The sequence below is a fragment of the Acidobacteriota bacterium genome, from assembly GCA_026393755.1.
Taxonomy (GTDB): domain Bacteria; phylum Acidobacteriota; class Vicinamibacteria; order Vicinamibacterales; family JAKQTR01; genus JBAXOX01.
The window spans coordinates 1-57,671 of record JAPKZO010000018.1 but is presented as its reverse complement, the minus strand read 5'-3'; the positions used below and the strand labels follow the sequence as shown (position 1 = coordinate 57,671).

At 66.0% G+C, this 57,671-nt stretch carries 41 protein-coding genes (1 of these 41 running past the window's edge); 18 read left to right on the top strand and 23 right to left on the bottom strand.

The window, feature by feature from the left end; translation table 11 throughout:
- Nucleotides 1-1,316, top strand: the 3' portion of a protein-coding gene (gene ftcD, locus NTV05_06625) for a glutamate formimidoyltransferase (GenBank protein MCX6544076.1). 370 nt of this gene lie to the left of the window's left edge; only the last 1,316 of its 1,686 coding nucleotides appear in the window; its start codon lies beyond the left edge, outside the window; its stop codon occupies nucleotides 1,314-1,316.
- Nucleotides 1,317-1,319: 3 nt separating this feature from the next.
- Here ftcD and pfp read toward each other — a convergent pair whose 3' ends face one another.
- Nucleotides 1,320-2,654, bottom strand: coding sequence for a diphosphate--fructose-6-phosphate 1-phosphotransferase (pfp, locus tag NTV05_06620; protein MCX6544075.1), 1,335 nt, complete (start codon nucleotides 2,652-2,654; stop codon nucleotides 1,320-1,322).
- A gap of 163 nt (nucleotides 2,655-2,817) precedes the next feature.
- On the opposite strand from pfp, the gene NTV05_06615 reads away from it, so the two are divergent.
- Nucleotides 2,818-3,975, top strand: a complete 1,158-nt coding sequence (locus NTV05_06615; protein MCX6544074.1) for a C40 family peptidase — start codon at nucleotides 2,818-2,820, stop codon at nucleotides 3,973-3,975.
- Between the two features lie 46 nt (nucleotides 3,976-4,021).
- Here NTV05_06615 and NTV05_06610 read toward each other — a convergent pair whose 3' ends face one another.
- The 3 genes from NTV05_06610 to NTV05_06600 all read right to left on the bottom strand — a co-directional run bounded on the left by NTV05_06610 (nucleotide 4,022) and on the right by NTV05_06600 (nucleotide 9,730).
- A complete protein-coding gene (locus NTV05_06610) occupies nucleotides 4,022-5,092 on the bottom strand; it encodes a hypothetical protein (GenBank protein MCX6544073.1) in 1,071 nt (356 codons plus the stop codon).
- A gap of 222 nt (nucleotides 5,093-5,314) precedes the next feature.
- Nucleotides 5,315-8,368 (bottom strand): hypothetical protein, encoded by a 3,054-nt coding sequence (locus tag NTV05_06605; protein ID MCX6544072.1) that lies wholly within the window; start codon nucleotides 8,366-8,368, stop codon nucleotides 5,315-5,317.
- 123 nt (nucleotides 8,369-8,491) lie between these two features.
- Entirely contained in the window at nucleotides 8,492-9,730 is a 1,239-nt protein-coding gene (locus tag NTV05_06600) for a dicarboxylate/amino acid:cation symporter (protein ID MCX6544071.1), read from the bottom strand.
- 183 nt (nucleotides 9,731-9,913) lie between these two features.
- Here NTV05_06600 and truA point away from each other — a divergent pair, with 183 nt between their 5' ends.
- On the top strand, nucleotides 9,914-10,735 hold the full coding sequence (gene truA / locus NTV05_06595; GenBank protein ID MCX6544070.1) for a tRNA pseudouridine(38-40) synthase TruA: 822 nt from the start codon (nucleotides 9,914-9,916) through the stop codon (nucleotides 10,733-10,735).
- A gap of 21 nt (nucleotides 10,736-10,756) precedes the next feature.
- Here the strand turns inward: truA and NTV05_06590 are convergent, their stop codons facing one another.
- The 4 genes from NTV05_06590 to NTV05_06575 are packed head-to-tail and all read right to left on the bottom strand — an operon-like array spanning nucleotide 10,757 to nucleotide 15,072.
- Entirely contained in the window at nucleotides 10,757-11,956 is a 1,200-nt protein-coding gene (locus tag NTV05_06590; GenBank protein ID MCX6544069.1) for an ABC transporter permease, read from the bottom strand.
- A 2-nt stretch (nucleotides 11,957-11,958) separates the two neighbouring features.
- Nucleotides 11,959-13,113, bottom strand: a complete 1,155-nt coding sequence (locus NTV05_06585) for an FtsX-like permease family protein (protein MCX6544068.1) — start codon at nucleotides 13,111-13,113, stop codon at nucleotides 11,959-11,961.
- Nucleotides 13,110-13,817, bottom strand: a complete 708-nt coding sequence (locus tag NTV05_06580) for an ABC transporter ATP-binding protein (GenBank protein ID MCX6544067.1) — start codon at nucleotides 13,815-13,817, stop codon at nucleotides 13,110-13,112. The genes NTV05_06585 and NTV05_06580 overlap by 4 nt, the downstream gene beginning before the upstream one ends.
- 25 nt (nucleotides 13,818-13,842) lie before the next feature.
- Entirely contained in the window at nucleotides 13,843-15,072 is a 1,230-nt protein-coding gene (locus tag NTV05_06575) for an efflux RND transporter periplasmic adaptor subunit (protein ID MCX6544066.1), read from the bottom strand.
- A gap of 96 nt (nucleotides 15,073-15,168) precedes the next feature.
- Here NTV05_06575 and NTV05_06570 point away from each other — a divergent pair, with 96 nt between their 5' ends.
- The 3 genes from NTV05_06570 to NTV05_06560 all read left to right on the top strand — a co-directional run bounded on the left by NTV05_06570 (nucleotide 15,169) and on the right by NTV05_06560 (nucleotide 17,664).
- On the top strand, nucleotides 15,169-16,878 hold the full coding sequence (locus NTV05_06570) for a DUF2207 domain-containing protein (protein MCX6544065.1): 1,710 nt from the start codon (nucleotides 15,169-15,171) through the stop codon (nucleotides 16,876-16,878).
- Between the two features lie 152 nt (nucleotides 16,879-17,030).
- On the top strand, nucleotides 17,031-17,348 hold the full coding sequence (locus tag NTV05_06565) for a nucleotidyltransferase domain-containing protein (protein ID MCX6544064.1): 318 nt from the start codon (nucleotides 17,031-17,033) through the stop codon (nucleotides 17,346-17,348).
- On the top strand, nucleotides 17,329-17,664 hold the full coding sequence (locus NTV05_06560) for a DUF86 domain-containing protein (protein MCX6544063.1): 336 nt from the start codon (nucleotides 17,329-17,331) through the stop codon (nucleotides 17,662-17,664). The genes NTV05_06565 and NTV05_06560 overlap by 20 nt, the downstream gene beginning before the upstream one ends.
- A gap of 153 nt (nucleotides 17,665-17,817) precedes the next feature.
- On the opposite strand, the gene NTV05_06555 is transcribed toward NTV05_06560, so the two are convergent.
- Complete coding sequence (locus NTV05_06555; GenBank protein MCX6544062.1) at nucleotides 17,818-18,588, bottom strand: TerC family protein; 771 nt, start codon at nucleotides 18,586-18,588, stop codon at nucleotides 17,818-17,820.
- A gap of 285 nt (nucleotides 18,589-18,873) precedes the next feature.
- Here NTV05_06555 and NTV05_06550 point away from each other — a divergent pair, with 285 nt between their 5' ends.
- The 3 genes from NTV05_06550 (at nucleotide 18,874) to NTV05_06540 (ending at nucleotide 21,514) form a co-directional block, all read left to right on the top strand.
- A complete protein-coding gene (locus tag NTV05_06550) occupies nucleotides 18,874-19,818 on the top strand; it encodes a homoserine kinase (GenBank protein MCX6544061.1) in 945 nt (314 codons plus the stop codon).
- A gap of 1 nt (nucleotide 19,819) precedes the next feature.
- Complete coding sequence (thrC, locus tag NTV05_06545; GenBank protein ID MCX6544060.1) at nucleotides 19,820-21,139, top strand: threonine synthase; 1,320 nt, start codon at nucleotides 19,820-19,822, stop codon at nucleotides 21,137-21,139.
- 183 nt (nucleotides 21,140-21,322) lie between these two features.
- Entirely contained in the window at nucleotides 21,323-21,514 is a 192-nt protein-coding gene (locus NTV05_06540; GenBank protein ID MCX6544059.1) for a hypothetical protein, read from the top strand.
- 29 nt (nucleotides 21,515-21,543) lie between these two features.
- Here the strand turns inward: NTV05_06540 and NTV05_06535 are convergent, their stop codons facing one another.
- Nucleotides 21,544-22,974, bottom strand: a complete 1,431-nt coding sequence (locus tag NTV05_06535; GenBank protein ID MCX6544058.1) for an amino acid carrier protein — start codon at nucleotides 22,972-22,974, stop codon at nucleotides 21,544-21,546.
- Nucleotides 22,975-23,221: 247 nt separating this feature from the next.
- Entirely contained in the window at nucleotides 23,222-24,172 is a 951-nt protein-coding gene (locus tag NTV05_06530) for an RluA family pseudouridine synthase (GenBank protein MCX6544057.1), read from the bottom strand.
- An 88-nt stretch (nucleotides 24,173-24,260) separates the two neighbouring features.
- Between NTV05_06530 and NTV05_06525 the strand changes: the two genes are divergently transcribed.
- Nucleotides 24,261-24,701, top strand: coding sequence for a DUF6526 family protein (locus tag NTV05_06525; protein MCX6544056.1), 441 nt, complete (start codon nucleotides 24,261-24,263; stop codon nucleotides 24,699-24,701).
- A 7-nt stretch (nucleotides 24,702-24,708) separates the two neighbouring features.
- Here the strand turns inward: NTV05_06525 and NTV05_06520 are convergent, their stop codons facing one another.
- The gene (locus NTV05_06520) at nucleotides 24,709-26,163 is read right to left on the bottom strand and encodes a C45 family autoproteolytic acyltransferase/hydrolase (GenBank protein MCX6544055.1); all 1,455 of its coding nucleotides are present in this window, start codon (nucleotides 26,161-26,163) and stop codon (nucleotides 24,709-24,711) included.
- A 134-nt stretch (nucleotides 26,164-26,297) separates the two neighbouring features.
- Here NTV05_06520 and pheS point away from each other — a divergent pair, with 134 nt between their 5' ends.
- Complete coding sequence (gene pheS, locus NTV05_06515; GenBank protein MCX6544054.1) at nucleotides 26,298-27,329, top strand: phenylalanine--tRNA ligase subunit alpha; 1,032 nt, start codon at nucleotides 26,298-26,300, stop codon at nucleotides 27,327-27,329.
- Nucleotide 27,330: 1 nt separating this feature from the next.
- Entirely contained in the window at nucleotides 27,331-29,889 is a 2,559-nt protein-coding gene (pheT, locus tag NTV05_06510; GenBank protein MCX6544053.1) for a phenylalanine--tRNA ligase subunit beta, read from the top strand.
- 24 nt (nucleotides 29,890-29,913) lie between these two features.
- On the opposite strand, the gene NTV05_06505 is transcribed toward pheT, so the two are convergent.
- The 3 genes from NTV05_06505 to NTV05_06495 form a co-directional block, all read right to left on the bottom strand.
- Nucleotides 29,914-31,773, bottom strand: a complete 1,860-nt coding sequence (locus NTV05_06505) for an ABC transporter ATP-binding protein (GenBank protein ID MCX6544052.1) — start codon at nucleotides 31,771-31,773, stop codon at nucleotides 29,914-29,916.
- Nucleotides 31,774-31,929: 156 nt separating this feature from the next.
- On the bottom strand, nucleotides 31,930-32,826 hold the full coding sequence (locus NTV05_06500) for a diacylglycerol kinase family lipid kinase (GenBank protein MCX6544051.1): 897 nt from the start codon (nucleotides 32,824-32,826) through the stop codon (nucleotides 31,930-31,932).
- Nucleotides 32,827-32,847: 21 nt separating this feature from the next.
- Complete coding sequence (locus NTV05_06495; GenBank protein MCX6544050.1) at nucleotides 32,848-35,373, bottom strand: sulfatase-like hydrolase/transferase; 2,526 nt, start codon at nucleotides 35,371-35,373, stop codon at nucleotides 32,848-32,850.
- Between the two features lie 174 nt (nucleotides 35,374-35,547).
- Here NTV05_06495 and NTV05_06490 point away from each other — a divergent pair, with 174 nt between their 5' ends.
- The 6 genes from NTV05_06490 to NTV05_06465 all read left to right on the top strand — a co-directional run bounded on the left by NTV05_06490 (nucleotide 35,548) and on the right by NTV05_06465 (nucleotide 42,891).
- Nucleotides 35,548-37,239 carry an amidase gene (locus tag NTV05_06490; GenBank protein MCX6544049.1) on the top strand — a complete coding sequence of 564 codons (1,692 nt, stop codon included), beginning with the start codon at nucleotides 35,548-35,550 and terminating at the stop codon, nucleotides 37,237-37,239.
- A gap of 76 nt (nucleotides 37,240-37,315) precedes the next feature.
- Nucleotides 37,316-39,481, top strand: a complete 2,166-nt coding sequence (locus NTV05_06485; protein MCX6544048.1) for a M28 family peptidase — start codon at nucleotides 37,316-37,318, stop codon at nucleotides 39,479-39,481.
- Between the two features lies 1 nt (nucleotide 39,482).
- A complete protein-coding gene (locus tag NTV05_06480) occupies nucleotides 39,483-40,031 on the top strand; it encodes a methylated-DNA--[protein]-cysteine S-methyltransferase (GenBank protein ID MCX6544047.1) in 549 nt (182 codons plus the stop codon).
- A gap of 128 nt (nucleotides 40,032-40,159) precedes the next feature.
- Entirely contained in the window at nucleotides 40,160-40,591 is a 432-nt protein-coding gene (locus tag NTV05_06475) for a pyridoxamine 5'-phosphate oxidase family protein (protein MCX6544046.1), read from the top strand.
- On the top strand, nucleotides 40,592-42,607 hold the full coding sequence (locus NTV05_06470; protein ID MCX6544045.1) for a molybdopterin-dependent oxidoreductase: 2,016 nt from the start codon (nucleotides 40,592-40,594) through the stop codon (nucleotides 42,605-42,607).
- A gap of 8 nt (nucleotides 42,608-42,615) precedes the next feature.
- Nucleotides 42,616-42,891: an oxidative damage protection protein gene (locus NTV05_06465; protein MCX6544044.1), complete on the top strand. Its 276-nt coding sequence runs from the start codon at nucleotides 42,616-42,618 to the stop codon at nucleotides 42,889-42,891.
- A gap of 61 nt (nucleotides 42,892-42,952) precedes the next feature.
- Here NTV05_06465 and NTV05_06460 read toward each other — a convergent pair whose 3' ends face one another.
- The 8 genes from NTV05_06460 to NTV05_06425 all read right to left on the bottom strand — a co-directional run bounded on the left by NTV05_06460 (nucleotide 42,953) and on the right by NTV05_06425 (nucleotide 57,150).
- Nucleotides 42,953-44,305 carry an ATP-grasp domain-containing protein gene (locus tag NTV05_06460; GenBank protein MCX6544043.1) on the bottom strand — a complete coding sequence of 451 codons (1,353 nt, stop codon included), beginning with the start codon at nucleotides 44,303-44,305 and terminating at the stop codon, nucleotides 42,953-42,955.
- A gap of 46 nt (nucleotides 44,306-44,351) precedes the next feature.
- Entirely contained in the window at nucleotides 44,352-45,749 is a 1,398-nt protein-coding gene (locus NTV05_06455) for a CUAEP/CCAEP-tail radical SAM protein (protein ID MCX6544042.1), read from the bottom strand.
- Nucleotides 45,750-45,784: 35 nt separating this feature from the next.
- A complete protein-coding gene (locus tag NTV05_06450) occupies nucleotides 45,785-47,035 on the bottom strand; it encodes an MFS transporter (GenBank protein ID MCX6544041.1) in 1,251 nt (416 codons plus the stop codon).
- On the bottom strand, nucleotides 47,032-48,099 hold the full coding sequence (locus NTV05_06445; GenBank protein MCX6544040.1) for a biotin-dependent carboxyltransferase family protein: 1,068 nt from the start codon (nucleotides 48,097-48,099) through the stop codon (nucleotides 47,032-47,034). Before NTV05_06445 ends, NTV05_06450 begins: the two co-directional genes overlap by 4 nt.
- Before the next feature lie 7 nt (nucleotides 48,100-48,106).
- On the bottom strand, nucleotides 48,107-48,835 hold the full coding sequence (gene pxpB / locus NTV05_06440; protein ID MCX6544039.1) for a 5-oxoprolinase subunit PxpB: 729 nt from the start codon (nucleotides 48,833-48,835) through the stop codon (nucleotides 48,107-48,109).
- A gap of 3 nt (nucleotides 48,836-48,838) precedes the next feature.
- Nucleotides 48,839-49,624 carry a LamB/YcsF family protein gene (locus NTV05_06435; GenBank protein MCX6544038.1) on the bottom strand — a complete coding sequence of 262 codons (786 nt, stop codon included), beginning with the start codon at nucleotides 49,622-49,624 and terminating at the stop codon, nucleotides 48,839-48,841.
- Between the two features lie 60 nt (nucleotides 49,625-49,684).
- Nucleotides 49,685-54,082 carry a M14 family zinc carboxypeptidase gene (locus NTV05_06430; protein MCX6544037.1) on the bottom strand — a complete coding sequence of 1,466 codons (4,398 nt, stop codon included), beginning with the start codon at nucleotides 54,080-54,082 and terminating at the stop codon, nucleotides 49,685-49,687.
- A 146-nt stretch (nucleotides 54,083-54,228) separates the two neighbouring features.
- A complete protein-coding gene (locus NTV05_06425; protein MCX6544036.1) occupies nucleotides 54,229-57,150 on the bottom strand; it encodes a carboxypeptidase regulatory-like domain-containing protein in 2,922 nt (973 codons plus the stop codon).
- Nucleotides 57,151-57,671: the final 521 nt, after the last annotated feature.

Genomic DNA, 57,671 nt, shown 5'->3' with positions numbered 1-57,671 from the left:
ATTTCTACGAGCACGCCGCGAGCCGGGAGGAGCGACGCAGCCTGGCCGACATCCGCGGCGGCGAGTACGAAGGGCTTGCGCGCAAGCTCGAGGATGCGAACTGGGCGCCCGACGCGGGCCCGTGTGTGTTCAACGCCCGTTCGGGCGCGACGGTGGTGGGCGCCCGCGAGTTTCTGCTCGCGTACAACGTGAATCTCAACACGCTCGATCGCCGGTTGGCCAACGAGATTGCGCTCAATATCCGTGAGGGAGGCCGCGCCAAACGGGATCCCCGTGGCGCGATCGTCCGCGACGCCAACGGCGAGTCGGTCAAAGTGCCAGGACGCCTCAAGGCCGTCCGCGCCATCGGTTGGTACATCGAGCAGTACCGCCAGGCACAGGTGTCGATCAACCTGCTCGACTACAAGACGACCCCCCTTCACGTCGTGTTCGAAACCGCGCGCGAAGAGGCTGAGAGGCTCGGCCTCGTCGTGACCGGGTCCGAACTGGTCGGACTGACACCGCTCGAGCCGATGCTCGAGGCCGGCCGCTACTTCCTCCGCAAGCAGGGCAAGTCGGCCGGTATGCCCGAACGTGAACTGGTGGAGATGGCCATCAGATCGCTCGGACTCGACCAGGTCGCCCCGTTCGACCCATCCAGGAAGATCGTCGAGTATCACTTCACGCCGCCCGCCCCGCTGATGGCCATGACGGCCTCACGGTTTGTCGACGAAGTCTCCACCGAATCGCCGGCCCCGGGCGGCGGATCGGTGACCGCGCTGATGGGCAGCCTGGGGGCTGCGCTGGCGACGATGGTAGCGAACCTGACGGTGGGCAGAAAGGGCTACGAGCCCGTCTGGGAGACGCTTGCGGCGTTGGCAGAAGAGGGCCAGCGCGTCAAGGACGCGTTGGCGCGCGCGGTCGATGAGGACACCAACGCCTTCAATCGTGTGATGGACGCGATGCGTCTGCCGAAGGGAACGGCCGACCAGAACGACCGACGGGCGACGGCGCTTGAGTCGGCGAACAAGCACGCGGCGGAGGTGCCGCTGCGGACGGCGGGGATGTGCCTGGAAGCCCTCCGCCTGGCCGAACAGGCGGCGCTTACCGGCAACACGAACTCGGCCTCAGACGCCGGCGTCGCCGGGCTGGCGGCGCAGGCTGGTCTGGAGGGTGCGGCGCTCAACGTGCTGATCAACCTGGGATCGATCGCGGACACGGTCTTCAAGAGCGCGTGCTCGGCCGAGGTCGAACGGCTGGTTGCCGACGGGCGGCGCATCCGGGACGCCATCCTGGCGCGCGTCACGTCGACGTTTGCGGTCAAGGCCGCGATGTAGCACTCAGTCGAGGAAGATCGACGAGTCGAGCGCGGTGTGGTCCTCGATAAAGCCGCGCTTCGCCGCATCCACCTTCAATCGGGGCGGCTCTGCATCGATCAGGTACCCGAACTCGTCTTTGAATCTCTCGAGCGAGACGCCGCACGTGGCCGCGAGCTTCGCGGTCTCGTGGGCGTCGGCGAAATCCTCCCGCTTGAGGCGCAGCATGTAGCTCCGGGCAATGGCGTACTTCTGCGAGTGAATGTCAGCCAGCCGGATTCTCGCCTTCCCCGTCTTCGGGTCGAGCAGTTCCGCGAACGGGATCGGCACGAACTGGCCATTCTGGATCGACACCATCGCCGCGTTGCCCCCGGACAGGATGTACTTGGCGGCCGAGTACCCCAGATCCCTGGTGTACTCGATATCGAAGGGAATCGGGCCGGCGCACCGAAGTTCATAGCCGATGTTCTTCTCGACGATGGTCGCCCGGAGGCCGAACTCCTGCAGCCGCTTGTGCACCTGCTGTTTGAGGATCTCGCCGATGTTGATCTCCGCAATCCGCACGTTGCCGTGCGCGTCGCGTTCGACCTCTGCGAGGGCGGACAGATCGGCCGGGTCGAGATCGAGGACGAGGCCCTCGGCGATCACGGCCACGCCGTCCCGGTGGCCGTAGCTCTGCCGTTTGATGATCGCGCCGGCGAGCGTGTCCACGACCGTGTTCAGCCGAATCGGCGCGCCGCCGAACTCCTCGGGGATGAGCGTCAGGGTGGCCCCGACCGCCTTGCCGATGCCGAGCGCCAGGTGGCCGGCTTTCCGGCCCATGGCGATGACGAAGTACCAGCGAGACGTCGTTCGCGCATCCACCATCAGGTTCCTGACGATCTCGACGCCGTAGTGGCGCGCGGTCTGGAAGCCGAACGTATCGATGTGCGCAGGGAGGTCCAGGTCGTTGTCGATCGTCTTGGGCACGTGGACCACGCGCAGCCGGCCGCCGCTTTTCTCTTCGAGTTTCATCGCGGAGAACGCCGTGTCGTCGCCGCCAATCGTGATGAGCATCGACACGTTGAGGCGCAGCAGCGAGAGAATCGTATTCTCGAGGTGGGCCGGGGTCTTCGTCGGGTTCGCGCGGGCAATGCCAATGTGGGACCCGCCCAGGAAGTGAATGCGGCTCACCTCCTCGATGGTCAGTTCCTTCACATGATCGATGTCGGCGCGCATGAGCCATTCGAAGCCGTCGAGCACGCCGACCACTTCCACGCCCTCGAGGGCGGCGCGGATGGTTGCCGCGCTGAGGACGCTGTTGATGCCGGGTGCCGGCCCGCCGCCGACGAGGATCGCCAGTTTTTCAGGATGATGCACGTCACGCCCTCCGCGTATCAAGAGTCACAATGGTTTATCATAGCCGGGGCGGGACCCGGTTGTCTGCTCGTGCCGGTCCCGACTCGAGCGTCCATGGCGCGCAATCCCTGCATGCCCGCAACGCTCGGGGCCCGACTGACCTTCGGTTGCGAGGTGCCCGTTTATGCGCATACGACGTCGTTCCCTGATCCTGACCCTCTGCATGGTGGTCGCTGCCGGCGCGGTGACGACTGCGCAGGCGCCCGCGAACCTGCCTGGAGCGGAGGACATCCTGAAGCCTCTCAGGGAGCGCTTTGCCCCCGATCGCCGGCTCGCCGTCTTCGACATCAGCATCACGACATCGCCTCAGGGCGTCATTGTCGGCGGAGAGGTCGAGCAGGCCGAGGCCAAAGACGCCGTGATGCGAGCCGTTCGCGCGGCGGGATACGACACCGCCGCCGACCGCATCGTTGTGCTGCCGGATCCGGCGCTGGGCGCGGATCGCCGCGGCGTGGTCCGCGTGAGCGTCGCCAACGTACGCAGCAAGCCCTCGCATCCCGCCGAGATGGCCACGCAGACCGTGCTCGGGTGGAGTGTGCGCGTGCTGAAGAAGCAATCCGGCTGGTACCTCGTCCACACGGATCCGGACGGCTACCTCGGCTGGATCGAAGAACTCCAGCTCACGCTCGTCAGCGACGAACGCCTGAAGGCGTGGACCGCGAACCCGCGCGTGATCGTCACGGCGCCGGTCAGCGTGGTCCGCGAGCGCGCAGATGCCGGTGCCGCGCCGGTGACTGACGTCGTGATTGGGGGACTGCTGAGGTCCGAAGGGGTCGAAGGCGCGTGGGTCAAGGTCGGCCTGCCAGACGGGCGGCAAGGCTACATCAGGGGCGAGGACACGAAGACCCTTGAGGCCTGGATGGCAGCGACGCGCCCGGTGGCCAGCAACATCGAAAAGACGGCACTGCAGTTCATGGGCACGCCTTACCTGTGGGGCGGAACGTCAAGCAAGGGGTTCGACTGCTCGGGTTACGTCAAGACCGTGCTGCACCTCAACGGCATCGAGATGCCGCGTGATACAGACCAGCAGGCCGAACAGGGCACCGCCGTGCCGATTGACGCGGGAGTCGACCAGTTGCGGAGCGGCGACCTGCTGTTCTTCGGGACGCGGGCCGCGGCCGGGCGATCGGAGCGCATCTCGCATGTAGGGATCTATGTGGGCAACGGAGAGTTCCTCCACGCTTCCGGGCTGGTACGGCGAAACAGCCTGCTGCCGGCTTCGGCGATCTACAGCGAGAGCCTTCGCAACCGGCTGCTGCGTGCGCGAAGGGTTTTGAAGTAGGGTTGCGAAGTAGCAGGGGCGCGATTCATCGCGCCCGGATCGAGAATCAGACGAACCTGGTCAACGACAGATCGAGGTGGCGGATCTTGCTCGGCGACCGGTGCCACTGGACGAGAATCGGACTCTGGTACGTGCCTTCCACGACGGTCGGACACCCTGGCGTGTCGCGATCCGACACGAGCAGGCTGACCGATCGCTTCATGCGGAAGAAGTTCTCCGCCGGCAGCGCGAGCAGGCGCGCCACCAGGCGTTCGATCCACGACTCGCTCAACCCCAGCGCTTCGACGAGCTTGTTGAGCGCGACGACCGCGTCGTAGGCGGCATAGTCGCGCGTTTTCTGCGGAATCGCGCGAGGGTGCTTGAGCGCGTGCTTCCCCTTCTCGGCCATGAAGCGCAGCGGGTCGCTCAGCACCTCCCGCAGATCGTGACGCATCAGCAGGGTCTCGTACTCGTTGACCGTGAGACCGGCCTGGCGTTCGCCCGGAGCCAGCTCAATCCGGACGCGCCCCTTCGCGACGCCGGCGTGCCTGATCGCGGCAATCGCCGTGTCGTAGAGACCGAGAGCAGGATCCCTGAGGTTGACGGAATCGACCGAATGCGCGGACACCGGGACGCCGATGCGCGTCCGCCAGACCTCGACTTCCGAGTCATAGGCGACCACGCTGGTCTTGCGCAGGCGCGGCCGGTCGCCATTCACGCCATCCAGATCGACAAACGGCACCGGGGTCTGACGGCTGTTGAGATACGTCACGCACGGCCGAAGGCCTGCCGCCATGAACGCAAGGTGCGAATCCGCATTGCGGGGTTCGACCTGCCGCTGATCCTCGGACAGATCTTTGCGCTCGTCGAGATCGTCGTGACGATAGCCGGCGCCTTCGGGGAACACGGCAAGGAACGGATCCAGGTAGCCGCTGACATCCTGGCGTCGCCTGGACAGACGGGAAACGAGACCCTGTTCGAGGTAACCCGCCGTGGTGTGAAAGGAGCAGTACAGGCTGCGGTCGAAATATTTCAGGATATCGCCGTGGAGGGCGGTCACACGGGCACGCATGTCGATCGCGTCGAAACGCGAGCGCGGGTGAAGTTCGAGCGACAGTTCCAACGGTTCCCTGGACATGCTTGCTGGCCACCTGACCCCGTCGGGTCCAGTCGGAAAGGATAGCACCGAACGCGCGTTGGTCGCTACCTTGCTGTGCCTCCAAAACGACGCGGGCGCCACACCGCGATGGTGCAGCGCCCGCAAGAATCTCACGCGACGCGAGGCGACACTCGGGTTCGCCACCCGCTCGTGCGCTCAGTTCGAGCCGCCGCGCGAAGGAGGTGACGCCGCTGTCAGGCGTTACTGTTCGTCCGCCTCGATCACCACCTTGGCGGAATAGTCTTTACCCCCAACGGTCAACTTGACGAGGTAGGCTCCCGGCTCGATGGCAGCGCCGCCACCGCCGAATCCTCCCCGCCCGCCGCCGCCCCCACCACGGCCGCCGCCGCCAGCCCCGGCGGCCGGCGGGTTGCCGCGCAGGTTCCACTGGACCCGATTCAGACCCGCGTCCTTCGTCCCGGCGATCTCGCGAACGACCTTGCCCGCGTAGTCGCTGATGGTGATCTTCACATCGCCGGTGGCCGCCGTCTTCAGGTAGTAGCTGATGGCCGTGCCCGGTTGCGGGTTCTCGCCGCGGAAGAACTTGTTGCCGCCGGCGTTGATGCTCTCCTGCGTGTCGGTGCGCCACAGCACGCCTGGCCGCGGCGGGAACAGGAACGCGTCGGCGCCCAGTACCGCCTCGGTCAACTGCTGCAGCGGCGAGATGTCATCGACGATCCAGATGCTGCGCCCGTGGGTGCCGACAATCAGATCATTGTCGCGCGGGTGGACCAGCAGGTCGTCGATCCTCACGGTGGGCAGCCCGGTCATGAACCGCTTCCACTCCTTGCCGCCGTTCACCGAGACGTACAAGGCGTACTCGGTGCCGAGGTAGAGGAGATTTCTGTTCTTCGGATCTTCGCGGATCACGTTTGCGTTGCCCGCAGGCAGGCTGGCGGCGACCGACGTGAACGTCTGGCCGTAGTCCTTCGTGACGTAAACGTACGGCGTGTGATCGTCGGTGCGGTGCGCGTCGAGGACGACATAGCAGGTGCCGGCGTCGAAGTGCGACGGTTCGACTCTCGCAATGTGCGTCTCGTCGGGTGCGCCCTTCACGTTGGCGACGACGTTCTTCCAGCTGAGGCCTCCGTCGCGGCTCACCTGCAGATTGCCGTCGTTGGTGCCCACCCAGACGACGCCGGGCATCGCCGGCGACTCGGCGACGGTGGTGATGACGCTCGTCGTGGCCACCCCGTCATGCTTCGAGGCCATCGGGGCATCGCCCTTGACGCCCATGATCGCCCGGTCGAACCGGCTGAGCTTGCGCGTCAGATCCTCGGTCATCGTGTAGGATTCGCCCCGGTTGAGGGACTTGAACAACCGATTGCCGCCCAGCCACACGGTAAAGGGATTGTGCGGAGAGAGCGCGGTCGGCGTGTTCCAGAAGAACCGGAACGCGTCGCCGGCCGGCGGCGCCGGCACAACATTCGACGCGCTCGCTTCGGCGCTCGCTTCGGCGCTCGCGCCGCCCCGCCCGCCGCCACCCGCGGGCCTCGGCCGGATGCTGATGCTCCGTCCCGCGCGCAGATCGAGCCGGTTCACGTTGCCATCCTGCGATTCGGAGTACACAGTGGCCCAGTCTGTTGGATCCTGTTGAGTGTAGAAACCGTCGCCGCCGCCCACGCGGAACCAGTCGGAGTTGAGAATGCCGACGTTGGCGCGCTTGGCGCTCGGGCCGCACCACGAACCGTTGTCCTGCAATCCGCCACACACGACGTACGGCTTCCGCATGTCGGCGCTGACCGCGTAGAACTGCCCCACCGCCATCGTGGCGATGAAATCCCACGTGTCGCCACCGTCGTAGCTCACGTCGAGGCCGCCGTCGTTGCCGTACATCACGTGACTGGAGTTCTTCGGATCGACCCAGATGGCGTGATGGTCGCTGTGCGCGAGATTCTGGATCTGCCTGAACGTCTTGCCGCCGTCAATCGACTTGAACGCCGGGGCGCCGCCCATGAAGATCACCTGATCGTTGTTGGGATCAATGCGCACCTGGCTGTAGTACATCGGGCGGTCGGTCGTGTTGCTGACGACCTTCCACGTCTTGCCGCCATCTTCGCTCCGCCACACGCCCGTCCGCTTGGAGTCGAGCGGAGCCGGCGGGGTACCCGCCGCGCCAGCCTGCCGGCCGCCGCCTGTCCCGCGCCCGCCAGCCGCGGCTGCCCCCGCTCGTCCGCCAGCGGCCGCCTCGCCGCCGGCTGCGACCGCCGCCGCGCCTTCGCCGCCCGGTGCGCCGCCGCCCCGGCCCTGTCCCGGCACCTGCTGCTTGCCGTCGGCCGTCACACCCGCGCCCGTGCCTCCGCTCGCCCCCACTTCGAACTGGGCGACGATGACGTTCGGCTTGGTCCTGCAGATGTCGAGGCCGATGCGGCCGATGATTCCCTCAGGTAGCCCGTTGCCCGACAGTTTCGTCCACGTCTTGCCGCCGTTGGTGGTCTTCCACAATCCGCTTCCGGGACCGCCCCCGTTGAATCCATGGGGCGTCCGGCGGCGCTGATAAGACGCCGCAAACAACAGTTCCGGGTTCTTCGGGTCCATCACGACATCGGTGAAACCTGTGTCCTCATCGATGAACTGAGTGTTGTTCCAGGTCTTCCCGCCGTCGATGGTCTTGTACAGACCGCGTTCCTTGTTCGGTCCAAACAGATGCCCGATGACGGCGACGTAGACGATGTTGGGATTGGCCGGATGAACGACGATCCGGGCGATCGACTGCGTCTCCTTGAGACCCACGTAAGTGAATGTCTTCCCGGCGTCGGTTGACTTGTAGATGCCGGCTCCAAACGACGAGCTCTGCCGGTTGTTCGCTTCGCCGGTGCCGACATAGAGGATGTTCGGATCCGAGGGCGCCACGGCAATGTCACCAATCGAACTGACCGGATACGTGTCGAAGATCGGCGTGAAGGTCGTGCCATTGTTGATCGTCTTGAAGATGCCGCCCGTCGCGAATCCGACGTAGTAGATCGACGGATTGCTCTCGACCACCGCGAAGTCGTCGATGCGGCCGCCCATGCTGGCCGGGCCGATGTTGCGCCATCTAAACGTCTTGAGCAGCGGATCGTCAGACTGGTTGATCGGCGGCGGCGGCGCTGCAGCCGCCGGCTGCGCAGGCGGCACGACTGCCTGTGCCACCGTCGCTTGCGGGGCGGCCGCCGGTCTGGCCTGTGGAGTCTGCGCCTGAAGAGCGGCCAGCGAGACGACCGCCAGAGGGGCGACAAGCCCAAGCAGAATCGTAAAGCGGAGTGATCTGATCATCGTGAAGCATCCCTCCCGAACACAGCGTGACGTTTGATAGTGTTCCAGACTCTGACATACGACGAGCGTGGCCGACCTGTTTCTCTCGGCCTCCGTTGCGTGGCCGACCCGAAGCACCCGGTATCAGGCGACCGGCTTCTTCGCGCCGAGGACACAGGCGCCAGCCAGCCATCCGACAACGTTGGCGCTCGTGCGGAACATGTCCGGGATCGTATCGACGCCAATCAGCAGGGCGATCCCCTCGACAGGCACGCCAACGGAGGCCAGCACGGGCGCCATCACGACGATCGCGCCGGCGGGAATACCCGGAATCGTAAACGTGGTGGCGACCGCTGCCACGACCACGGTCCCGAGTTGTGCCGCCCCGAGCGGGATGCCGTACAGTTTCGCCACAAACAAGACCCCGAGCACCTGGGCAATAGTGCCGCCAGCCCGGAAGACCGCAGCCGAGAGCGGCAGATAGACGGTCGCGATTTCCTCCGGCAGCTTCAACCCGGTCCGAACGGCGTCGTAGCTGGCAGGCAGGGCCGCCAGCGACGAGCGGGACGTGAACGCCACCGCGACAGCCGGCGCAATCGCCCGCGCGAACGCGCCCGGCCGCTGTCCGCCCAGCAGCACGGCGACGGGCCCCAGCACGAAGACGGCGAACGCGGCGCTGATCCCGGACATCACGACCACGTAGTAGGCGAGCGCTCCAGCCGCGTCGGCCCCCATGCGCGTGCCGAGCGGCATGGCGAGGGCGAACACGCCAACCGGCGCGAGGCGCAACACCCACCCGACCAGCACGAGACAGGCGTCTGCGATGGCCTCGAACACGCTCAGCATCGCCGCCCTCGCGGCGCTCTTCACCCGGCCGAGCGCAAGGCCAAAGGCGACCGAAAACACTATCAGCGGCAGCATCGCGCCATCGGCAGCCGCTTTGAACGGATTGACGGGCACCAGCGACAGCACCCACTCCGTCAGGGAGGGCACGCCGCCGGTCGCCGCCGCCACCGAGGCGGAGGAGACGCTCGATCGCATCCGCTCGGCAACCTGAGGATCGACGTTCAACCAACCGAACAGCGGGTAGCCCAGCGCGAGGGAGAACAGGGCCGACGCCGTCAGTACCGCCACGAACAGAGCGAACGCCCGGACGCCGATGCGCCCGATGGCACCGGCTTTGCGCGTCGACCCGACACCGAGCATCAGGCTGGCGACGACCAGCGGGATGACGGTCATCCGGATCGCGTTGATGAACAGCGTCCCGACCGGCTCGACCATCCCCGGGATCGCCCGCACCCACGCAACATCTGACGTCGCCATCGCGATGCCGCCGGCCAGGCCGAGGACAAGACCGAGCAGGACCTGCAAGGTGAATGGCACGGGGCGCATCATACCCGGAAACGGTCTCGACTGCCCTGCCGCGGGCCGCGGCGCCGCTGATCACTCCCGCGTGCCAATCACTCCCGGAGTAATTAGGCCAGAGACAACTACTCCCGGAGTGATTAGCCAGAAACAATTACTCCGGGAGTGATTATGCCGGGGATAATTACTCCGGGAGTGATTATGCCCAGGTTCACACTCGAGATCGAATACGCCGGCACTCGCTACAGCGGGTGGCAAATTCAGAAGAACGCCAGGACTGTGGCAGGCGAGATCGAGCGCGCCGTCCATGCCTCGACCGGCGCGAAGACGTTCGAACTCTACGGGGCCGGGCGGACCGATGCGGGCGTGCATGCCGTGGCCCAGGTGGCGCACCTGCAACTCGACACGCGGATTGACGAAGCGACACTGCTGGGGATGATCAATGACGAACTCCCGGCCGACATCAACATCGTCGGCCTGACGCGGGCGCCCCAGCGATTCCACGCACGCCACGACGCGGTGGCACGCAGCTACGTGTACCAGATCTCGCGGCGGCGGACGGCGTTCGCCAAGCCGTTCGTCTGGTGGATCCGCGATCCGCTCGACGTAGAAGCGATGCGACGGGCGGCGGCGCTGTTTGTCGGGATGAAGGACTTCCGGTCGTTTGCCGTCGCTGACAGCGAGGACCGTTCAACGACGGTCCAGGTAGACGCGGTCGAGATCGTCGAGCACGATCCCCTCGTGCTGGTGCGCATGGCCGGGTCGCACTTTCTCTGGCGAATGGTGCGACGGGTGGTGGGTGTGCTGGTCGCGGTCGGCCGGCGGGCGATGCGCGTCGAGGACGTCGCGCGCCTGCTCGAGGAACAGTCGGACGTACCTGCGGCGCTTACCGCGCCGCCATCGGGCCTGTTCCTCGAGCGCGTGTTCTATCGCGGAGATCCGCCTCCGTCCGCGCTGGAACCAATCGTGTTCGGCGGCTCGCGCCACGTGCCATCACCAGATGGCAGGCGTCGGGCGCGATGAACCACACCCCTCTGGCGGGTGCTACAGCTCGCGCAGCGCGGAAACGACTGGCATCCGCGCGGCCTTGATAGCGGGCAGCAGGCCGCCGAGCAATCCCATTACGAGCGCGTACACCACGCCCATGACGACCAGGCGCGGCGTCACGGCAAACGCGAACGCGACCTGGCTGAACGTCTGCCAGTTGATCGTGGACGTCTCGAAACCGTTGAAGGCCACGTACGCCAGTGCGCCGCCGATCACGCCACCTACCAGCGAGAGCGCCAGCGATTCCGCCAACACCGAGACGACAACCGGGCCGCCGCCGAAGCCGAGCGCCCGCAGCGTGGCGATCTCGCGCGTGCGCGCCGCCACGGCCGAATACATGCTGAGCACGGCGCCGAACACCGCGCCGATGCCCATGACGACCGCGATGAGCGTCCCCAAGGTCGTAATCAGCGTGACGATCATCTGCGACTGCTCAGCGTAGTAGTCGGACTCGCGCACCACCTTCAGATTCAGGCGCGGATCGGTCGTGAGCGCGTCCCTGAACCGCGTGAACGACCCGGGCGCATCGAGTTTCACATACACGGTTTGACGGCTGCTGCCGCGTCGGTAGAGCGGCGCGAGGATTTCAACATCGCACCACAACTCGGAATCCGAAAACGTGCCGCCCGCGTCGAAAATTCCCACCACGGTCCACGTCGTGTTGTTCCAGGTCAGCGTGCGGCCGAGATCGACACCTGTGAACTGGCTGGACGCGCCGCGTCCGGCGACCAGCTCGTTGCGTCCGGGTTCGAACATGCGGCCAGCCACGATCTTCAGCCGCTCGCGCACGCCGAACGCGTTGGGCCCAACGCCGCGCAGCGGCACGTTTGCGGTCGTGTTGCTGCTCCGCTTCGGCAGGTCCACGATGACGAACATCTCGCCGGATGCCATCGGTCCGTTCGGTCCGCGCCGCACGCCAGGTGCATCGGCCACGACTCGCACGTCCTCTCGCATCAGGATGCTCATCATCTCGGTGTCGGCGCCCGTCCGCATGACAATCGCGGTGTCGGGCGATCCAGTCGTGGCCATGGTCTTTCGGAACCCCTCCGCCATCGAGAGCACCGCGACCACGACGGCCACGACTCCCGCGATGCCGACGACGGCAACCATCGAGGAGACGAACCGTTGCCTGAGCGTCCGGAGGTTCAACTCTGTGACCGCGATCATCTGCGCGAGCCAGTTGAGGAGTCGCGTCATGGTCAGGTCCTCCTCAACGCATCGACGATGCGCAGGCGCATCGCCTGCACGGCCGGCAGGATGCCCGCAATCAGGCCGAGCAGCAGCGCGTACAGCACGCCGCTCACCAGGTCGGCGTTGGGCAGGTAGAACGACGGCAACATCCCGTTGGTGGGGTCGCCGCCCTGCGCGAAGAGCCACGCCAGGCCAAGACCGATGCCGCCTCCGGTCAACGCCACCGCAGACGACTCAACCAGGACAAGCAGCAGGATGAGCCCGTCGGAGAACCCCAGCGTCTTCAACACCGCCAGTTCGCTTGTGCGCTCCCTGACGGATTGGGCCATCGTGTTGGCGGCCACGAGCAGGATCGTAAAGAACACCGCCGTCACAATGGCGCGGATGATGGCCCCGATATCGCCAATCTGCTTGGCGAAGGCCGTCAGAAACGCCTTCTCGGTGGTCGTCTTGGTTTCGGCCGGCGAGTTCGCGAACTCCTCGTCAATCCGTCTCGCAATCTCGGGCGCCTTGGCCGGGTCGTTGATCCGAATCACGTACCAGCCGACGCTGCCCTGGCCAAACAGCCGCGCCTCGTCGAAGTAGTCGTAGTTGAAGAAGAACGGCGTCGTGTCGACGCCCTGGCGGTTGCCGTCGAAGATCCCGCAGATATTGAATTCCCACGCAGTGGAATTGTCCTTCTTGCGCCAGATCGTCGCCTGGATGGGCACCCGATCGCCGACCTTCCAGCCGAACCGCGTGGCCGTCTGCCGCCCTACAATCGCGCAGGTCCGATCCGAGAGCCACGCCTTCTTCTGGTCCTCCGGCAGAATGTACTCCGGGTACAACTTGAGCAGCCGATCCGGGATGACCGGGACCTGCATGAAGAAGTTGCTCGGCTTCTGGTAGATGCCGCCAAAAAATGTCTGGTGGAGCACGTCGACCACGCCGGGGATCTTCTCGAGCCGCACCCGGTAACTCTCCGGCAGCAGTTGGATGATCGAGACCTTGTGCTGGACGATCAACCGGTCGTTGCCGGCCAGTTCCACATTGCCGACAAATGCCATGTTGAGGGCCGACAGGATGCCGAACAGCAAGAAGGCCATCACGATCGACAGCACCGTGAAGATCGTCCGCGTCTTCCGTCGCAGGAGATTCCGCCAGACCAGCGGCAGGTATCTCATGCCACCGGCTCCTTCACGAGGACGCCCTTGTCGAGGTACAGCACGCGTTTCGCGCGCGCCGCGGCGTGCGGGTCGTGCGTCACCATGATGATGGTCTTGTCGTGCTCGCGGTTGAGCGCCTGCAGCAGATCGAGGATTTCATCTCCCGACCGGCGATCGAGATCGCCCGTGGGCTCGTCGCACAGCAGGAGCATCGGGTCGGTAACGATCGCCCGCGCGATGCCGACGCGCTGTTCCTGGCCGCCCGAGAGCTGCCGGGGAAAGTGCCGCGCCCGGTCCGCCAACCCCACCACGCCGAGGGCCGTCGTCACGTGCGTGCGCCGCTGCGCCCGAGACAGGCCCGTCAGCAACAACGGCAATTCGACGTTGCGCTCCGCGGTGAGCACCGGAATCAGGTTGTAGAGCTGGAAGATAAAGCCGACGTTGCGCGCCCGCCACGCCGACAGTCGCCCGCCGGACATCTTTTCGATGTGCTGTCCGCCGATTTCGATCGCGCCCTGGGTGGGCGTATCCAGGCCGCCGAGCAGATTCAGCAGCGTCGACTTGCCGGATCCAGATGGCCCCATCAGCGCGAGGAAATCACCCCTCGGGATGTCGAGGTTCAGCCCTTGCAGCACGTCGATCCGCTCGCTGCCGCGGAAGAAGACCTTGTGGACATCCCGGACTGTGACCAGCGCGCCATCGGTCGGCGTCGATGCATCCATGACGATTCCCCGTTCTTATCGAATCCTACCGAATCTCGACCTTCCGGCCGTCCAGCAGATCGGGCGGGCCTTCGATGACCACCCGATCGCCGGCTGTCAGACCGGCGACCACCGATGCCGTATCGCCCTGGGACGGGCTCTGGCGAATCGCCCGGCGCTCAACGTGATCGCCGACGACCACGAACACAATGTCCTGCCCCTGGTCGCTCCGGATGGCAATCTTGGGAATCGTCACGCGCGGCGTGCTGCGGGCATCGACCGGCTGCGGCGCGCCCAGAAACGCGACCTTGACGCCCATGTCGGGCAGGATGCGCGGGTCGATCGTCTCGAACCCGATGCGCACGAGTACGGTGGCTTTCTGGCGATCAGCGGTGGGCACCATCGTGATCACGTGCGCCGGGATCTTCCAGTCCGGATACGCGTCGATGGTAGCCTCGACACGCTGCCCCGGCGTGACGCGGTTGATGTAGCTTTCGTTGACATCGACTTCGATCTCCAGCGAGGCCATGTCGACGATGGTCGAAATGCCGGTACGCGTGAATCCCCCGCCCGCGGACACGGGCGACACCATCTCGCCGGGCTGCGCGTCCTTCGAGATGGCGACGCCGGAAAACGGCGCCCGAATCACGGTGTCATCGAGATCGTTGCGCCGCACCGCCACCTGCCGCTCCGAGACGATCACCTGCTCGCGGTACAGATCAAGACGGGCCTTGATCGCATTGACTTCGGATTCGTCCCGATCCAGATCGGCCTGGCCGACGATGCCATCCTTGAGGAGCGCGCGGGTGCGGCCCAGCGTCACCTCGGCCTGTTTGAGGCGGACTTCGGATTCCGCGGCGTTGCGGCGGGCCACTCCCAGTTCGGCTTCGGCCAACTCCAGATACCGCCGATACGTGGCATCGTCGAGCCGCGCGAGCACCTGGCCCTGCTTGACAGCCATGCCCTCCTCGACGTGCACCTCGACGACCTTGCCGGTCACTTTCGACGACACTGTCGCGCGCCGCCGCGCCGTCACGTAACCCGAAGCGTTGAGCACCGAGGGATTGCCCCCGGCCGCCGACCCGGCGGCCTCGACCGCCGCCGCCACGCGCACGGGAACCGGACGCGGCGCCTTGAGGAAGTAGTACCACGCCGCCGCGCCGGCAGCGCCGATGACGACGAGCAGCAGAATCCAGACCGCGATCCGGCCGTGACCGCCGTCACGCGAGCGATCATCGATGCGCAGATCATTGAGTGATGGTGTGTTGGTTGCCATGGAACGCTTCCGGCGATTGTATACCGACAGGGGTCGCCGGACACTTTACGAGGAGATTTCGAAGTGATATCATATTGAAAGCATATGGAGCATGTCATGACATCCCGCCGTCTTGTCGGTTCCGTCGCGCTCGTCCTCGCCGTTCTCATCCCACGAGGGTCTGCTGAGGCGGCCAAGCCCTATTCCGCGGAGCGCTTCTCCGTCAGGCTTTCGGTCGAATCGGGCGGTTCGATGGTCGTGACAGAGACGGTTCGCTTCGCGTTCGGACCCGATCGGTTCACGTATGTGTTCCGGGAATTGCCCACACGGAAGATCGATCGGCTCACGGTGCTGTCGGTCGACATGGACGCTGTCGCGCTCACGCCCGGGAAGCAGGCCGGTCAGTACGAGGTCAGGAGGCAGGATGGCGGACGCCGGCGCATTACATGGCACTTCGCCCCGGTCACCGGTTCGAGCCATGAATTCACGCTGGTCTACCGTGTCGATGGTGTGGTCGAGCAGCAGAGTCAGTCTGACGTGCTGCGCTGGATCGTCCTGCCAGATAAGCATGAGTACCCGATCACCTGCGCCGAACTCGAGGTGGAGTACCCGGAGTCGGCGGGATTGATCGGGCTGGCCGAGTTCAACCCGGCGGCGGCGGAGTTGACGGTGGACGCCCGTCCGCTCCGGGCTCGTCGATGCGGGTTCGGCAAAGACGACGACTGGATGATCACGCTGCGGTTTGCTCCGCGCAGCATCGCGACCGACACGCCGGGCTGGCAGCGGAACAGCATGCAGACGTGGAAGACGGCGCCGTTGTTCCTCGGCATCGCAGGGCTCGTGCTCTTCGGCGGTCTGTTCGGGTTCATCATGTTCGCACTGAACCATCGCGTCGCCACACCTGCCGACAGACAGGCACGCCAGACGGTGCCACCCGACAGACTCCCGGTGGCGCTGGCCGGGACGCTGGTCGGCACCCGTGATGGTATCTCGTGGGCAAACGCGATCGGCACACTGTTCGACCTGGCGCGCCGGGGCGTGCTGCAGATCAAGGTGCCCGACGACGCCACGTGGCTCAACCGGCGCGACTGCGCGATTGTGCTGCAGGACCGGCCGCGCGGTCTGCGCGAACACGAACGCACACTGCTCGACATCCTGTTTACGACCCGGAAGGGTCCGCGCGACACGGTGCGATTCTCGCAACTTTCGCGATCGTTCGCGTCAGGCGGCTGGAAACGATTCACGCGGGCCGTGACCGCGGAGCTTCGCCAGGAAGGCCTGCTCGACGCAGAACGCGAGCACACGAAGACGGGAGCGATGCGTGTGGGTCTGGCCCTCCTCATCGCGGCGGTCGTCGGGTTTGGCGTGGGGGTGATCTTTGTCAATCGGATCGGCGGGTTCGTGCTCACGATTCCCGGGGCGTTGGCAGTGGCCGGCCTGACGGGCCTCATCGTCGGAAGCGCGCTGACGCCGCTTTCGGACAAGGGGCTGCAGCGCGCACGGCTGTGGAAAGCGTACAGCCGGCATCTCAAGGCGGTCTCCAAGGGACAGAGCACGGATGTGCCCACCGGACAGCTTGAATCGCTGCTGCCGATGGCGGCGGCGTTCGGTGTCGCGCTGGCTTGGGCGAAACGCCTCGACAAGCAGGGAGCGCTCGGCGTGCCCGCCTGGTTCCAGGCGCTGGCGCGGGAAGATGGACGTCCGAACACGGCGGCGCTCGTGGAGATGCTGTCGCTCGCCAGCACGGCGGGCGCCCACGTGGCCGCCGGGGCCGGTGGTGCGGCCGCCGCGGGGGCTGCTGGCGGTGGCTCCAGCGGTGCGGGCTGATAGCTCGACGGATACTGGTTTGGGAGTCGTGAACGCGCCGTCATCACGGCCTGCACCGGCCCGGGGGCGGTGATGGGGGCCGGCGGGTGAGGCCTGACGTCAGGCCTCTCGGTAATTTGGATCCAAGGGCCCTCTGCAGATAGGCTGTAGGCATGCAATCGCCGGTTCTCAACCGTGAGCAGGCCGTTGAACGGCTAGCGGCATGCGAGCGGGAGATTCGGGCCTTGGGCGTGGCTCGACTCGCCCTGTTTGGCTCGGTCCTGCTGGGCCAGGCGCAAGCTCACAGCGATGTGGATCTCCTGGTCCAGTTCGCACCGGGGGCGAAATCATACACTCGGTTTCTCGCTCTTTCCGAACTTCTTGAAGCGCATCTCGGGCGGCGCGTCGAGCTTGTGACCACCGAGGCCCTATCCCCGTTCCTCGGTCCTCGAATCTTGTCGGAAGCGCAAGATGTCCTTCGAGCCGCGTGACTACCTCCGCCACATTCTCGTAGAAGCCGAATACCTCATCGACCGGAGCGCGAGCTTGTCATTCGAGGCCTTCATGGCCGACGAGACCGTGCGTCGGGCATTCGTTCGGAGTCTTGAGATCATTGGCGAGGCCGCGAAGAGGGTGCCTGACGACTTTCTGGCGACCCATCCAACGGTTGAGTGGCGCGCCATGGCCGGGATGCGGGACCGCCTGATTCACGACTACTTCGGTGTCGACTTCGAATTGGTGTGGGATGTCGTTCAGACGCGCGTCCCCGAATTGCGGCACCAGCTGGTATCAATACTCAAGGCCTGACGGCATGCAGCCGACGGCGCTTCGCGGCGCCGCTGAAGCCGGGCGGTCTGGAACCTGCACGCCCGACGAGAACGGCGACGAATACGGAGAACCGAAGCGCGCCGACCAGCGACAACGGCATGGTCGTGACGCGGAGGGCGAAGTCCTCGACAGCTACGCCGGCTTGCCGCCGCTCTTCTCTCCGGCGTACGAGTGTCTGAGCTCGACCGGACGTGTCCGGGCGTGCAGCCGCAGATTGATCATCTCGACGAAGACCGAGAACGCCATCGCGAAGTAGATGTATCCCTTCGGGATGTGCTGCTGGAATCCGTCCGCCACGAGCGACACGCCGATCAGCAGCAGGAAGCTCAAGGCGAGGATCTTCACCGTCGGGTGGCGATCGACGAAACCGCTGATCGCATCCGCCGACCACATCATCACGCCGACCGCCAGCACGACGGCGGCGACCATCACGCCCAGGTCGTTGGCCATGCCGACGGCGGTAATCACCGAATCGAGCGAGAACACGATGTCGAGGAGCATCACCTGGACGATGACGCCGGCGAATGACGGGGCGACTCGCGCCGAACTGTGCCCTTCCTCCCCTTCGAGCTTGTCGTGGATTTCGGACGTCGACTTGGCGAGCAGGAAGAGCCCGCCGCCGATCAGGATCAGATCGCGCCCCGCGAAATCCCGGCCGAGCAGCGTGAAGAGCGGGTGGGTGAGGCGGATCATCCAGACCAGCGAGAACAAGAGGCCGATGCGCATGAACATGGCCAGAAACAGTCCGAGGCGCCGGGCACGCGAGCGCTGAGCCTGGCGGAGCTTGCTGGCAAGAATCGAGATAAAGATCACGTTGTCGACGCCGAGCACGATCTCGAGCGCGGTCAGCGTCGCCAGGGCGATCCAGGTTTGAGGGGTCGCCAGCCATTCGAGAAGCATCATCACACTCCGCGCGCGCCACATCCAGATGGCCCGCCGCGCCTCCACCCGTATGATACCGGAGCCTCGCCACCCGCCCCCGCTCGACACTCAACATCGATTGTCAACCTCATCCCACCGAACCACGCAGAATCGTCACCACGGCGAAAGCCGGGGTCCAGAGAGGTACACTGCTGGATTCCGGCGTTCGCCGGAGTGACGGACCAAGGAGCTCCCCCGGACGCCGAGCGATGCACGGAATGTCGGCGAGACGGATCGCAAGTCGAGCTAAGATCTGTCGGGTACCCGATGTCACACATCCGAGTGTTTGCCCCGGCGACCGTGTCGAACGTCGGTCCCGGTTTCGACGTGCTGGGCTTTGCGATGCACCGGCCTGGCGATACGGTCCGTTTGGAGCTGCGCGAAGAGCCCGGTGTCGAACTGGTCGAGGTCACCGGCGACAACGGAAAGCTGCCCACGGACGCGGCAGCAAACAGCGCTGGCGTGGCGGCGGCGGCCGTGCTGGCGCGGGTCGCGGTCCGCCGGCAAGTGCCCGGCATCCGGCTGTGGCTGCAGAAAGGCCTTCCGCTTGCCAGCGGACTGGGCAGCTCGGGAGCGTCGGCCGCGGCGGCCGCTGTTGCCGCCAATATCATCCTCGGCCGGCCGCTCTCACCTCTCGAGATCGTGGCCTGCGCAATGGAGGGCGAGCGCGCGGCGTCCGGGTCCGCACATCCCGACAACGTCGCCCCGTCGGTGCTGGGTGGGTTCGTCCTCATCCGGAGCTGCGATCCGCTCGACATCGTCTCGCTGCCGGTGCCCGATGGGCTGTTCGTGGCGGTGGTGCATCCGCACTGCGAAGTCTCCACGGCGCGCGCCCGTGCTCTGCTTCAGGAACAGCGGTTCCTGCTCCCCGACATCGTCGCGAACGCGGGCAACCTCGCCGCCCTCGTGGCGGCGCTGTATCAACAGGACCTGGCGTTGCTGGGGCGATCGATTGTGGACCGGCTGGTCGAACCGGTGCGCGCCGAGCTGATTCCCGGCTTTGACGCCGTGCGGCGTGCCGCGCGCGATCACGGGGCGCTCGGGTGTTCGATCTCGGGCTCGGGTCCATCCGTCTTTGCGTTTGCGGGAGAAGCCGACGTGGCGGCCCGGGTGGCGCAGGCCATGCGATCGGCCTTCGGCGACGCGGCGGGGCTCGGCAGCGACGCATGGACCGGCCCGATCAGCGCCGAGGGCGCCAGGGTGATTGACTGACATGCGGCTGGCGAGCACGAGCGGCCGCGCGCCGCACGTCAGCTTTGTCGAAGGACTCCTCGAAGGCCTCGCGCCCGATGGCGGGCTGTACCTTCCAACCGAGTTGCCGCACTTCGGTGTCGACCAGCTTCAGTCGTGGCGGGAGTTGCCGTTCGGCGGTCTCGCGGTCGTGCTCGCGCAGCGACTGCTGGATGGGGAATTCGCGCCGCGCGTGATTGAGCGCCTGGTGGCCGATGCGCTCGACTTCCCCGTTCCCGTCGTCCAGTTGGAAGAACGGCTGTTCGCGCTCGAGCTGTTCCACGGCCCGACGCTCGCCTTCAAGGACTTCGGCGCGAGATTCATGGCCAGGCTGTTCGGACACGCGCTGGCCGAGCGCGGCGGGCACGCGACAATCCTGGTCGCGACTTCAGGCGACACGGGAAGCGCGGTCGCCCGTGGATTCGCGGGCGTGTCGGGGGTGCGGGTGGTGGTCCTCTATCCGGCCGGCAAGGTGTCGCCCTTCCAGGAAGCGCAGATGGCGACGATCGGCGGCAATGTGGACGCGCTGCGGGTGCCCGGCACGTTCGACGACTGTCAGCGCCTGGTGAAGGCGGCCTTTCGCGATCCGGCACTTTCGGCGCTCCACCTGTCGTCGGCCAACTCCATCAACATCGGACGCCTGCTGCCCCAGAGCTTCTACTACGTGGCAGGCTATCTGGCGGTCGCCGGCGCATCGGGCCAGCCGGTGGTGTTCTCGGTGCCGTCAGGCAACCTGGGAAACCTGACGGCCGGAGTGCTTGCAGCCAGGATGGGTGTGCCGATCGCACGCTTCATCGCTGCCACCAACGTCAATGACGTGCTGCCCGAGTTCCTCGCGACCAGCGTCTATCGTGCACGACCATCTATCGTCACGATATCGAATGCGATGGATGTCGGCGATCCCAGCAATTTTGCGCGTCTGCTCCACTTGAGTGATGGCTCAGTCGACACGATGCGGCAGTTCGTGCGCGGCGAGCGCGTCACCGAACCCGAGACCCGGGACGCGATTCGACGGGCGTACGCTCGGTCCGGCGTGGTGCTCGACCCGCACGGCGCGGTCGCCTATGCCGCCGCCAGGACGTACCTCGCCTCGACGGACGAACACCACCCGGTCATCGCGCTGCTGACGGCCCACCCGGCCAAGTTCGGCGGCGCGATTCGCGCCGAACTGGGGTTTGAGCCGCAACTCCCTGAACAGGAACGGGATTGGCTCTCCCTGCCGCTCCTGGCGACGGATCTCGCCGACACCCGGTTCGACACGTTCCGTCGATGGCTTGGTGCTTCGACTCGCAACGACGGTTGAACATTCGTGCGAGGCAGTCCGGTGAAACGCGCTCGCTCAGCACTAAGTCCTGAGTGAACAGATTCGCTGCCGAATTCATGGATCGAAGGTCTTAGTAACCTCCCGCCCAACCCGCCGGTCTAACGCACTCAGGACTCAGTAATCGACCCGAGGCATCAGACACGAACGAGCGGGGAGCAACAGGTGACCAGGATTCTGCGAGGATTGAACAGTCGTCGTCTCCCATGCGGGTGCCTGCTCGGCATCTACGAAACGTACGACGGTCGCGTCGTCTCGATTGTCGATGCCCGCGGAGAAGCCTGTCGAGACGGCGAGCACGCCGAGGGTCGGCAGACGGTGTTGCAGGACACCGCCTCCGCGCCAGCCAGCTCGTAGCGGCCAAGACTTCCCGATCCGGCGGACGGCTACTTGCCTGCGTCGCCGAGTCTCGCGCGAGCCGCCGCAGCGACCACGGCGCTCAGTCCCACCAGCCCGATCAGGTTGGGAAACACCTGCAGGCCATTCATCAGATCGCCCCACGCCCACACCGTTTCCACGCTCAACGTCGCTCCGAGCGGAATCAGGAGACAGTACGCCCAGCGATACGGGGTGGCGATGCGCTTGCCAAACAGGTACTCGAAGAACTGCTCTCCGTAGTAGGCCCATCCAATCAGTGTTGTGTAGCCAAACAGGAACGCGCAGAACGCCACAATCCATCCGCCGGCGACGGGGAGCGTCGTGTTGAACGCCGCCGCCACCAGCGCCGTGCTCTCCAATCCTCTACCCCCCTGTTTGAAGGCGGCAATCGACTGCTGCGCCACGCCGCTCACGAGAATCGTCAAGGCGCTGATAGACGAGGTGACGAACGACACGACGAAGACTTCGATGACGGCATTCAGTCCCTGCTGCGTCGGCGTCTTGCTGCGGGCGGTGCCGTACGCCACAGCCGCCGTGCCATAGCCGGCCTCGTTGGCGTAGATGCCGCGCGCGAGTCCGTACCGCATGGCCACCATGATGCCAAGGCCGACGCTGCTGCCAGCCGCCGCCCGGAACGAGAACGCATCCTGGAACACGAGGATCAGGACGCCGGGCAGTTGCGAGATGTGGCTGACGATGACGAACAGGCCGCCCGCCAGATAGAGCGTCACCTTCAGCGGCGACAGTTTCGCGGCGGCACGTCCGATGGCGCCGACACCGCCGATGATCACGAGCCACGTCAGTACGGCGATGGCGACGCCCGACATCCACGTCGGAATTGCGAACTGGCTCTTGAGGACGACCGCCATCGAATTCGGCTGCGTAAAGGGGGTCGTGACGAGCGCCGCGACGCCCGCCACCAGCGCAAACGTCCCGGCCAGCCAGCGCGATTTCAATCCGTCGCGCAGGTAGTACATCGGACCTGACGAACTGCCGGTCTGGTGCGCGACGCGAAAGGTCATTCCGAGCACCGCCTCGGCAAACTTGATCGCCATCGCCACGAAGCCGTACGCCCAGATCCAGAACAATGCCCCTGGGCCGCCCATGACGATCGCCGTCGCCACGCCCGCGATGTTGCCGGTGCCGATCGACGCCGCGAGCGCCGTCATGAACGCCTGGAACGGCGAGAGGGCTCCGGCCGCTCCCGCGCTGGCCTTCGGCACGATTGTGCGAAGGGCTTCAGGGAACCGTCTCACCTGAACGAACCCGGTCCGAAATGTCAGGAACAGGCCCGTCAGGATCAGCAGGATCATCAGCGGCCCGGGAATCGGGCCGATCGGAGTACTCCAGGGTCCCCAGACGAAATCGCTGGCCCCGACGATGGCGCCCCGCATGAGATCGCTGGCCCGGAAGATGGCACTCCAAACGGCTTCAGGCATGGTGGACTCCCGCGAGTATGCTAGCGCACGGCCTCACAGTTGACCAACGGAATCCGCCATCCTGCGAGCCCGAATCGCGCGCTTCGCGAACCACCAATTGCGCGGTGTAGCATAGAAGGCATTCACCAGTCACCGGAGGATCATGGCGTCGCCCTCGGCACCCACACAAAGGTTCGATCGGTCGATCGTCGGTCACATGACGCGGTGCCTGTTGAGCGTGTTGCGGTTCTGTCAGGGCAAGTGGCGCCTACTTTTTCTTGCGCAACGCGCGGAGCAGGGTCTCGAGGTCTTCGGGCAGCGGTGACGTGTAGTGGACGCGCCGGCCAGTCGTCGGATGCACGAAGCCGAGCTTCCAGGCGTGGAGTGCCTGGCGATTGATGCGGGGCAGGCTGGGCGTCTCGGGCGGCGCTCCAAAACGGTACTGGCGCTCGCCAAGCAGCGCGTGGCCTCGCATCGCGGCCTGCACGCGGATCTGATTGCGCTTGCCGGTGACGAGCGTCACCTCGACCACGGCCGCCTCCGCGAACTGTTCGATCACGCGGTACCGCGCCTCGGCGTCCTTCCCGCGCGCGTCACGCCCGTGCGCCTGGCGCTGCCGCAACGACGAAGCGTCCCACGCGAGCGTGTCTCGCCAGACGCCCTCGGCGGGCACAGGCCGGCCAATCACCACGGCTTGGTACACCCGCTCAGGCGTGCGCCGTTCGAACTGGTCCTTCAAGGCGTCGCGCGCCGATGCGGTCCGCGCGAACAGAACCAGACCACTGGTGTCGCGATCGATGCGATGCACGACATACGAGCGCGAGCGCCGCTCGTGGTGGTAGTAGTCCGCGAGCAAATCAAGCAGCGTGTTCTCCTCACCGGCGCGGCCCGGCAGCGGTTCGACCAGCAGGCCCACTGGCTTGTCAAGAACGACGATGGCCTCGTCCTGATGAACCACGGTGAGCAGGTGACGCACGTCGGCCACCGAGCGGTCAGCCGGTTTCGCCGAGCCCGGACGATCCATCCACACGCTGACACGCTGACCGGCGATGACTCGATCGGCGCGGGCGGCTGGCTCGACCGGCTGTCCGTTGACGTACACTTTGCCGCCGGCAAGCCAGCGCGACGCCCGGCTTCGAGAGCCGGCCTCGGTCCGGCCGGCCAGCCACTGGTCCAGCCGCATCCCGGCATCCGCGCTCTCGACGATCCATTCATCCATCAGGCTGCGCCCCTCCGAAAAGGGGCCTGGCCCCTTTTTCGGTTCAGAGTATCATCGCTCGGTCGGGTTCCTGCCAAAGGAGACAGTCATGGCTCAGAAGACTCCACAGACGTTCGAGAATCACGCCCGCGTCGTGCCCACGTACCACTACGTCGCGTTCCCGTTGTTCGCGATCAACTTCTTCTTCGCCCTGTACCAGGCTGTGGTTCACTTCAGCTGGCCCAACCTGATGGGGCTGGGGCTGGCGATCGCCCTCGTGGTGCTGTTCTTCCTGGCGCGGATCATGGCCATGACGGTGCAGGACCGCGTGATTCGCCTCGAAGAGCGGATGCGGATGCGGGAACTGCTGCCGGCGGACCTGAAACCCCGGATCAACGAGTTCACCGTCAAGCAGTTGGTGGCGCTCAGATTCGCCGGCGACGCTGAGTTACCCGACCTGGCCCGGCAGGTCCTCGACGGAACGCTGACCAGTCAAAAGGCCATCAAGCAGGCCGTCAAGAACTGGCGGGCGGACTACCAGCGGGCCTGACGCACGACTACTTCATGCCGGTGGCGAACCGGGTCCACGGTTCGCTCTTCATGTCGCGCAGCAGGCCCTTCATCCAGCCGTACTCTGCGTGTGCGGTCAGGAACGGGTCCGCTTTGAAGTCGCCCGTGCACGGGCGGCCCATCGCCGCCCACATCTCGAGCTTGCCGATCATGCTGGCGTCCATCGCCTTCGCCTGCACGGTCCCGCCCGGGAAGTACGGCGCCCAGTCCCACTCCGGAATCCCCCGCGCCACGTCTTCGACCGCGCCGCACAACGTCCGATCGTTGGGCCCGTCCTTCTTCGTGATGACGTCGTGCTTGTCGCCCTCGAACGCCTTCGCCAGCTCGATATCGATCGCCCCCTTGTGCTGCGCCATCAGCTGCTCCCACCGCGCACGCCGGGCATTGGGTGAACTGGCCTTGTTGGTCACGTCGAACTTCGTCTCTTCCTTGATGAGCTTGGCCTTGACCGGGAAGTTGGATCCGACGAAGTAGCCATTTTTCGTCTTGTCCACGGTCCAGTTCTTGAGCCCAAGCTCGAACAGCGCAATCTCGCCGGTCTTGTTGTCGCCAAGCAGCCAGTCGTTGGCGTAGCCGCCATTGTTGCGATCCACCATGATGCGCACGTAGTCGTCGATCGACTCGGCATACTGCAGCGCTTTGCGCGACCGGTAAAAGTAGGGCGTGCCCTTCGGATCGAATCCCTCGAACCCCGTGATGGTGGTCTCCGTAATCGCGATCCCCGCATCGTTGACGCCGAAGTCGTCCGCACTCGTAATCACGCCCGGCAGGCCGTCCATCAGGATGCGGTGGCCCTTGGCGGGCTTGATGTCGTAGATGATGTTCCAGCGCTCGCCAACGATGTAGTTGGTCCAGGCGTTGTGAGCGATCACGATGCGCTTGTCCTTTGTCCAGTCACCGGTGGCGACAAACGCGCTGCAATTGCCCGGCGCCTTGCCCTGCGGGGGCTTCCCCTGCTGTTTGTTCAGCCAGGGTACGTAGTAGTCCGGCAACTCCTCGATGCCGTTGAGGGCCACGATGTCCCAGCGATCCACCTTGACGCCCTTCTCCGCCAGACCGGCGACGATGCCGTCCAGTTCCGCGCGGTACTCGTCATCGACGCCCGGCCACAACACCTTCTCGGCGGCGTCCCGGTAGAAGGCCCAGTCCCGCTTCGAGCTCTTCTCCAGGTACGGTTTCGCGACCCTCAGCAGGTCGGCAATCTCCGGAGCGAGCTGGTACCCGTGCTGGAAGCCGACCTGTTCGGGAGTGCCTTCCAGGTGCACGAAGATCCACCCGTTGCGCTCGAACCGGTAACTTCCCTTCGCCTGATCGGCCGGCGCGGCCGTCTGGGCCGTCTGCTGGCCGGCTGGTGCGGTCGTGGTCGTGACCGACGACCCGCCGCACGCGTTGCACACCAGAACCGCAAGCACTCCAGCCATCCATCCGTAACGCAGTCGCATCGCCGCCTCCAGTGAACCCAGGCATCGAGAACGTCTTGTGCGTGCTACCTTAGTGCAGGTCGCGCCCCGGATCAAACGGCTGCCTTGGGGAGGCCTGTGACACCAACGGGGCGGCCGTTGTACTCTGTACAGCTATGGCTATGGCGATGGACTTCGATCAGATGGTGCGGGATGCCCTCGCCGCACTGAGCGCAGTGGCGGATTCCGCGTCGCTCGATGCCTGGCGCGTCGCCCATCTCGGGAAGAGTGCGCCGGTGGTGGCCGCCCTCGGCACGCTGGGAACGCTCCCGAAAGAGGAGCGGCGCGAGTTCGGCCAACGCGCCAACCAGGCCAGGCAGGCTCTGGAACAGGCGTGTGAGGCCGCCGCCCAGCGCGTGCGCGCCAGCGAACTGGAGCGAGCCATCACGGCCGGCGCAATCGACGTCACGCTGCCGGGCCGCGCCCTGGCGCGAGGCCGCCTGCACCCGGCCGTGCAGACGCTCCGCAGAATCTACGCGATCTTCGCCGAGATGGGGTTCCAGGTGTACCGGTCGCGGGACGTCGAACTGGACGAGTACAACTTCACGCTGCTCAATATCCCGCCGCACCACCCGGCGCGCGACATGTGGGACACCTTCTATACGACGACGCCCAACGTCATCCTGCGAACGCACACGTCGCCGGGCCAGATTCACGTGATGCGCGAACGGGCCCCGGAGCCGATTCGGGTGATCCTGCCGGGCATGTGCTACCGCTACGAGCAGATCACGGCCCGCAGCGAGATCCAGTTTTATCAGATCGAGGGACTGGCCATCGGCCGCCACATAACGATGGCGGACCTCAAGGGCACGCTCACGGCCTTCGCTCACACGCTCTTCGGCACCGCTGTCCGGACGCGTTTCCGGTCCGATCACTTTCCGTTCACCGAGCCGTCTGCGGAAATGGACGTCGAGTGCTTCGTGTGCGACGGGGCCGGCTGCCCGGTCTGCAAGCAGAGCGGGTGGCTCGAGATCCTCGGCTGCGGCATGGTCCACCCGGTGGTGCTGGAAAACGGCGGCTACGACCCGCGCGAGTTCTCGGGGTTCGCCTTCGGGATGGGCCCTCAGCGCATCACGATGCTGATGCACAAGATCGAGGACATCCGGTACTTCTTCGCGAACGACCTGCGCTTCCTGGAGCAATTCTGAGATGCGAGTCCCTCTGACCTGGCTGCGAGACTACGTCGCTATCGTCGATACGCCAGACGAGCTGGCCTCCCGCCTGACCTTTGCCGGGCTCGAGGTGGAGGAAATCGAGTACGTCGGCCTGGCGCCCGAGCAGCGGCCGATCGCGGGCCTGCCAGCCACCGGGCGGTCCGGGCCCCCGGCGGTGGGGATCGCCTGGAACCCCGCCACGATAGTCATTGCCCAGGTCCTCGAGGTGATGCCGCATCCGAACGCCGATCGGCTCACGCTCCTGCGCGTCGATGACGGCACCGGGACCGAGCAGATCGTACTCACGGGCGCGCCGAACCTGTTCCCGCTCAAGGGCACCGGGCCGCTCGCAACGCCGATGAAGGTCGTGTACGCCCGTGAGGGCGCGGTCCTCTACGACGGCCACAAGCCCGGCCGCGAAGTGATGACGCTCAAGCGCGCCAAGATCCGGGGCGTCGAATCGAAGTCGATGGTGTGCTCCGAGAAGGAACTGGGGATCTCGGACGAACACGACGGGATTATCGTGCTGGACGCGGATGCCCCGGTGGGGATGCCAGCGGCCGCGTACATGGGCGACGTGGTCTTCACGGTGAAGATCAATCCAAACATGGCGCGCAACGCCTGCATCGTCGGCATCGCGCGCGAGATCGCCGCCTTGACGGATGTCCCGCTCATCACGCCGGCGACGACCGTCGCCGCGACGGGCGCTCCGCTGGCGGGGCGCGTAGACGTCGAGATCCGGGATGCCGCGCTCAATCCTCGGTTCGCGCTGGGACTAATCGAGGGCGTAGCGATCGCACCAAGCCCGTACCGGGTCCAACGCCGGCTGCGTCTGGCTGGCACGCGCCCCATCAACAACATCGTCGACGCGACCAACTATGTGATGTTCGAACTGGGCGAGCCGCTGCACGCGTTCGACTGGGACGTGATCCGGAAGCGCGCGGGCGACACGCGCCCGACCATCATCACACGGCGGGCGGCGCCCGGTGAGACACTCACGACGCTCGACCATGTCGGGCGCACCCTCGACCAGGATGCCGTACTCGTGTGCGATGCCGCCGGCCCGCTCTCGCTGGCTGGGGTGATGGGGGGCGCCGAATCGGAGATCTCGGCATCGAGCACGAACATCCTGCTCGAAGGCGCCGCCTGGGATTTCATCAACATCCGGAAGACCGTCAAGGCACAGGGCCTGCCGTCTGAGGCTTCGTACCGGTTTTCGCGGGGCGTGCACGCGGCGCTCGCGGAGTGGGGCGTGAACCGCGCGCTGGGGCTGATGCGTGAGTGGGCTGGCGGGAGCGTTGCTGCGGGCCTCGTCGATCGGTACCCGGGCAAGGTGGACCCGCCCGTCGTCGCGATTACGCCGGCCGACGTGGAGCGGCAGCTCGGCGTGAGGATGGAGATTGACCAGATCGTGCGGATCCTCGGTGCGCTCGAGTTCCGTTGCGAGGTCGTCGAGGGCACGGTTCGCGCAACCGCCCCGGAACATCGGCTGGACATCGGTCAGGGCATCACCGGCCAGGCGGACATTGTCGAGGAGTTGGCCCGCATCTATGGGTACGAGCGGATCCCGAACACGATGCTCGCCGAGGTAATCCCGCCGCCCCATCCCAATCGCGAACTGATCATCGAAGAGCGCGTGCGCGATCTGCTGGTCAGCCTTGGGCTTCAGGAGATCGTGACGTACAGCCTGACATCACCCGAACGCGAGGCCAGACTGGCGGCCAACTCTGAGCCGGGCGAGGAGCCTCCGTATGTTCGGCTCGCCAATCCGATCGTCGTCGATCGGGTCGTGATGAGACGGACGCTGCTGTCGGGATTGCTGGAGATCGCCGCGGCCAACGCCCGGCACGCCGATCGGCTCGCGTTCTTCGAAGTCGGCCCGGTCTTCCTCTCACGCCCGGATCGTGTGCTGCCTGAGGAACCGGTGCGCATCGCGATGCTGCTGGCCGGCCCGCGCGCGATGCCAGGCTGGCAAGGCGCGGATCGGGAGCCGATGGATTTCTACGATCTGAAGGGCGTCATCGAGGGCCTCGCCCAGGCGATGCAGGTCCCGGCCATCAGCGTCGAGCCGGCTGCGCATCCGTCGCTGATTCCAGGCCGGTCGGCGAAGCTGCTCATCGGCGCCGAGCCGGCGGGTCATTTCGGCGAACTGCACCCGGCGGTCGCCGGGCGCTTCGGCATCACCGGCCAGCGCGTCCTGATCGCCGAACTGGATCTGGCGACGCTGACGGCCGACGTCACCGATCGACATGCGTCGAGGGCCGTGCCGACGTTCCCTCCCGTGCGCGAAGATATCGCGGTGATCGTCAGTGACGAGATCCCTGCGGCAAAGGTCTGCGCGGTGGTCCGTGCGGCCGGAGGACCGATGCTCTCGGGGATGGCGCTGTTCGACGTCTACCGCGGAGGACAGGTTGGCCCGGGGAACAAGAGCCTGGCACTCAGCCTGACCTATCAGGCATCCGACCGCACATTGACGGATGTCGACGCCGCGAAGATCCGCGAGCGCATCGTCCGGGCGCTGCAGACCGAACTGGGCGCCACGTTGCGGGGCTGACGAGGGCGGGCGGGCCCAACGGATTTACAGCGCGCCGGGCCGCATCGACACGCCGGGAACGGGCTGGGCTGGTTCCGGGGCCGGCGGCTCCGGCGTGAAATCCTCGCCCGGATTGATGAAGCGGTCGCGTTCGAACCTGTACTGTTTGTCGTACAGCTGCCGGTACCGGCCGTTGATGGCCAGCAGGCTCTCGTGGGTGCCGCGCTCGACGATCTCTCCCGCCTCGAGGACCAGGATCTGGTCGGCGCTCTGAATGGTCGACAGGCGATGGGCAATCACGAAGGTCGTGCGTCCCGTGCGCAGGCGCGCAAGGCCATCCTGGATCATCGCTTCGCTCTCGCTGTCGAGGCTCGACGTCGCCTCGTCGAGGATCAGGATGGTGGGTTCGGCCAGCAGGGCCCTGGCGATGGCGACGCGCTGCCGCTGGCCGCCGGACAACCGCACGCCCCGCTCACCCACTACCGTGTCGTACTTCTCCGGAAATCCCCGCACGAACTCGTCGCAGTGCGCGAGCCGGCTCACCGCCTCGATCTGCTCACGTGAGGCATGGGGCCTGGCGTAGGCGATGTTGTCCGCCACCGTGCCATCGAACAGGAAGTTGTCCTGGAGCACGATGCCGAGGTGTTCGCGGTAGTCGCGCAACTTCACCGTCTCCAGGTCGTGGCCATCCACCAGCACACGGCCCGCCTTCGGCCGGGCGAACGTCATGATGAGCGAGATCAGTGTGCTCTTGCCAGATCCGCTCGATCCCACCAGCGCCGTGGTCGTGCCGGCCGGCGCGTGAAACGTCACGCCTTTAAGCACGGGCACGCCGGCGGTGTACTCGAAGTCCACTCCCTCGAACCGCACGTCGCCGACCAGGTCCGGCATGGGCGCCCGGGTCTGGTCCTGCTGATCCTCGGTCGCCATGCGCCTGATCTCGCGGATGCGATCGAGGCCCGCAAACGCTTCGCTCAATTGGGTACTGATCGACGCGATCTGCACCAGCGGCGCCACCGTGAGGCCGGTAAACAGCAGGTACATCAGGAAGTCGCCCAGCGTCATCGTGTTGGCGATCATGGCGCGCCCCCCGACGACGAGCATGACGACGCCGATGACGCCAACAATCACCGTGGCCCCTGCGCTGACGGTCGACACGCCGGTGATCGACTTCGCCACGTTGCGCAACAACCGGTGTGCGCCCTTTGCAAAGACCAGTTCCTCGCGCTTCTCGGCCACGTAGGCCTTGACGACGCGCACGCCGCCGAGGGCCTGGTTGAGCCGCCCGGTCACCTCGGCGTTGATCTGGCCGCGTTCCCGGAAGAGCGGCCGCAGGCGCATGAAGGCCACGGCCATCAGTGCGCCGAACATCAGCAGCACGACCAGCGTCACCGACGTCAGCCGCCAGTTGAGGTAGAACAGCACGCCGAGCGCGAGGCCGGCCGTGACGAATCCTCCCGTCAGCTCGACCAGCCCAGTGCCAATCAGATTCCGGATCCCCTCGGCGTCGGTCATGATCCGTGAGATCAACTGCCCGGTCTGCGTAGTATCGAAGAAGCCCACCGGCAGCCGCATGACGTGCTCGTGCACGTTCTTCCGCATCTCGGTGATGGCCCGCTGCGCGGCCACGCTGAGCACCTGAGACAGAGCGAAGGAGGTCGCCGCCTGAACTGCCGTCGCGCCGGCCGCCGCGAGCGCGAGCAGCGGCAGCAAGTCCGCGTTGTGCTTCCCGATGACGTCGTCGACGAGGTACTTGGAGGTGGCGGGAAGCACCAGTCCCACCACGCGGTTGATGAGCATCAGCCCCAGGCCGAGCGCGAGCCGCCAGCGATGGGCCCAGACCAGCACGCGCGCCTCTTCCCACACATTCGAGAAGCGCACCTTCTTCTTCTCCTCTATCGACATCAGGACTCCCGCTTGCACAGTAGCAGATACGGCAGCACGCAGCTGGCGGGAGCTGCAGTGCCGTGGTGCTTCGCTCCACGGCACCTGCTTGCCTCATCCGACCTGCCCGTTTCGACCCTCTCGGCACGGCGTCGAGAATCGACGCCGTGCCCGCTTCTACCCCGGCACGCGAACGAGCAGCGCACCGGGGATGACGCGCACGGTGATGTCGCTTGTCATCCCGAGCGGCTCGCCGTCGACGTGGACCGGGGCTGCGGGGCTGGCGGTCACCGAGACGTCCTGCACGAGGGCCGTCATCGTTCCCCCGATCCGATGTACGGATCCGGTGTAGAGCCGCCAGAGTTGCGCCAGAATCAGCAGCGGCGGCCGCGCCTCCACCAGCACGAGGTCGAGATGGCCATCATCAGGCGTGGCCTGCGGGGCGATCTGGGCGCCGCTGCCCCACTGCCTGGTGTTCGCCATCGAAATGAAGAGCGCCCCGCCCTCCCGCGTCACGCGCCCATCGGCGTCGCGCACGACGTAACGAGACGGCACGTAGCGGAACAACTCGCGGACGGTGGTCGCCGTGTAGGCCATGACGCCCCGTCTATGGCCGGCAGCGCGTGCGAACACGTGCGCGACATGGGCGTCAAAGCCGATCCCCGCGACATTGAAGAACAGGTGTCCGTTCAGTGTGCCGGCATCGATCGCGCGACTGCAGTCACCAAGCGCCACCGCCATCGCCGACGCTCGCCGGGAGGGAATTCCGAGTTCGCGCGCGAGGCCATTGCCGGACCCGGCCGGGATGATACCGAGCGACACGTGGGTCTTGACGAGGGCCGTGGCGACCGAATTGATCGTCCCGTCTCCGCCCCACGCGATCACGCGCTCAGCGCCGCGATCGACGGCCTCCCGGGCGAGTCGCTCGCCATCACCGGGTCCGTGGATCACGGCGATCGATCCATCGACGCCGTGACGACGAAGCATCGCCCGGGTCCATTCGACGAGGATCTCGGCCGGCTGACGCGATCGCGCCGGGCCCGACGCGGGATTGATGATGACGCCGATCTTCACGTGGACGGCTCTCCAGCTGAATCACTGACGATCGCGCAGAGGCGGTGAGAATCGATCCATGTTGCCGATCATCTCGCGAATGGCCTTGACGCCCGCGGTGCGGACCGCGTCGGTCACGTCGTGGCTCGTGCCTCCTGGCCCCGTCGTCAGATCGAACGCGTAGTCCCGGTTCGACACGCCATCCGCGATATAGAGCGACCGTCCCGCGTCGGAGATCGCGGCGTACACCGGCCCGTAGCTCGATGCCACGACGTACTGACTCCGTAGGTACGGCGTGACCTCATCCGGGCGGTCCGTGAAGAGCGGGCGACCGAACAGCGGGTTGTTCGCAACCGGTCGCTGGCCGAGCAGATAGTAGAGCGTGGGCGTCAGGTCCACCGTGAAGGCGATGAGGTTCGGGTCCGCGGAGGCGCCGCGCATCCACGCCGGCAGATGCACGATCATCGGGACCTTCAGGACTTCCGGAAAGAGCGTGTAGGCATGCCCCCACCGCCCCTCTTCGCCAATCGATTCTCCATGGTCCGACGTCAGGATGATGATGCTGTCGTCGTAGACCTTCTCGCGGCGCAGCACGTCGAGGAACCCGCCGAAGCAGGCGTCCAGACGGTGCACGCGCGACGCGACCGGCGCGTAGAACCCCGGGTAGTGCTCCCCCGCCGGCACGGTCGCGCCTTCGCGCGTGATGGCGGCGATGTGGACGTTCTGCGGCTGCGTGTACGCGAACAGCGGCCGCCCGTCGTTGCGATTGCGCGCGGTGATCCGGCCGCCCAGTTCGGTCAGCGTCCGACACACGTCGTAGTCTCTGGCATTGAGACCCTGGTCCAGTTCGGTCAGTCCCGGCCATGGCGCCAGGAGGCGCTGCAGAATATGGTCCTTGCTGACGAACGCCTGGTACTGGCCGGCCTCCAGCAGTTTCTGCAGCGAGTTCATCCGCCAGTACTCGTTCGGATACTGCTGGTGCGGCACGGCGGTGCCCGTCCACAGCGCCGGCTCGGACAAGCCGGTCGCGCCGTACCGGGTGAACGCGTTGCGGAAGACCGTGCTCTCGCTCGCGAACTTCCCAATGGCGGGGGTGAAAGCCACCGAGGCGTTGTAGGGCGAGAGATAGTCTGGCCGCAGGCTGTCGATCACCAGGAAGAACACGTGTGGCGTGCGGCCGACCGGAGCCCGAAGTGCCGGCACCATGGCCACATCTGGCGCGACGATGGTCACCGTGCGCGGGATGTTCGTGTGCCGCCGCAAAAGCGCGTAGAACGCGCTCATCTCGCCGTTCGACGGTGCCGGCTGGAGGTCCGTAAGATCGTGAACGATCCGGAACGACACGTCGTACGCCGCATAGCGTTCAATAGTCGACGAGTGGGTGCCGGCCGGCAGATGAATCATGGCCAGGGAGGCAGGCACCACGATGACCACCGCGAAGATGGCCACCGCCGCGATCGGCACCCCTCGCAGAAGCGTCGGCGTCGTGCGCCGCGAACACGGGGCGCTCCCGACGTTTCGATAGACCCAGGCGAACCCGACGGTCGCGATCGCGATGACGCCGAGCTTCTGGAACAGGTAGTTCCAGTCCATCTCCGATGTCGCCACGGCCAGCCAGTAGGCCGCCGCCACCCACATCAGACCCATCAGCACGCGGGCGACGCGCGATGTTCCGGCAAGCGCGTTAATGGGGCGCAAGGCCAATCCAATCCCTGACACGACCGGTTCATCCGGAGGAGCCAGGCGCACGGCCCAGCCAGCGAATGTCAGGCCCACGGCGATCGCAGCCCACAGGCCGAGCAGATGTCCCGTCACGTCGGCCATCGACACCGACGCGAGGATCAGCTTGTCGATGATCGCGGCCAGGATACTGATGCCGGCCGCCGAGGCCAGGACGAACTCCACGAGGGCCGGGCGCCGACACGCCGACGCGATCCCGCGGATGAGCGCGAGCAGCACGAAGATCGCCGTGAACACGACCAGGTGCAGGATCACGCTCCAGGCCACCACCCCGGCAGAGGCCAGATCGAGCACGACCCCGCGAGGTCTGATCGGCTGCAGGCCCGCGTACAGCAGCGCGAGCGCGACGGCGGTGATGAGGCACGTGCGCAGCAGGCGACCGTATTCTCCGCCCGGGACTGGAGCCCAGGCGATCCTCCGCCCGGTCCCGGCCAGGTCCACCAGCGCCACCGCGAACAGCGGCATCAGCCACACGGCGCTCCACACGAGTGACGCCCATTCGTTGCCAACCCTCGTCAGCAGCGGCGACACGGCCAATGTGATGCCCGTGGCCACTCCGGCGAAGAGCACGATCGCCACCAGCACCCGTGTGCCCGGGCGGTAGTCTCCGCGCAGCGTCCAGGCCCCGCACGCAAAGGCCACCCAGTACAGCCAGGGATGAAGCTGGGCGAAGACGGCCGTCCAGCTGACGACGCGGAATTCGATGACCTGTTGATACGCGAAGGGAATGTACGCGATCAGGCAGTACAGGGACGTGATCACGCAGAACGCGGCGAAGATCAGTCGCAGCAGCAGAAACACGATGACGGAACGACGCGCCAGCATCATCAACCCGATCTGCGAGATCGTATCTCGCCGGCACCGTTCCCGGTGTAGGATTCCACCTTACGCATGAAGCCGCTGGCAAGGAGTGTACCCGACATGGAGCAGAACAGGCGACAGCCCGGACCATCGAAATCTGACTCACCACGCAGTCGAACCAGACGGACGTTTCTGAAGACCGTGCCCGCAGCCGTGGCCGCGAGCCTGGCCGCGCCGGCCCTGGCGCAGCAGCCGCCGCAGCCCGATGCGCAGCTGCGCATTCCGAAGAGTGCCCTGGGCAGCGCCGAGCAGGTGGCGGGCCTCAAGTTCACCGATGCCGAGGAGGAGATGGCCCTGCGCGGGATCAACCGCAATCTCGACGCGTTCGAGACGCTGCGGAAGATGGACATCCCGCTCAGCACCGAGCCGGCCTTCACGTTTCATCCGTACCTGCCGGGCAAGCGCCCGAAGCCAGGCTCGAAGCCCCGGCCCCAGCCCATGGTGTCCCGGCCCGCGAAGATTGTGGTCAGCCCTTCCCTCGAGGACCTCGCGTTCGAGCCGGTCACGTCGCTTTCGCGCCTGATCGAATCGCGACAGGTCAGCGCGACGGCGCTCACGAAGATGTATCTGGGCCGGCTCAAAAAGTACGGCGAGACGCTGAAGTGCGTGATCACGCTCACCGAGGATCTGGCGCTGGCGCAGGCCGCGCAGGCCGACAGAGACATTCGCGCCGGCCGCTACAAGGGCCCCCTGCACGGGATTCCGTGGGGCGCGAAGGATCTGTTCGCGACCAAGGGTATTCGGACGACGTGGGGCGCCAAGCCGTACGAGAACCAGGTGATTGACGTCGACGCCACCGTCGTCGAGCGGCTGCGCGATGCGGGAGCCGTGCTCGTGGCCAAGCTGTCGATGGGCGCGCTCGCGCAAGGTGGCGAATGGTTCGGCGGATCGACGCACACGCCGTGGAACATCCAGCGCAGTTCCTCGGGGTCGTCCGCCGGCCCGGCCGCGGCCACGGCCGCGGGCCTGGTCGGCTTCGCGCTCGGCACCGAGACCCTGGGCTCGATCATCTCGCCGTCCACGGCGTGCGGCGTCACGGGCCTGCGGCCCACCTACGGCCGCACCAGCCGCTACGGCGCGATGGCGCTCAGCTGGACGATGGACAAGATCGGTCCGATGTGCCGGACGGTGGAGGACTGCGTGCTGGTGTTCAACGCCATCCACGGTCCCGACGGGCGCGACGAGTCCGTGGTCGACGCGGCGTTCGACTGGCAGCCCGCGCGCCCGCTCTCCTCGATGCGCATCGGGTACGTCCAGAGCGAGTTCGAGGTCGAACCCCCGGCCACGATGTCCGAGGACCGCAAGAAGACGTTCCTGCAGCAGAAGCAGTTGATGATCGACGCGCTCGATGCGCTGCGACAAGCGGGCGCGAAGCTGGAGCCGATCGCCCTGCCAGACTTTCCCGTGCAGGCCATTCGATTCATTCTCAGCTGCGAAGCGGCCGCCGCCTTCGACGACTTGACCCGGTCGAAGGGCATCGATCAACTGACAGCCCAGGGGGCCGGCGACTGGCCCAATCAGTTCCGGACGTACCGATTCGTGCCGGCGGTCGAGTACATCCGCGCGATGCGGGCGCGCACACTGCTGATGCGCCAGATGGACGCGCTGATGTCCACGTACGACGTGTTCGTCTCGACCACGCGGAGCGCGAGCCTGACGTCGACGAATCTGACCGGACATCCGGCACTTGCGATGAAGGCGGGCTTCATCGACGGCATGCCGGTCTCGCTGATGATCACGGGCCGGCTGTACGACGAAGCCGCGGTGCTTCGCGTGGCGCTGGCCTACGAGCGCGCCACGAAGTGGCACACCATGCACCCGAAGCTGGCGTGATCAGGGTTCACACGGTTTCCGGAGTCGGAGATAATCTCAGGCACACGGCACACGCCCCCAGAGGTCAGGAGCACGGATGAAATCGAAGCTGACGATTCTCGCCCTCGTGTTGATCGCCACCGCCGTCGGCATGGTGGCCCAGGAACGCGAAGATCGCACGCTGCTCTCGGCAGCCGAGATGCGCGCCATCATCAACGAAGCCTCGGGAGAGCGCGCGCTGCACCACGTGATCGAGATGGTGCCCTACCCGCGCGTGCGTCCTAAGAGCGAGTACGTAGGGCATTTTCGCGAGTCCGACGTCGTGGCGACATTTGCCAAGGAGTACGGATTCAGCAACGTCGAGATCGAGTCGTTTCCCGCGCCGGGCACGGCCTACCAGCCGTCGCAGGGTGAACTCTGGATGGTCGAACCTCAGATGGACAAGCTGTACGACATCTACGACACCGCGGTCTCGCTGGCGGCGGGCAGCGATTCGGGCGATGTGACGGCCGAACTGGTCGACGTGGGCGCGGGCGGGCGGCCCGAGGACTACGCACGCAAGGACGTAGCCGGCAGGATCGTGCTGGGATCGGCGGGCACCAGCGCACTCCAGCGCCTGGCGGTCTTCGAGCGCGGCGCGATCGGCGTGCTCAGCTACAACGACCTGCGCGCCGACGATCTTCCCGATCAGCTCATGTCCCAGAGTGTCTCGGCGTCGGCTCCACAGGGCAAGAAGCCCGGATTCGGCTGGTCCATCTCACCGCGCGTCGGCCGCGATCTCGCCGCCCACCTGGCGCGCGGCGAGAAGGTCAGGCTGCGCTCCGTCGTCAAGGCCGAGACGTTTCCCGGCGAGATGGAAATGGTCCACGCGACGATTCCCGGCGACGGCTCCACCGATCAGGCGATCGCGCTTTCCGCGCACCTCTACGAGGGCGTTCTCAAACAGGGCGCCAACGACGACAGCTCAGGCTGCGCGCTGATTCTCGAGATGGGGCGCGCCTACATGCGCCTGGTGGCCGAAGGCAAGCTGCCGAAACCGACGCGCACGATTCACTTCCTGTTCGTGCCGGAAATCAGCGGAACCACGGCCTGGCTCCGGGCGCACGACGACGTGCGAAAGACGCTCATTGCGGATCTGAATTTCGACATGGAAGGCCTGACGCTCAAGCTGAGCGGCAGCGCCTGGGTGATGCACCGCACGCCGGACAGCTTTCCGACGTTCCTGAACGATGTCGGGGCGAGTGTCCTCGAGTACGTCGCCAACCTCAACCGGGAGCGGGTGCGCTACCGTTCGGTCGGCTACGGCTTTACGCTCCCGGTGGTCGCGCAAAGCGGCACGCGGGATCCCTTCTTCGTGATCGTCGACAAGCACTACGGCGCGAGCGACCACGTGGTCTACCTGGGCCAGGGCATCCCGTCGCTGATGTTCATCACATGGCCGGATCACTACTATCACTCGTCGCAGGACACGCCAGACAAGCTGGATCCGACGCAGTTGAAGCGGGCGGCGGTCGTGGGGATCGGCTGTATGAGCCTGCTGGCCTCAGCCGGCGATAACGCGGGGATGAAGGTGGCGGCCGAGGCGCTTGCGCGCGGCAGTGAGCGGATGGGTGAAGCGCAGCGCAAGGGGTTGAGCTATCTGGCGGATCTCTCGTTTGGCCTGTCGCTGCCGGACGCGCTCAAGGAAGCGCGTGCGGCGGTCCGTCACCAGACCAACGTGGAAAAGGCCGTGGTCCGGTCGGCGGCGGTTCTCTTCGACAATCCGGCGGGTGCGGAAAAGAAGCTCGCGGGATTCGACGCGCTGGTCGATCAGCGCGCCGGGGCGCTCCAGAACGAAATCACGGCATTCTTCAAGCTGCGCGCCGAATTGTTGAAGGTGCCCGCCGTCGAACCGGCGGCGACCGACCTTGAGAAGCTCGCCGCGCGGACGACGGTCGAGCAGGTGCCGCCGCCGGCCGGAGCAGCCGCACAGGGCGGTCGAGGCGGCGCGGCGATGCAGAACGTGCCAGCCGCCGATCGCGCAGCTGTCCAGGCGGCCCGCGCGAAGATCCCGGGCCACATGACGTCTGAGCTGGGTACAATTCTTCGCCAGAAGAGGACCGTGATCGAGATTCGCGACTTCATCTCCGGCGAATTCGAACCCGTGCCCCTCGCCGACGTGTTTGACTACCTGAAGGCCACCGAGAAAATGGGCCAGATCAAGCTCGTGGAACAACCCGAAACGCCGGCCAAGGGCAAGGCACCGGCCGTCAAGAAGCACTGACATGGCCAAGCTGGTGCAGGAACACACCACGTACTACACCTATCTCGACACCCCGGTGGGCACGCTGATGCTCGCCGGGTGTCGCGACCACGGTCTCCGCTACGTCAGCTTCCAGCGCGGGAAGGGGGCCAAGGCGCCCGAATCGCAGTGGCAGCGGTCGGATGCGCCGTTTCGTGACGCCATCCGGCAGCTCAAGGAGTACTTCTGCGGCAAACGCGTCACGTTCGACCTGAAGCTGAACGCCAAGGGCACGCCGTTCCAGATCAAGGTATGGCGAGCGCTCGCGGAGATACCCTACGGAGCCACCCGCTCGTACGCGCAGATCGCGCGACGGGTCGGCCGCCCGCTCGCCGTGCGCGCGGTGGGGCTGGCCAACGGACGCAACCCTCTGCCCATCATCGTGCCATGCCATCGGGTCATCGGCAGTGACGGCCAGCTGGTCGGCTACGGCGGTGGACTGTCCACCAAGCAGGCCCTGCTCCAGCTGGAAGGCGTCGGGCTGACGGCCGACGGGTTCATCACGCCCCCTCCTCGTCGCCGGCGAGCATGACACGCGTCCTCACGATCGGGCTCGTCGCGGCGGTCGCGGCCTCGGTCTTCGAGGTAGACTGACGGTAGCGGTCACGCGAGCCGGTTCCAGAGGACTCGCGGGGCCGTTACCAGCACGGGAGGGATCGGATGCCGGACCAGACCCAGGGTCAGTACGACGTGCAGCGCTTCAAGGACCTGATTCACGAGATTCCGTTCGCGATGTTTACGACTGTTACCGCCGGCGGCGGGCTGCGGAGCCGGCCGATGGTGGCGATCGGCGACGCGTTCGACGGATCTTTGTGGTTCTTCTCTCGCGCGACCTCACCGGTCGCCCAGGAGATCGACGGCAACAGTCACGTCAACGTCACCTACGTCTCGGCGCCCGAGGATCGGTTCGTCACGGTATCGGGCAACGCGGTGATGGTGCGTGACGTGGCCAGAGCCCGGCAGATGTGGAACCCGACGTTTGCCAAGTGGTTCACGGGCGGTGCCGACGACGCCGAACTGTCGATGATCAAGGTTGTTCCGACCGTCGTCGAGTACTGGGATCGCAAGGCCGGACGGATGCAACAGCTCTAGATGAGCCCGAGACACACTCATAGCGTCAGGACGGCGTGCCCGCTCGACTGCCCCGACTCGTGCAGCATGACTGCGACGATCGAGGATGGCCGGCTCAGCAAGCTCGACGGCAGTCACGAACACCCGGTGACGCACGGCTTCATCTGCGCCAAAGTCCGCCAGTTTGCCAGCCGCGTCTACGGCCGGGATCGCCTGCTGCGGCCGGGGATTCGCACGGGCCCGAAGGGTGCTGGTCAGTTCCGGTGGGTCGAGTGGGACGAAGCCCTGGAGCACGTCGCGCAGAAGATGATCGAGGCCAGAGATCGGCATGGCGCCGAGTCGGTCCTGCCGTTCTACTACGGAGGGTCGAACGGGCTCGTGACGCAGGATACGACCGACATGCGGCTGTTCCGGCGCTTTGGTGCCTCGCGCCTCGACCGCACGGTCTGCGCGTCGACCACGGGCGCGGCCAACCAGGCGCTCTACGGCAAGATGCCGTCGGTGACCTACGCGGACTACGCTCATGCCCGCCTCATTGTCGTGTGGGGCGCGAACCCGTCTGCGTCCGCCATTCACCTGGTTCCCCACATCCGGGAGGCACAGCGCAACGGCGCCGGGCTGGTCGTGATCGATCCCCGCAACACCCAACTGGCGCGCCTCTCCGATCTGCACCTGCCGGTCCGGCCAGGCACCGATGTCGCGGTCGCGCTGGCGCTGCATCGGTACCTGTTTGAAGGCGGCCTTGCCGACACGGCGTTCCTCGATGAACACGCCACCGGGGTCGACCGCCTGAGGGAACGGGCGGCGCCGTGGACGTTGCAGCGTGCCGCAGAGGTCGCGGGCGTGCCGGCCAATGACCTGCGTCGCTTCGCCGCGATGTATGCCGAATCGTCGCCGGCCCTGATTCGGTGCGGCTGGGGCCTCGAGCGGAACAGGAATGGCGGCAACGCCGCGATGGCGATTCTCGCGTTGCCGGCCGTGGCAGGAAAGTTCGGCGTGCGCGGCGGCGGCTACTCGATGAGCAATTCGGGCTCGTGGGGACTGACCAACACCTGGATTGGGGCGGATGCGCCGTCCACCCGCGTCATCAACATGAACCACCTCGGGCGCGTCCTTACCGACAGTCCTCAACCGCCGGTGACGGTGTTGTTCGTCTACAACTGCAACCCGCTGGCGACCATGCCCGACCAGAATCGCGTGCGGCGCGGACTGCTGCGCGACGATCTGACGACGGTCGTCTTCGACCAGGTGATGACCGACTCGGCGATGTACGCGGATGTCGTGCTGCCAGCCACCACGTTTCTCGAAGCCTACGATCTGGCGAGGGCGTATGGCCCGATCAACCTGCAGATGACGCAGCCTGTCATCGATGCGGTCGGCGACGCCCGTCCGAACGTCGAGGTCTTTGCTGATCTGGAACAACGCCTGGGTCTGTCGCAGGAGGGCGACCCGGTCACCGACGTCGAGATGATGATGAAGATTCTCGACGAACTTCCCGAGTCGATCAGCGGCGCGCTGAAGCATCAGGGACAGCCGGTGCCACCGTGCGGTTTCGCGCCGGTGCAGTTTGTCGACGTTTTCCCGCGCACACCCGACGCCAGGATCGACCTGTTTCCGGAGCGACTGGATCGCGAAGCGCCGCTCGGGCTCTACGCCTATCAGGACGATCCCGTGACCGACCCGTTTCCGCTCGCGATGATTTCGCCGTCGACCGAGAAGACGATCAGTTCGACGCTCGGTGAGCTGAACGATCGCCCTGCCGAGCTCTCGCTCCATCCAGAAGATGCGCGGCACCGGGAGATCGCGGACGGGGACAGGATTCGCGTGTTCAACGCCCTCGGCGAAGTGCGCTGCCTCGTCAGCGTTTCGCCGATTGTCCGGCCCGGCACCGTGTCACTTCCCAAGGGGCTGTGGAGCCGGAGCACGGAGAACGGGTCCACCGCCAACGCCCTGTCGCCAGACACGTTGTCGGATATCGGCGGGGGCGCTTGCTTCAACGATGCACGGGTGCAAGTGGAGAAGCTCGGGGAAATGTGAGGAGAGATATGAGCCGGACGGTCACATGCGTCAAGTTGGGGAAGCCACTGCCTGGCCTGGATGCGGCCCCGTGGCCTGGTGAGCTTGGCCAGCGCATCTTCGAGAACGTGTCGGCCGAAGCCTGGAAGATGTGGGAAGAGCGGATGAAGATGATCCTCAACGAGTACCGGCTGCTGCCGTTTCAAAAGGAAGCGCAGGAACTGGTGGCGAGGCAGATGGAGGAGTTCTTCTTCGGAGACAACTCTGCCCTGCCGCCAGAGTACGTGCCCCAGCGGCAGAAATAGAGCGTCGACCAGCCCTTCGACTCGCGAACTGACATACGGCTCGCTCAGGACACGCGCGCGATCATCCGCTTGGCGCCAGCGGCAGCTCGCGATCGATGTCAAAGTGCAGTCTGCCGTGCGCCGCTCGCAGCGCGGCCACGACGTCCTCGCCGAGGCCGGCCGTCGCAAACATGAAGCCCAGGTAGCTCGCGCCTTCCGGCAGCGGCACCAGGCGCTGGCCGGGCTTGGCCGTGATGATGACGTCTTCCACAAGCGCGACGGCACGAGCCTCAGCGACGCCTCTCACGCCACGGTACACGCCGGCGTTCGGAATGGGCATCATCATCACGCCCGACGCGCAGGCTTCCCGACGGCAGCCTCGGACATCTTCACCAAGCGCGTGACGCAGCAGCAACTCTTCCAGCGATATCGTGTGACCCTCTGTCTGCCTGCCCTGAGCAAGCAGTCCAGTCTCTCGCGAGCCGATGGGTCCTGAGCGCGTTCCGGGATCGATCCCGGCTCGAGGGACATCGAATCGCAGCGCCCGTGCGCACAGTCCGCCAATCGGGCGTGCCGCCACCTCGAGGACGAAGACGCCATCCGCGTTCGCACGGCATTCCGCGTGCACCGGCCCGTGCGACAGTCCGATCGCAGCGGTAGCCGCGGCGACCGCCGTGAGGACGGCTTCCTGGATGGCGGCGTCGTGGGCGGACGGAGTTACATAGATCGTCTCTTCGAAGAAGGGGCCATCCAGCGGATCGGGTTTGTCGAAGAGCGCAAGCGCCTCAAACACCCCATGATGCATCAGGCCTTCAACAGCGAACTCCACCCCAGGGATATAGCCTTCGATCAGCACCTGCCGAAGCGCCGGATCCTTCATCGTCTTGATGTCTGGCGCCCGCAGAATCTGACGTACTCTTCGGAACGCGGTGGAAAAGGCGTGCGGGTTGTCCACGCGAATCACACCCCGGCTGCCCGAGAGCGCGAGCGGCTTGATGACCGACGGGTACGGCACGCGCGACGCCAGTCGATCGTGGTCGTCATCAATGTCGGCCGCCGCAAACCACGGCACGCGCAGACCTGCTGCCATCAGGGCATTGCGGCTGTCGAGCTTGTTTCGGCTGGTTCTCGCGGCGGCAGGCGAATGGAACGGCAGGTGCAACAGTTCCGCCGCGCGGGCGGCCAGCACCGTGGGCTGGTCGCCAAGAGCGAGGATGCCAGAGATGGGGCCATCCTGCGACGCCGACGCGATGGCCGCGACCGAGCGGGGGTCGTCGTAGAACCGAACCGCCAGCGAGTGATCGCCCCACGGGTCCTCGAGCCCACGGCATCGGTCGAGCCCGAATATCAGCTCGACACCCAACGCCGACGCGGCGTCGCCGAACGAGCGTGTCTGATAGCCGGTCGTTGTTGCAAGCAGCAAGACCCGTTTCATCCGTAACCCATCAAAGAAGAGCCACCTGCCCTTCGGTGGGTTCCGCTCAACAGTACCAGGGCTCGTTGAGGTACGGCACCGAGGTTCGTCGATAGTCCCCATCCAGCGTAACTGGCGCTCGGCCGGCGTCCGGATCCGCGTTGGCGAATTCGCAGGCCAGCCGCCAGACGCGGTCGAACACCTCGCCTCTGCCAGCCCCGGCATGGCATCCGACGGTTGCGATGATCACTTTCTGCAGCGCGTCGACGCGGGCGTCGCGGTGGGCCCACGGGTACGCGAGCGCCACGGGATCGAACGGTCCCACGAGCGTGCGGATGTCGGGCAGGTCGAGGAGTCGTGATCCGTTCGAAACGAGCAGGCGGATACCGAGCTGAATCGGCGCCACGTGCTCGACCAGATCAAGACGCCGTATGGCCGACAGCAGCTCTATGTATCCGTCCAGCGACGTCCACGGCGTAAACGGCACAAACGTCGGCGCCAGTGCCAGTGCGTGCTGACGGCACAGGGACACCGTGCGCTCGACGTCGGCAGCTGTGTGCCCTTTGTCCAGCGTGGCGAGGATCCCGTCGTCGATCGACTCGACCGCCGTCGTCACAAACAGACAGCCCGTGTCTCGCAGCAGCCCGAGCAGTGACTGGTGCCGCAGCAGATGAGAAATCTTGATCGTGACGTCGTAGGTCAGGTGAGGAAACTCATCGTGCAACGCCGTGACGGTACGCCGAGCGTGCGCCGGCCCGTTGAAGAAATCGGGGTCCCCGAAGGTGATGTGCGCCGCGCCGGAAGCCACCTGATTCCGGATGTCGGCGAGCACCACCCCGGTGGGCACCGTGCGAATCTGTCCGCGGTACACCGGCACCACCGGGCAGTGGCGGCAGAAATACTTGCAACCCCGGCTGGCCTCGGTGTACCCGGCGACAACAGACGAATCATCGCGCTGCAACGACGCATAGCAGGACGGCCCAGGGAGGCCGGCTCGATCAGGCACGAGAAAATTGAGCCGTGCGATCGGTCGCGCCAGGCTGCGACAGTCAGGCGCCGGGCCTGCCGTAGCGTCTGTCGCGCCCTCGACGCGTTCCGTCCCGTGGTTTCCACGCGCGTACTCGACCAGGTCCGCTTCGACTTCCGCCCCGTACGTCGCGTCGATGCCATGCGCGCGCAACAGCCCCGCATTGGGCGGCGCGTACAGCCCAAACGCGCACAGTCGTGCTCCCGGATTGAGTGCTCGGACGCGATCGATGACCGGCAGCGCAAGTCGCGTGGCCGTGTGCATGGGGAGGTAGAACGCAACCACGTCCGCGCCACGCGCGACGTCCTCGTCGAGTCGCTGGCGCGACAGATCCTGCACGACGACCTCTGCGCCGGCCTGCCTCAACCACGCCGCAGGCGAGGCGAGACCGAAGGGCTGGCGCCCGAGTTCATACGTCGAGAGCAGGACGACCCGCATCCTGTGATTGTGTCACAGCGGCAGAGGAAGCGGAGTCAGGCCAGGGCGCGGCCCTTGGTCTCCGGGATCCAGATCCAGGCGACTGCCGCGAGCACGAAGGCCACGGCAGCGACGGAAAACGCGACGCCGAATCCACGGCCCGCAGCAAGGGACCCGACCGCGTACGGCGCCACGGCGCTGCCCAGGCGCCCGATGTTATAGGTGAAGCCCTGGGCGGTTGCGCGAATCTCGGTCGGATAGATCTCGGCGGTGACGGCCCCGAACCCGGTGAAATAGCCCGTCGCAAAAAACGCCGTGACCGGGCCGAGCACGAGGAGCACCGCCGGCGTCCGCGTCACCGAGTAGCCGAGCAGCAGTACCGCAGCCATGAGCACGTAGATCACGTATGCACGCTTGCGTCCGATGGCATCGCTGATGAACCCGAACGACACGTAGCCGAACCACATCCCGACCTGCATCGCGATGATGAATCCGGACATCACGCGCGTGCTGAGGCCGATGCCGCCGTCCGCCACCGGAAGCGACAGGTATGCCGGGATCCATTGATTGAACCCCCACCACGCGAACATCGTGCAGGCGTTCATGAGCGTGACCGGCACCGTGAGGCGCAGCAGATCGCCCTTGAAGATGTCACTGAGACCCGCGCGCGAGGCGGCCGCGCGGCCTCGGCGCTCGTTCCACATGGCCGGTTCGGCAACCCGCTTCTGCACCCAGATGGTGAGCAGGGCGGGCAGCACACCGACGAAGAACACGGCTCGCCATCCCCAGATGGGCATCACGATGGCCACCACCAGGGCTGCGGCGGCGTAGCCAATCGCCCACGCGCTTTGCATGAAGCCGAGCGCCTTGCCTCGATACTCGGCAGGCCAGGTTTCCGACACCAGCGCGGCGCCGCTCGCCCATTCGCCGCCCATCCCGAGGCCGAGGCAGATGCGGAAGACGGCCAACTGCATCACCGTCTGCGAGAAACCGCACATGGCGGTGAACACGGAATAGATGAGGATGCTGGCAATCAGGGACCGTGTCCGCCCGTATCGATCGGCGACAATGCCGAACACCAGCCCCCCGACTGCGGAGGCCACCAGCGTGATCGAGCCCAGCAGGCCCGCGGTGTCCTTGCTGATGCCGAGGTCCTTGATGAGGGTCGCCAGCACAAGCGCATAGAGCATCACGTCGAAGCTGTCGAGCATCCAGCCCAGGCCGCCCGCAACCAGTGCCCGCCGCCCTTCGGGTGTGCCGGCCCGCCACCATCCGAACCAGCCGGACGCGTCAACCGCTGTCGTCATTGATCCCTCCCCAGTCCCGTCTGTTCGAGCGCGTCGGCCAGTTCGCCGAACCCGTCGGCGGCCAATTCGCTTCCAGCGTCCTCGTCGTACACGTCCTCAACCGGTCCTGCCGGCCTGGCCCGTTCCGGCGTCACCAGCGCATCGAGCACAGCTTCCATCTCGAGCAACCGCGCGCAGGCCTGGTCGAGATCGACGGCGCCGAAGCGGACGCGGTCGCCGGGCGCAGCCTGTGCGAGCCGCCAGACGTCCGCCGAAATGACTGTCGCAATCTTCGTGTAACCGCCGGTCGTGCCCCGATCCGCCATCAGGACAATCGGCATGCCGTCGCCGCTGACCTGCACGATGCCAAGCGTTGTGCCGTCGGACACGATGTCGGCGTTCGTGCGATGGGCGACGCGGGGGCCGTCGAACCGGCAGCCAATGCGGTCCGACTGCGGCGTCATCGTGTATTCGGCCGTGAGGAACGTCAACTGTCCCTCCTCGGAAAACGCCTCATCCTGCGGACCAAGGACGACACGCACGTGATGGCTGTGGCCGTAGGATGGAATGGCCGAAGTTCGCATCGCACGCCTGAGAGCGCCTTTCCCAGGCGGTTGCTCGCCAAGCGGCAGCGTGTCTCCCGCACGCAGCGGCCGCCCGTCGAATCCGCCGAGCCCGGTCCGGGTGGAGGTCGAGCGGCTGCCAAGCACGACTGGCACATCGATCCCGCCGTCCACGGCGAGGTAGGCCCGCATGCCGTCGCGCTGGCCAGAAAACGACAGCACCGATCCCGCGCGAACGGCAACCGTGCGCCACGTCTGAATCGGTCGTCCATCCACGCATGCGCCGAGATCAGCACCCGTCACCGCCACGCGGGCCGCTTGAGCAAACCGCACCTCTGGACCGAGCATCGTGACTTCAAGGCCGGCGGCGGTGTCGGCGTTCCCCACGAGCCGATTAGCCGCGCGAAGCGCGAAGCTGTCCATCGCGCCGGACACCGCCACGCCGAACCGCTGGTACTGGTCGCGCCCGAGATCCTGGACCGTCGTAAAGAAGCCCCCCTCGAGCACCTCAATCGTCCGCATACGCTCTTCACTCACGGTGTCGCACCGTTGGCGTCCATGTACCAGCCGCAATCTGCCGGGCGATGGCTTGCGTCTGCTCGCTTGTCGCCGGCACGAACCGAATGTAGTCTCCCGCCTCGAACAACACCGGCGGATCGTTGGCCGCGTCGAAAATGCGTACCGGGGTCCAGCCGATCAGCCGCCACCCGCCAGGTGTCTCGGTTGGATAGATGCCCGTCTGTTCCTGCGCAATCCCAACCGATCCGGTGGGCACTTTCGTACGCGGGCTCGGAAGCCGCGGCATCGCGATCCGTGGCGACAGGCCTCCCAGATACGGGAAGCCCGCCATGAACCCCATCATGTAGACCAGGTACTCCCGTCCGCAGTGCAGCGCGACGACCTCGTCGGCGGCAATTCCCGCCCAAGCGGCCACATCTTCGAGATCCGGGCCGTAGCGGCCGCCATAGACGGTGGGAATGTCGAACACACGAGACGGAGGCAGCGTGACGTCGGCCAGGTGCTGCTCCGCGTCGAGCACGATGGCGTCCACGTGGGCTCGTGGCAGCCGCAGCGGGTCGTAGTGCACCATCAGCGATCGATACGTGGACACGATCTCGATGATGCCCGACTCGTGGCGCAGCGAGAGGGCGGCGGCAAGCCGTCGGACGCGGAGACTGGTGGCTTCGTCGATGGAGTCGCCGTACTCGATGACCACGGCGCGATCGCCGGCGGTGAGGAACCTGGGGCCGTCGTACATGAGCTAAGCGGCGAGCAGACGGCCCAGGGGCAGGAGTTCCACCCCGGCGCGCTCGAACGCCTCTCTGAGCGCGGCGGCCAGGTGCACGGCCCCGGGGGTGTCGCCGTGCAGGCAGATCGTGTCGGCCTGCAGTTCGATGACTTCGCCGGTGATGGCGACCACCTTGCCTTCTGTCACCAGGCGCAGGCTGCGGTCGATCACTTCGTGGGCGTCGTGCAGGACCGAACCCGGCTTCGACCGCGGGACCAGCGTGCCATCGGCATTGAAGGCGCGATCAGCGAAGACCTCGCGGGCGGCTCGCAGCCCCAGGCGTTGGGCGAGCCCAATCCATCGCGATCCGGACAACACCACCAGAATCATGCGCGGATCGACTTCGACGACCGCCTGGCAGATCGCGGTCGCCAGCGCATCGTTCTCGACGGCCATGTTGTAGAGCGCGCCGTGCGGCTTGACGTGCTGCAGGCGCTTATCGCGCGTAAACGCGGTCAGCGCGCCAATCTGATAGACCAGGTCGTCGCGGACCTCACTCGGCGACGCGGCGAGGTTCCGCCGGCCAAACCCGCGCAGATCCGGAAAGCCGGGATGTGCGCCCACGCCGACACCATGCTGTTCGGCCACGTCGACCGTCCGCCGCATCCACGCCGGATCGCCGGCGTGGAACCCGCACGCGATGTTGGCCGAAGTGATCGACGCGATGATCTGGTCGTCGAGCCCGAGCGTGTAGGCGCCGAAGCTCTCGCCCATATCGCAGTTGAAATCGATGCGCGGACGGGTGGCTGCTGGTTCCATGGCGGTCCAAGGCTAGTGGTGCGTCTGCGGTCAAGTCAAGGCGACGATCGCGTGCGATCTCTACCTGGCGTCGGTCGGCGCGGCCTTTCTGGGGGCCCCCGCAACGGCAGGAGTCCGCCCAGGCATCACTGGCCTGACGCGCAGCACGGTCAGCGTCGAGCCATCGCGCTGCCCGGCCTCTTCGATGCGTTCGATCTTGTAGTGTCCGTCCTGCAGGTACGTCACGTGCGCCATCAGGAACGAGAAGCCGGCCTTGGTCACCAGGTTCAACCATGGGCCCTGGGCGGTTTCGTCCGGCGCTTCCGTCATCCCGCTGTTGAACGTGACCTGCGGGAACGAACCCATGGTTCCCCGGCGGCCTCCTCCCTGGGCGCTCTGACCAGCCTGGGGCGTGGCCGGCGCCCGGCGGCTTCCGCGCAACTCGCCCGATTCGGGATCGCTGAAGAAGATCGTCGTGTCCTTGTACACCTGAATGTTGTAGACGTGCGTGCCGAACCCGTTCGCCCAGCGCAGGTAGCGAGCCTGAGCGCGCAGATCCATGGCGCGCACGTCGGCATTGCCGCTCACATCCCGAACGACCGCTTCCCGCAGCGCGGCGGTCGCCTCCGGGATGTCGGGGTACCGCGGGTCGCGAAGGCCGCTGATCATCGTGTACCAGCCCCGCGACGTCCAGTACGCGCGGAACTGGGGCGACACGTAGCCGGAGAACTGCTGCACCCACTCGTGCGACGGGTATCCGTGGGGATTCAGGTAGATGTCGGGCAGCCACTCGCGCCAGATCTGGCCCTCCACCTCGGCTTCCGGCAGCAGGTTGTTCTGCCGCGACGTGACGTCCATGCCAAGCGCACTGTAGCGCCCGGCGTGCAACATGTGATTCGGAGTGAGCTTCTGCAGATCGAACGCGATTTGCGCGCCATCCGGATTCATCACCGGGTCCAGGATGACGTTCACCTTCTTGAGAATGTCCCGGTACTTGGGATCGGTCGCCAGCAGCTCAGCAAGCCGGAGGATGTGGCTCGTCGATGACACCTCGTTGGCATGCTGCCGCCCCATCATGAAGATCGTGGGCTTGTACGCCGTCAACTTCGTCACCGAGACCAGTTCGCTGGGCGTCGGCAGCGTGACTTCCATCACAGACATGTCGCGGCCCCGGTACGACTGGCCAACCCGATAGGCCTTCACTTCGGGGTAGGCCGAGAGCTTCTTGACGATGTCCTCGGCTTCGTCCGGACTGATGACATGGTCCCACGTGACCACGGGCAGCGCCGGCTTCTGCTGCGCCGTCCGGATGTTCGACGGCAGCGTCGATCCGGTGTTCTTGATGACGCGCCGAGTGCGGATCTCCTTGATTCCGATCGCTATCGCGACACCGTCCACGTGATCGAACGACAGCGCTTCGCGATACAAGCCAGCGGCGTGGAGACGCGCGAGACCGTCGAGCGCGTCAGCGGCGCGCGCCGCCTCCCGGTCGTTGCCGGCTTCGACCTGCAGCTCGATTTCGCTCACGCGATCGTTGCGGACGACGGCCCGTAGCGCCTGGGGCGCGGTCGTGTCGATCCGGCCGAGCGGGCGCGTCACCGACACCGGCTTCTCCCCGTCCTTCTCCTTATAGGTGACCTCGAGCCGCGGGGCGGTGGCCGCGTTGGCCGCGTAGAGAATTCGCGCCGAGCCGGGCTTGCCCGAACGGCTCGGATGGATGATGGGCAGGATCTTCCCCGGCGCCCCAATCCGCTGCCGCGTGATGGTCCGGCCCATGGCGCTGAAGAAGTCCAGCGTGACGAAGTAGAGATCCTCGTGGAGCGACTCGAGCGACGAAATCTGTTCTTCGTCGACACCAATCCGGAAGTCCGGCTCGCTCATCCACACTTCGATGTCGAGGTCGCGGAAGAAGGGTTGCTTGTCGGTGGTGGGCCGGCCGGCCGTCACCTTCATCACGTGGTCGTACACCTTCGGCAGAACCTTCGCCTGGTAGTAGTCCCACAACCGTTCGGGATCAGTCGCGATGCGCGCGTCGACGGCTGACTGGCCGTTCACCGTGGCCGAGATCCAGCCGGTGGTCACCTCGACGTTTGCCCAGCCCGGGAACTTGTCGAGGTACTCGCGTTCGACGAACTTCGGGTTGAACGTGCCGCGATACACGATCTTGCCGGCCCCATCTGCGACCTCGACCGCGTAGATATCCTTCTGGTCGTCGACCAGTTCCATCGTGAACGCGTCCTTCCGGATGCCGAGATCGCGTTCGAACACCTCGTCGACGGGAAACAGTTCCTGGAGCCAGCGGCTCGGCACCATGTAAAACTTGTACTTCTTGGTGAAGTCGGGCTTGTGGGTCAGCACCTTGATGTGAACCGAACGCCCGCCCTTGCCCTTCAGTTCGGGGATCACCTGTTCGGTCAGCCAGAGATAGCCCTGCTTGTAGGCCGAGAGCACCTTGACGCGAGGCTTGACCGCCCCAGCCTTGGTCAGCTCCGCTTGCGCCTGCTCCACGAGGGACTTGCGGATCTCGGGCGGCTCGCTGAGCCTGACCTCGAGGTCGACGGTCGAACCGGCCTTGACCTTGGGGAGCACGTCGGCCTTGAACTTCGCCCAGAACTCGTCGACCTCCCACGGAATCTCCGGCTTGTCCTCGAAGACCGGCACGGGATCGGTGACGCCCTGGCTGGTCACGTTCACCTTCGCTCCGGGGAGCGCCTGGGTCGCCTGGCCGGCCAGGTATTTCGCAAACGCGGCGTCGCCCTTCTCCAGGTACAGCTTGGCGTCCAGCGTTTCGACCTTCTTGCCCTTGAGACCGTCGAGAAGGGACCCGAGCTCCTGGACCGCCTGCGCAGCCTGCCCCGCGCCGCTCTTCCCGCCCAGAAAGCGAGTCGCTTCGGTGATCAGGTCATCGTAGGAAAACGCGCCGCGAGCGATGTCCCACAAGTACGGCGCCCGTCGCGCCAGATAGAGACTCGCGGCGTCGGTGCCGGCCTGATCGGCGCCGGCAACGACAGTCGCCGTTGCCACGCCGAAGGCGCGGGGCACGATCTGGATCGTGCCCTGGCCGGGCTGAAGGTCGTCGAGCCGCGCCCTGCCGATCTTCACGAGCTGCTGCACGTATGTGTTCGTGCGCCCGATCAGGATGGGACTCGGCTCGCGAGCGGGATCCCTGACCTTGTCGTCCGTCTTGGTGATTGGCAGACTGATGCCCGTTGATTCAAGGCCAAGGCGCGCCGCGATATGCGCCGCACCCAGTGAGTCCTGCGCGTTGCCGAGCACGAGCGTGGTTTCGGTCCGGTCGGGAATCAGATCGACGAACGCGTCTCCGAACCAGCCGTCATTCGAATACGTGTTTGACAGATCGAATAACTTGGCCGTCACCGGCACTGCCGCGACGCCACCGCCTGCCCCGCCGCCCTCTGGCGCGGCCGCCGCGCCGCTGGCAGCCCCGCTTCCCGATTGCGCGCTCGAGGTTCCAGTGGGCGCTGCGGCTCCGGCCGCTCCCGCGGCACCTCCACCTCCGGCTCCGCGCCCGCCGCCTGCGGAGGACGCGGCCGCGGGGTCAGGCATGAATTCCTCAGGATCGACCGGTGGGGTCAGCGTGCGGCCATTGAGGCCGGAGCGGCGCACGGAGGCCCGGCCCGCCGTCTTGCCATCGGCGACCACGGCGACAAGGGTGGTCGCCGCTTCGGCGAAGTTGAGCATGCCGGGCAGCTGCCCGCGCCGGTGCGCGAGATCGAGCGCCTCGAGCAGCTTGACCGCGCGCGCCGCGTCGGTCCCTTTGACGTGCAGGTTGACTGTGACCGAGGCGATGCCGCGCCGGTCGCTGTCAACCACCATCGCGACGACGGCCGCACGCGAGACGGCGAGGCCGCTGGCCTTCATGTACTGCGCCGCCTGCTGTTCAATGCCCGTCAGTGTCACCCCTGACATGGTCCACAGCCGAGGCAGCCGCGCCGCCAGTTCCACGGCAGCCGCCAGCGTTCCGGCGCCGTCGCCACCGACGATGATGATGCCGTCGTGGCCGCCGCCTGGGGACTGGACCACGCTGACCAGGCCCTGTCCGGGCTTGAGCGCCTTGAGGTCGATGGCGCCCGCCTCGGCCAGTTTCTTCACGAACGCGTTGTCGCGCCCGACGAAGATTGGAAGATCAATCGCGCTGGCGTCGGCGACTTGATCGTCCCGCACGACGAGCGGCAGCGTCATCGCCGTCGTCTCGAAACCAAGACGCCCCGCGATGTTGGTGGCGGCCTCGATATCCTCAATCGCGGGTGTTGCGGGCACGATCACCCGGGCCACGACGCTGTCGGCGAGGCCGTCTGCGTTCGTGTCGCGCACTGCCCCCCGCGCCAGGTCAAACAACGACCCCAGCCGTTCCAGTTCCGGGGCCCGCGCCCCCACGGCGGTCCTGCCGCGGACCTGGACGGCACCTGTGATGACGAGGGCGAGAACGCAACCAGCCGCCGCAATTCGCTTGAGCACCTTCGATCCTCCAGTGTCAGTCACACCTCTGCCAACCCGCGGGGCAGATCTCCACAACGGGAACGTTACTCCCGGAGTGAATTTCCGCACCGCGACTCTGGAGGACCATCACTCCGGGAGTGATCGTCCTCCAGAGTCTCTCTTACTCAGAACTGGTACCGCAACGCCAACTCCACCTGGCGTGACGGGGCATTGATATTCCCGGCCATCCCCGTGGGCTGGCCGAACAGCGCGGATGTGATGCTGCCGGTCGCCGTCCCGAAGTTCGCGCGGTTGAGGACGTTGAACAGCTGGGCGATCACCTCGACGCGGTGTGACGCACCGAACGTGAAGAACTTCGAGAGCCGAAGGTCGACGTTGGCGTATTGCGCGCACGAGATCGTGTCGGCCGACACGGCCGCAAGGCCCTTGGTCGCTCTGAACGCATTGATCGCGTCCAGGTTCAGCGAGCGACATCCGCTGCCCGGCAACACCCCCGCCGGCAGATCGCTGCTGTAGCCATCCCCGTTCAAGTCGTACGAGCTGCTTGGGCTGAACGGGAGGCTGCTGCGGAAATCACCAATGGCCGAGAGCTGCACGTCCAACGGTAGTTGAACGACGCCGCTGACCACCAGACGATGGCGGCGATCCGCCGAACCGGCTCGCGCCAGCTTCACGTAGCCGTAGCGATCAGCCAACGAGGACGTGCTGTTGATGTCCTCAGCCTTGCTGAGCGTATAGGACACCATGTACTGATAGCGGTGGTTCATCCGCTTGTCGACCTTGAGCAGGAACGCCTTGTACGTATTGTCCGCGGTCGGCACGCGATAATTGACGCGGTTGTACTGCGGGTACGGCTTGCTGGTCGTGACAAACGGCGTGGCGGGCAAGTTGGCGTCGATCGTCTCCTGATCCGAGTACCGGTAGACCATCAGCAGGTCGGCCGTAACGCCGATATCCCGGCCGAGCATCCGGGTAAAGCCCACGTCGAACTGATGGGCAAACGGGTTCGGCGTCTTGTTGTCGTAGACCGTGATGGTCGCAGGGGCGGTCGAGAGGAATGCGTCACGCGATTTGCCCTGGAAGGGGTCCGGGAATGACGGCTTCTGAATGTTGATCGTCTTGCCCTGCGGCCACGTCAACTCGCCGAAGTTGTTGAGCGTCCGCATGTTGTCATAGAACATGCCATACCCGGCATGGACGTTGGTCTCGCCGTTGCCCGTCGGGTCCCACGCGACTCCGACGCGGGGTCCGAAGTTGTTGAAGTCGCCGCGCTTCTGCCAGCCGTCCTGCCACGGGCTGATGGGAACGGTGTAGCCGAATCCCGGGCCGAGCTTGTCTGCGATCTTCCCCAGCAGGCCGGGCAGGTCTTCGTTGAACGACCCGATCTGCCTGTCGTAGCGGAGCCCGAGGTTGAAGGTCAAACCGTTCCTCGCGCTCCAATCGTCCTGCACATAGACGGAGATGTGCTTGGTGAGGATGTTGGCGTAGGTCGGCAGCGTGTTGGTATAGCTGGAAGGCCAGGTGGTCGAATCGTTCGGGTCGTAGACCTTGTCCTTCGGGAACGTCCAGCTGCCGTACGGCGATCCCATGTTGTCGGCTTCGAACGGGATCCAGCTGGCGTCGAAGCCGGCCTTCAACTGGTGCCGGCCACCCCCGCTGGCCAGCAGGTACGAAAAGTCGTCCTTGATCTCCCAGCGGGTCTCCGGTCCCATCTGCGCGTTGCCGCAGCCGCCGAACGTGATCGAGGGGTAGCTGTAAACGGGCGTGCAAAGCGGCAGGCGCGCGGTGAAGTCGGCCGGCGCCCAGCTGCCATGGCTGTAGGGCGGCGCCACCTCATACTTCGAAAACGCGTACTGGAAGCGGAAGTCGTTGAGCGCCCTCGCGCCCATGACCCAGGTGTGCCCGAGGACCGCCGAATCACGCGGTACTGCGAAGTCGTAAGCCGCGCTCGGCGTGGTCCGGCCGCCTGCCGTGATGATCGGCCGGTACTCGTTCTCCTGGGCCACCCGGAGGAACAGGCTCTGGGTCGAGCTGAGCTGGTGATCGATCTTGGCGGTGTAGGTCCAGCGGGTCTGCTTGCTCAGGTAGGAGCGATCCTCGCCGGGCCAGATCCCTCCCGTGTAGACCGTCATGTACTGCTTTTCCTGCGTGCCCTCGTACGCCACGAAGAAGTGGGTCTTGTTCTTGATGATCGGACCGCCGAACGTGCCGCCGTACTGGAACCGGCGAAAATCCGGCTTGCCGTTGGTGGACGTCACTTTCGGCCCGTTGGATCCGTCCTGCAGTTGCTCGAAGTAGGCAGTCGATGTGAGCGACTTGTCGCGAAAGAACACCAGGCCAGAGCCGTGCAGCTGATTGGTTCCCGACTTGGACACGACGGTGACCATGCCGCCGGTCGCGAGGCCGTACTCCGCCTTGTAGTTCGACGTGGATACCTTGAACTCGCGAATCGAGTCCATCGCGAAGTTCTGGCGCGGCTCGCCCATCTCGGCCCAGGTGTTGTTGACGCCGTCGACCACGAAGCCGTTTGAGTACTCGCGGGTCCCGGCTCCCACGTTGACGTTGCCCCGATAGAAGGTGCCGCGGATATTGTCCTGCGAGGTGCCGGGCGTCAGCATGGCCAGATCGATCCATCGGCGGGACGCAACCGGAAGAGACTGGATTTGCGCGTTTGACACGCTGGTCGACACGGTCGAAACGGTGGTGTCGACAATCGGTGACTCGGTGGTGACCGTCACAGACTCGGCAATCGAGGCGGGTTTGAGGGTGAAATCGATCGAGGCCGTCTGGTCGATCACCAGAAGGATGCCAGGCCGCGTTTCAGGATTGAACCCCTGCAGCTCGATTGCGACGGTGTACGTTCCCGGCGGGAGCGCCGGCAGCCGGTACTTGCCGGTCGCGTCCGAGGTCGCTGTCCGGACGAGACCCGTTTCCGTGTTCTTGGCCGTCACCGTGGCCCCGGGCACCACGCCGCCGCTCTGGTCCTTGGCCGAGCCGGTCACCTGAGCGTTCTGCGCCATCGCGTATTGAGGCCCGATTAGCAGGAATGCCGCGACCACGACGAGTACCCACGCCGACCTTCGCATACCATCCTCCTTCGTCCACGACCTTCGTGGACACGTCCCCCAAAGTTACCGTCTCGCGCAGCTGGCGGCCTCGACAGGCGAGCGTCATTCGACCGACCGCCGTAGATGTCACGCACGAGCCGGGCAGAGGCTGCCTCCGCAGTGCTCCGCCCGAATGACGAGACTGTTTGCTGTCCCTTGCCGGTGGTATTGCCGACGCCAAGATTAAGTCTTGCGTAGCAATTGTCAACAGTTATGTTTGGGGAATGCCTGATTCGTTGAACGGCCGGGCCGGCGCGCGACTACCTGATGAGCAGGATCGATCCAAGCGCGGCCAGCGCCATGGCGCCGAGTCCGATGCCCACCACGCGGCGGAACGGCGGACGGGAGATCACCAGCGCGAAGCCCAGGCCATCCCCACGCGCGTGGGGAAAACCCGGTCAAGGGCATCTCCTGCAATCTGCCGTGCGGACCATCCCCACGCGCGTGGGGAAAACGACCATGGACGTGATCTCCCTCGCCGCCGCCTCGGACCATCCCCA

Bases quoted from the DNA above. Each gene is read 5' to 3' on its own strand.
- NTV05_06615 (MCX6544074.1), top strand. From the start codon at position 2,818: ATGCGCATACGACGTCGTTCCCTGATCCTGACCCTCTGCATGGTGGTC.
- NTV05_06610 (MCX6544073.1), bottom strand. From the start codon at position 5,092: ATGTCCAGGGAACCGTTGGAACTGTCGCTCGAACTTCACCCGCGCTCG.
- NTV05_06605 (MCX6544072.1), bottom strand. From the start codon at position 8,368: ATGATCAGATCACTCCGCTTTACGATTCTGCTTGGGCTTGTCGCCCCT.
- truA (MCX6544070.1), top strand. From the start codon at position 9,914: ATGCCCAGGTTCACACTCGAGATCGAATACGCCGGCACTCGCTACAGC.
- NTV05_06590 (MCX6544069.1), bottom strand. From the start codon at position 11,956: ATGACGCGACTCCTCAACTGGCTCGCGCAGATGATCGCGGTCACAGAG.
- NTV05_06585 (MCX6544068.1), bottom strand. From the start codon at position 13,113: ATGAGATACCTGCCGCTGGTCTGGCGGAATCTCCTGCGACGGAAGACG.
- NTV05_06580 (MCX6544067.1), bottom strand. From the start codon at position 13,817: ATGGATGCATCGACGCCGACCGATGGCGCGCTGGTCACAGTCCGGGAT.
- NTV05_06575 (MCX6544066.1), bottom strand. From the start codon at position 15,072: ATGGCAACCAACACACCATCACTCAATGATCTGCGCATCGATGATCGC.
- NTV05_06570 (MCX6544065.1), top strand. From the start codon at position 15,169: ATGACATCCCGCCGTCTTGTCGGTTCCGTCGCGCTCGTCCTCGCCGTT.
- NTV05_06565 (MCX6544064.1), top strand. From the start codon at position 17,031: ATGCAATCGCCGGTTCTCAACCGTGAGCAGGCCGTTGAACGGCTAGCG.
- NTV05_06560 (MCX6544063.1), top strand. From the start codon at position 17,329: ATGTCCTTCGAGCCGCGTGACTACCTCCGCCACATTCTCGTAGAAGCC.
- NTV05_06555 (MCX6544062.1), bottom strand. From the start codon at position 18,588: ATGATGCTTCTCGAATGGCTGGCGACCCCTCAAACCTGGATCGCCCTG.
- NTV05_06550 (MCX6544061.1), top strand. From the start codon at position 18,874: ATGTCACACATCCGAGTGTTTGCCCCGGCGACCGTGTCGAACGTCGGT.
- thrC (MCX6544060.1), top strand. From the start codon at position 19,820: ATGCGGCTGGCGAGCACGAGCGGCCGCGCGCCGCACGTCAGCTTTGTC.
- NTV05_06535 (MCX6544058.1), bottom strand. From the start codon at position 22,974: ATGCCTGAAGCCGTTTGGAGTGCCATCTTCCGGGCCAGCGATCTCATG.
- NTV05_06530 (MCX6544057.1), bottom strand. From the start codon at position 24,172: ATGGATGAATGGATCGTCGAGAGCGCGGATGCCGGGATGCGGCTGGAC.
- NTV05_06525 (MCX6544056.1), top strand. From the start codon at position 24,261: ATGGCTCAGAAGACTCCACAGACGTTCGAGAATCACGCCCGCGTCGTG.
- NTV05_06520 (MCX6544055.1), bottom strand. From the start codon at position 26,163: ATGCGACTGCGTTACGGATGGATGGCTGGAGTGCTTGCGGTTCTGGTG.
- pheS (MCX6544054.1), top strand. From the start codon at position 26,298: ATGGCTATGGCGATGGACTTCGATCAGATGGTGCGGGATGCCCTCGCC.
- pheT (MCX6544053.1), top strand. From the start codon at position 27,331: ATGCGAGTCCCTCTGACCTGGCTGCGAGACTACGTCGCTATCGTCGAT.
- NTV05_06505 (MCX6544052.1), bottom strand. From the start codon at position 31,773: ATGTCGATAGAGGAGAAGAAGAAGGTGCGCTTCTCGAATGTGTGGGAA.
- NTV05_06495 (MCX6544050.1), bottom strand. From the start codon at position 35,373: ATGATGCTGGCGCGTCGTTCCGTCATCGTGTTTCTGCTGCTGCGACTG.
- NTV05_06485 (MCX6544048.1), top strand. From the start codon at position 37,316: ATGAAATCGAAGCTGACGATTCTCGCCCTCGTGTTGATCGCCACCGCC.
- NTV05_06480 (MCX6544047.1), top strand. From the start codon at position 39,483: ATGGCCAAGCTGGTGCAGGAACACACCACGTACTACACCTATCTCGAC.
- NTV05_06475 (MCX6544046.1), top strand. From the start codon at position 40,160: ATGCCGGACCAGACCCAGGGTCAGTACGACGTGCAGCGCTTCAAGGAC.
- NTV05_06470 (MCX6544045.1), top strand. From the start codon at position 40,592: ATGAGCCCGAGACACACTCATAGCGTCAGGACGGCGTGCCCGCTCGAC.
- NTV05_06465 (MCX6544044.1), top strand. From the start codon at position 42,616: ATGAGCCGGACGGTCACATGCGTCAAGTTGGGGAAGCCACTGCCTGGC.
- NTV05_06460 (MCX6544043.1), bottom strand. From the start codon at position 44,305: ATGAAACGGGTCTTGCTGCTTGCAACAACGACCGGCTATCAGACACGC.
- NTV05_06455 (MCX6544042.1), bottom strand. From the start codon at position 45,749: ATGCGGGTCGTCCTGCTCTCGACGTATGAACTCGGGCGCCAGCCCTTC.
- NTV05_06450 (MCX6544041.1), bottom strand. From the start codon at position 47,035: ATGACGACAGCGGTTGACGCGTCCGGCTGGTTCGGATGGTGGCGGGCC.
- NTV05_06445 (MCX6544040.1), bottom strand. From the start codon at position 48,099: ATGCGGACGATTGAGGTGCTCGAGGGGGGCTTCTTTACGACGGTCCAG.
- pxpB (MCX6544039.1), bottom strand. From the start codon at position 48,835: ATGTACGACGGCCCCAGGTTCCTCACCGCCGGCGATCGCGCCGTGGTC.
- NTV05_06435 (MCX6544038.1), bottom strand. From the start codon at position 49,624: ATGGAACCAGCAGCCACCCGTCCGCGCATCGATTTCAACTGCGATATG.
- NTV05_06425 (MCX6544036.1), bottom strand. From the start codon at position 57,150: ATGCGAAGGTCGGCGTGGGTACTCGTCGTGGTCGCGGCATTCCTGCTA.